General features: G+C 70.0%; 51 protein-coding genes, 2 tRNA genes and 1 riboswitch (1 of these 54 only partly in view). Of the genes, 20 read left to right on the forward strand and 33 right to left on the reverse strand.

The features are described 5' to 3' along the window. On the reverse strand, positions 1–68 hold the 5' portion of the coding sequence (locus tag AW273_RS28370) for a DUF1996 domain-containing protein (RefSeq protein WP_062354555.1). The gene continues 1,399 nt to the left of window position 1, outside the view; the window shows 68 of its 1,467 coding nt (coding positions 1–68); its start codon is at positions 66–68; its stop codon lies off the left edge, out of view. Between the two features lie 156 nt (positions 69–224). Between AW273_RS28370 and AW273_RS28375 the strand changes: the two genes are divergently transcribed. Next, positions 225–875, forward strand: coding sequence for an HAD family hydrolase (locus AW273_RS28375; protein WP_083950115.1), 651 nt, complete (start codon positions 225–227; stop codon positions 873–875). Positions 876–962: 87 nt separating this feature from the next. Here AW273_RS28375 and AW273_RS28380 read toward each other — a convergent pair whose 3' ends face one another. From AW273_RS28380 to AW273_RS38895, 5 genes are all read right to left on the reverse strand, one after another. Then, the gene (locus AW273_RS28380) at positions 963–1,328 is read right to left on the reverse strand and encodes a hypothetical protein (protein ID WP_157556249.1); all 366 of its coding nucleotides are present in this window, start codon (positions 1,326–1,328) and stop codon (positions 963–965) included. 170 nt (positions 1,329–1,498) lie between these two features. After that, positions 1,499–2,992: a glycoside hydrolase family 13 protein gene (locus tag AW273_RS28385; protein WP_062354561.1), complete on the reverse strand. Its 1,494-nt coding sequence runs from the start codon at positions 2,990–2,992 to the stop codon at positions 1,499–1,501. Position 2,993: 1 nt separating this feature from the next. Continuing rightward, positions 2,994–3,371 (reverse strand): globin, encoded by a 378-nt coding sequence (locus AW273_RS28390; RefSeq protein ID WP_062354566.1) that lies wholly within the window; start codon positions 3,369–3,371, stop codon positions 2,994–2,996. Positions 3,372–3,405: 34 nt separating this feature from the next. Next, positions 3,406–4,293 carry a mechanosensitive ion channel family protein gene (locus AW273_RS28395; protein WP_232327637.1) on the reverse strand — a complete coding sequence of 296 codons (888 nt, stop codon included), beginning with the start codon at positions 4,291–4,293 and terminating at the stop codon, positions 3,406–3,408. Between the two features lie 528 nt (positions 4,294–4,821). Then, a complete protein-coding gene (locus tag AW273_RS38895; RefSeq protein WP_232327638.1) occupies positions 4,822–4,980 on the reverse strand; it encodes a hypothetical protein in 159 nt (52 codons plus the stop codon). A gap of 417 nt (positions 4,981–5,397) precedes the next feature. On the opposite strand from AW273_RS38895, the gene AW273_RS28405 reads away from it, so the two are divergent. The 4 genes from AW273_RS28405 to AW273_RS28420 all read left to right on the forward strand — a co-directional run bounded on the left by AW273_RS28405 (position 5,398) and on the right by AW273_RS28420 (position 10,736). Beyond that, positions 5,398–6,984: a tetratricopeptide repeat protein gene (locus tag AW273_RS28405; RefSeq protein WP_062354574.1), complete on the forward strand. Its 1,587-nt coding sequence runs from the start codon at positions 5,398–5,400 to the stop codon at positions 6,982–6,984. Then, a complete protein-coding gene (locus AW273_RS28410; protein ID WP_062354576.1) occupies positions 6,981–7,487 on the forward strand; it encodes a GNAT family N-acetyltransferase in 507 nt (168 codons plus the stop codon). Before AW273_RS28405 ends, AW273_RS28410 begins: the two co-directional genes overlap by 4 nt. 256 nt (positions 7,488–7,743) lie before the next feature. Beyond that, complete coding sequence (locus tag AW273_RS28415) at positions 7,744–9,576, forward strand: tetratricopeptide repeat protein (RefSeq protein ID WP_083950117.1); 1,833 nt, start codon at positions 7,744–7,746, stop codon at positions 9,574–9,576. After that, positions 9,573–10,736 (forward strand): MFS transporter, encoded by a 1,164-nt coding sequence (locus tag AW273_RS28420; RefSeq protein WP_062354581.1) that lies wholly within the window; start codon positions 9,573–9,575, stop codon positions 10,734–10,736. The genes AW273_RS28415 and AW273_RS28420 overlap by 4 nt, the downstream gene beginning before the upstream one ends. On the opposite strand, the gene AW273_RS28425 is transcribed toward AW273_RS28420, so the two are convergent. Further along, the gene (locus AW273_RS28425) at positions 10,717–11,154 is read right to left on the reverse strand and encodes an NUDIX hydrolase (protein ID WP_083950118.1); all 438 of its coding nucleotides are present in this window, start codon (positions 11,152–11,154) and stop codon (positions 10,717–10,719) included. The two genes, AW273_RS28420 and AW273_RS28425, sit on opposite strands and share 20 nt — an antisense overlap. An 81-nt stretch (positions 11,155–11,235) precedes the next feature. Here AW273_RS28425 and purU point away from each other — a divergent pair, with 81 nt between their 5' ends. Beyond that, positions 11,236–12,084 (forward strand): formyltetrahydrofolate deformylase, encoded by an 849-nt coding sequence (purU, locus tag AW273_RS28430; RefSeq protein WP_062354587.1) that lies wholly within the window; start codon positions 11,236–11,238, stop codon positions 12,082–12,084. A 178-nt stretch (positions 12,085–12,262) separates the two neighbouring features. On the opposite strand, the gene AW273_RS28435 is transcribed toward purU, so the two are convergent. Further along, positions 12,263–14,329 (reverse strand): prolyl oligopeptidase family serine peptidase, encoded by a 2,067-nt coding sequence (locus tag AW273_RS28435; protein WP_062354590.1) that lies wholly within the window; start codon positions 14,327–14,329, stop codon positions 12,263–12,265. A gap of 287 nt (positions 14,330–14,616) precedes the next feature. Here AW273_RS28435 and AW273_RS28440 point away from each other — a divergent pair, with 287 nt between their 5' ends. Genes AW273_RS28440 through AW273_RS28450 form a run of 3 tightly spaced genes read left to right on the forward strand, consistent with a single transcriptional unit; the run spans position 14,617 to position 16,196 of the window. Next, the gene (locus tag AW273_RS28440; RefSeq protein ID WP_062342319.1) at positions 14,617–15,126 is read left to right on the forward strand and encodes an HNH endonuclease; all 510 of its coding nucleotides are present in this window, start codon (positions 14,617–14,619) and stop codon (positions 15,124–15,126) included. A 10-nt stretch (positions 15,127–15,136) separates the two neighbouring features. Beyond that, the gene (locus tag AW273_RS28445; protein ID WP_062354593.1) at positions 15,137–15,952 is read left to right on the forward strand and encodes a GNAT family N-acetyltransferase; all 816 of its coding nucleotides are present in this window, start codon (positions 15,137–15,139) and stop codon (positions 15,950–15,952) included. Between the two features lie 28 nt (positions 15,953–15,980). Next, on the forward strand, positions 15,981–16,196 hold the full coding sequence (locus AW273_RS28450) for an FmdB family zinc ribbon protein (protein WP_062354595.1): 216 nt from the start codon (positions 15,981–15,983) through the stop codon (positions 16,194–16,196). 70 nt (positions 16,197–16,266) lie between these two features. Here AW273_RS28450 and AW273_RS28455 read toward each other — a convergent pair whose 3' ends face one another. The 4 genes from AW273_RS28455 to AW273_RS28470 form a co-directional block, all read right to left on the reverse strand. Continuing rightward, positions 16,267–17,022 carry a serine hydrolase gene (locus AW273_RS28455; RefSeq protein WP_062354598.1) on the reverse strand — a complete coding sequence of 252 codons (756 nt, stop codon included), beginning with the start codon at positions 17,020–17,022 and terminating at the stop codon, positions 16,267–16,269. 113 nt (positions 17,023–17,135) lie between these two features. After that, positions 17,136–17,624, reverse strand: coding sequence for a helix-turn-helix transcriptional regulator (locus AW273_RS28460; protein ID WP_030456772.1), 489 nt, complete (start codon positions 17,622–17,624; stop codon positions 17,136–17,138). A 38-nt stretch (positions 17,625–17,662) separates the two neighbouring features. Beyond that, the gene (gene ilvD / locus AW273_RS28465) at positions 17,663–19,507 is read right to left on the reverse strand and encodes a dihydroxy-acid dehydratase (RefSeq protein ID WP_062354602.1); all 1,845 of its coding nucleotides are present in this window, start codon (positions 19,505–19,507) and stop codon (positions 17,663–17,665) included. 145 nt (positions 19,508–19,652) lie between these two features. Continuing rightward, a complete protein-coding gene (locus AW273_RS28470; RefSeq protein WP_232327639.1) occupies positions 19,653–20,330 on the reverse strand; it encodes a nuclease-related domain-containing protein in 678 nt (225 codons plus the stop codon). A gap of 264 nt (positions 20,331–20,594) precedes the next feature. Between AW273_RS28470 and AW273_RS28475 the strand changes: the two genes are divergently transcribed. Further along, on the forward strand, positions 20,595–21,992 hold the full coding sequence (locus AW273_RS28475) for an amidase (RefSeq protein WP_062354606.1): 1,398 nt from the start codon (positions 20,595–20,597) through the stop codon (positions 21,990–21,992). A 10-nt stretch (positions 21,993–22,002) separates the two neighbouring features. Here the strand turns inward: AW273_RS28475 and AW273_RS28480 are convergent, their stop codons facing one another. Further along, positions 22,003–22,971, reverse strand: a complete 969-nt coding sequence (locus AW273_RS28480; RefSeq protein WP_062354609.1) for a hypothetical protein — start codon at positions 22,969–22,971, stop codon at positions 22,003–22,005. A gap of 71 nt (positions 22,972–23,042) precedes the next feature. Beyond that, positions 23,043–25,610, reverse strand: coding sequence for an aminopeptidase N (gene pepN / locus AW273_RS28485; RefSeq protein ID WP_062354611.1), 2,568 nt, complete (start codon positions 25,608–25,610; stop codon positions 23,043–23,045). 167 nt (positions 25,611–25,777) lie between these two features. On the opposite strand from pepN, the gene AW273_RS28490 reads away from it, so the two are divergent. From AW273_RS28490 to AW273_RS28500, 3 genes are read left to right on the forward strand one after another with little or no spacing between them, the layout of a single operon-like run. After that, positions 25,778–26,398 carry a mycothiol-dependent nitroreductase Rv2466c family protein gene (locus AW273_RS28490; protein ID WP_062354613.1) on the forward strand — a complete coding sequence of 207 codons (621 nt, stop codon included), beginning with the start codon at positions 25,778–25,780 and terminating at the stop codon, positions 26,396–26,398. Between the two features lie 37 nt (positions 26,399–26,435). Beyond that, the gene (locus tag AW273_RS28495) at positions 26,436–27,839 is read left to right on the forward strand and encodes an aldehyde dehydrogenase family protein (RefSeq protein WP_157556251.1); all 1,404 of its coding nucleotides are present in this window, start codon (positions 26,436–26,438) and stop codon (positions 27,837–27,839) included. Between the two features lie 43 nt (positions 27,840–27,882). Next, positions 27,883–29,082, forward strand: a complete 1,200-nt coding sequence (locus tag AW273_RS28500; protein WP_198168410.1) for a nucleotide sugar dehydrogenase — start codon at positions 27,883–27,885, stop codon at positions 29,080–29,082. Here the strand turns inward: AW273_RS28500 and def are convergent. Beyond that, the gene (gene def, locus AW273_RS28505; protein WP_062354622.1) at positions 29,079–29,567 is read right to left on the reverse strand and encodes a peptide deformylase; all 489 of its coding nucleotides are present in this window, start codon (positions 29,565–29,567) and stop codon (positions 29,079–29,081) included. The genes AW273_RS28500 and def overlap by 4 nt on opposite strands. Before the next feature lie 70 nt (positions 29,568–29,637). Between def and AW273_RS28510 the strand changes: the two genes are divergently transcribed. Beyond that, positions 29,638–30,105, forward strand: coding sequence for a ribose-5-phosphate isomerase (locus AW273_RS28510; RefSeq protein WP_062354625.1), 468 nt, complete (start codon positions 29,638–29,640; stop codon positions 30,103–30,105). Positions 30,106–30,115: 10 nt separating this feature from the next. On the opposite strand, the gene AW273_RS37545 is transcribed toward AW273_RS28510, so the two are convergent. After that, positions 30,116–30,262: a hypothetical protein gene (locus tag AW273_RS37545; protein WP_157554978.1), complete on the reverse strand. Its 147-nt coding sequence runs from the start codon at positions 30,260–30,262 to the stop codon at positions 30,116–30,118. Between the two features lie 10 nt (positions 30,263–30,272). Next, on the reverse strand, positions 30,273–31,496 hold the full coding sequence (locus AW273_RS28515) for a GNAT family N-acetyltransferase (RefSeq protein ID WP_062354628.1): 1,224 nt from the start codon (positions 31,494–31,496) through the stop codon (positions 30,273–30,275). 116 nt (positions 31,497–31,612) lie between these two features. Here AW273_RS28515 and AW273_RS28520 point away from each other — a divergent pair, with 116 nt between their 5' ends. After that, on the forward strand, positions 31,613–32,725 hold the full coding sequence (locus AW273_RS28520) for a PP2C family protein-serine/threonine phosphatase (protein ID WP_062354631.1): 1,113 nt from the start codon (positions 31,613–31,615) through the stop codon (positions 32,723–32,725). A gap of 174 nt (positions 32,726–32,899) precedes the next feature. Here the strand turns inward: AW273_RS28520 and AW273_RS28525 are convergent, their stop codons facing one another. Continuing rightward, positions 32,900–33,505 carry a response regulator transcription factor gene (locus AW273_RS28525; RefSeq protein ID WP_062354633.1) on the reverse strand — a complete coding sequence of 202 codons (606 nt, stop codon included), beginning with the start codon at positions 33,503–33,505 and terminating at the stop codon, positions 32,900–32,902. Between the two features lie 215 nt (positions 33,506–33,720). Here AW273_RS28525 and AW273_RS28530 point away from each other — a divergent pair, with 215 nt between their 5' ends. Next, on the forward strand, positions 33,721–34,995 hold the full coding sequence (locus tag AW273_RS28530; RefSeq protein WP_369409234.1) for a M50 family metallopeptidase: 1,275 nt from the start codon (positions 33,721–33,723) through the stop codon (positions 34,993–34,995). On the opposite strand, the gene AW273_RS28535 is transcribed toward AW273_RS28530, so the two are convergent. Then, complete coding sequence (locus AW273_RS28535) at positions 34,996–35,496, reverse strand: DinB family protein (RefSeq protein WP_062354639.1); 501 nt, start codon at positions 35,494–35,496, stop codon at positions 34,996–34,998. Positions 35,497–35,554: 58 nt separating this feature from the next. On the opposite strand from AW273_RS28535, the gene AW273_RS28540 reads away from it, so the two are divergent. Beyond that, positions 35,555–36,337, forward strand: coding sequence for an SDR family NAD(P)-dependent oxidoreductase (locus AW273_RS28540; RefSeq protein ID WP_062354643.1), 783 nt, complete (start codon positions 35,555–35,557; stop codon positions 36,335–36,337). A 9-nt stretch (positions 36,338–36,346) separates the two neighbouring features. Here the strand turns inward: AW273_RS28540 and AW273_RS28545 are convergent, their stop codons facing one another. The 10 genes from AW273_RS28545 to AW273_RS28590 all read right to left on the reverse strand — a co-directional run bounded on the left by AW273_RS28545 (position 36,347) and on the right by AW273_RS28590 (position 50,312). Beyond that, complete coding sequence (locus AW273_RS28545) at positions 36,347–36,769, reverse strand: MarR family winged helix-turn-helix transcriptional regulator (RefSeq protein ID WP_062354646.1); 423 nt, start codon at positions 36,767–36,769, stop codon at positions 36,347–36,349. After that, positions 36,766–38,460, reverse strand: coding sequence for an MFS transporter (locus AW273_RS28550; RefSeq protein WP_062354649.1), 1,695 nt, complete (start codon positions 38,458–38,460; stop codon positions 36,766–36,768). The genes AW273_RS28545 and AW273_RS28550 overlap by 4 nt, the downstream gene beginning before the upstream one ends. Before the next feature lie 113 nt (positions 38,461–38,573). Further along, positions 38,574–39,905, reverse strand: a complete 1,332-nt coding sequence (locus AW273_RS28555) for a UDP-glucose dehydrogenase family protein (RefSeq protein WP_062354652.1) — start codon at positions 39,903–39,905, stop codon at positions 38,574–38,576. Between the two features lie 21 nt (positions 39,906–39,926). Next, complete coding sequence (locus AW273_RS28560; protein ID WP_063910137.1) at positions 39,927–41,135, reverse strand: right-handed parallel beta-helix repeat-containing protein; 1,209 nt, start codon at positions 41,133–41,135, stop codon at positions 39,927–39,929. A 2-nt stretch (positions 41,136–41,137) separates the two neighbouring features. Further along, the gene (locus AW273_RS28565; protein WP_062354658.1) at positions 41,138–43,003 is read right to left on the reverse strand and encodes a right-handed parallel beta-helix repeat-containing protein; all 1,866 of its coding nucleotides are present in this window, start codon (positions 43,001–43,003) and stop codon (positions 41,138–41,140) included. Next, positions 43,000–45,108, reverse strand: a complete 2,109-nt coding sequence (locus tag AW273_RS28570; protein ID WP_198168411.1) for a right-handed parallel beta-helix repeat-containing protein — start codon at positions 45,106–45,108, stop codon at positions 43,000–43,002. The genes AW273_RS28565 and AW273_RS28570 overlap by 4 nt, the downstream gene beginning before the upstream one ends. 5 nt (positions 45,109–45,113) lie before the next feature. After that, a complete protein-coding gene (locus AW273_RS28575) occupies positions 45,114–46,331 on the reverse strand; it encodes a glycosyltransferase family 2 protein (RefSeq protein WP_232327640.1) in 1,218 nt (405 codons plus the stop codon). A 1,003-nt stretch (positions 46,332–47,334) separates the two neighbouring features. Then, complete coding sequence (locus AW273_RS28580) at positions 47,335–48,273, reverse strand: coiled-coil domain-containing protein (protein ID WP_157556253.1); 939 nt, start codon at positions 48,271–48,273, stop codon at positions 47,335–47,337. 37 nt (positions 48,274–48,310) lie between these two features. Next, positions 48,311–48,448: riboswitch (cyclic di-AMP (ydaO/yuaA leader) on the reverse strand. Between the two features lie 74 nt (positions 48,449–48,522). Further along, positions 48,523–49,539, reverse strand: a complete 1,017-nt coding sequence (locus AW273_RS28585; RefSeq protein ID WP_062354667.1) for a galactose-1-phosphate uridylyltransferase — start codon at positions 49,537–49,539, stop codon at positions 48,523–48,525. Next, positions 49,536–50,312 (reverse strand): DeoR/GlpR family DNA-binding transcription regulator, encoded by a 777-nt coding sequence (locus AW273_RS28590; RefSeq protein WP_062354670.1) that lies wholly within the window; start codon positions 50,310–50,312, stop codon positions 49,536–49,538. The genes AW273_RS28585 and AW273_RS28590 overlap by 4 nt, the downstream gene beginning before the upstream one ends. Positions 50,313–50,409: 97 nt before the next feature. Between AW273_RS28590 and AW273_RS39505 the strand changes: the two genes are divergently transcribed. Continuing rightward, positions 50,410–50,487: a 50S ribosomal protein bL37 gene (locus tag AW273_RS39505; RefSeq protein ID WP_407929421.1), complete on the forward strand. Its 78-nt coding sequence runs from the start codon at positions 50,410–50,412 to the stop codon at positions 50,485–50,487. A gap of 7 nt (positions 50,488–50,494) precedes the next feature. Here AW273_RS39505 and AW273_RS28595 read toward each other — a convergent pair whose 3' ends face one another. Further along, positions 50,495–51,067 carry a TIGR03086 family metal-binding protein gene (locus AW273_RS28595; RefSeq protein ID WP_083950121.1) on the reverse strand — a complete coding sequence of 191 codons (573 nt, stop codon included), beginning with the start codon at positions 51,065–51,067 and terminating at the stop codon, positions 50,495–50,497. Between the two features lie 59 nt (positions 51,068–51,126). Further along, positions 51,127–52,473: a chloride channel protein gene (locus tag AW273_RS39415; RefSeq protein WP_369409235.1), complete on the reverse strand. Its 1,347-nt coding sequence runs from the start codon at positions 52,471–52,473 to the stop codon at positions 51,127–51,129. Here AW273_RS39415 and AW273_RS28605 point away from each other — a divergent pair. Beyond that, entirely contained in the window at positions 52,461–52,877 is a 417-nt protein-coding gene (locus tag AW273_RS28605; protein WP_061300115.1) for a DUF7144 family membrane protein, read from the forward strand. The genes AW273_RS39415 and AW273_RS28605 overlap by 13 nt on opposite strands. On the opposite strand, the gene AW273_RS28610 is transcribed toward AW273_RS28605, so the two are convergent. Next, positions 52,874–54,610: an ATP-binding SpoIIE family protein phosphatase gene (locus AW273_RS28610; RefSeq protein ID WP_062354674.1), complete on the reverse strand. Its 1,737-nt coding sequence runs from the start codon at positions 54,608–54,610 to the stop codon at positions 52,874–52,876. The genes AW273_RS28605 and AW273_RS28610 overlap by 4 nt on opposite strands. Before the next feature lie 227 nt (positions 54,611–54,837). Then, positions 54,838–54,911: transfer RNA gene (locus AW273_RS28615), tRNA-Pro, on the reverse strand. Positions 54,912–55,001: 90 nt separating this feature from the next. Here AW273_RS28615 and AW273_RS28620 point away from each other — a divergent pair. Continuing rightward, positions 55,002–55,072, forward strand: a tRNA-Gly gene (locus AW273_RS28620). Positions 55,073–55,216: the final 144 nt, after the last annotated feature.

Consider the following 55,216-nt stretch of genomic DNA (forward strand, 5'->3'; position numbering starts at 1 on the left):
AGGCTGCGGACCTGACGTGCACCGGACTGGCGTCCGGCTCGGATGCCGCGCGAGGCGGGTGTGCTCATGGTGGTTGGAGTCCTTGTCCTGTTGAGGAGACGTGGAGGGGGGCGCTCACTACGCGCCGCCACCTAGGAGACCCGCAGGTCGCGGGGGGATAACAAAAACTTCCGGGAAGTCGGGAAGTTTTTTGTGACCTCGCCCGGACGGGCACGACCTGTCGCGTGAGAGTGATCACCTTCGACGGTGACGAGACGTTGTGGGACTTCCAGGGGGCGATGCGACGGGCACTCGCCCTGGCGGCGGGGCTCTTCGGCCCGCCGGTCACGGCGGAGTGGCTGAGGCGGGTCCGCGACGACGTGGCGGCGCGGGCCGAGTTCGCCGGCGCGCCGATGGAGGACATCCGCCGGGTGGCCTTCGGCGAGTGCGCCCGGCTGACCGGCGCGGCCGACGGGTTCGCCGATCGGGTGCACGCCGAGTACATGCGCGCCCGGCACGCCGGCGTCACGCTCTACCCCGACACGCTGCCGTGCCTGCGGGAGTTGCGGTCGAGGGGCCATCGGCTGGCCCTGATCACCAATGGGAACTCGCGCCCCGACCTGATCGGGGTGGCGGATTTCCTGTCCTGTACGGTCGCCGCCGCCGAATGCGGGCATCGCAAGCCCGACCCGGAGATCTACCGCTACGCGGCGGCCCGCCTGGGCGTGACGCCGGGAGAGTGTGTCCATGTGGGCGACCATCCGGTCGAAGACGTGGACGCGTCGGCGGAAGCGGGCATGCGCGCCGTCTGGCTCGACCGCGTGAGGGGCCTGGAGAGACCAAGGCGGGCCTGGCGAAGGATCGACAGCCTCGCGGAGCTCCCCGGGCTCCTGTGATCCTCTCGGGCCCTCACCGCACGCAGGGGCCGTCGACCCGGCCGGCAGGTCAACACACGACGCGCAGACCGGGTGCGCCGCCGGGCCTCAGCCCAATGGCAGGGCGAACAGATCTTCGGGTAGAGCACAGCCGTAGTCCTGCAACGGCGTGAGATCGCCGAGCACGATCTGCTGGACCTCGCCCGCCGGGGACAGGCCGTCGGGGCGGTCCAAGAGGCGGTGGCCCGGAGTCGCGCCGCCGTGGCCGACCGGCGTCTCCCGCACGTCGGCCGCGAGCCGCCCGAGCCGGTCGAGGAGGATGCCGACCGCGTCGTACACATCCGCGACGTTGTCAGCGGCGACCTCTTCGCTGACGCCAGGGTGGAGATCGCGGTATGCCGCCCGCGCCGCCGCCAAGAAACGCGCCGGATCCACGACCACGACGTCTCGGCGGGTCCGGACGCTGATCGTCATGCCTTCTCTTAACAGCCTCTGTTCGTCCACCGTCCGATTCTGGCGGGATCCCCGGTGTTCTCCAGGTGGAGTTTTTTCCTCCTGAGTAGAAGGTGGCGGGAGAAGAGAACGGGTGGAAATCTTTCCCTCTCGGAACACCCCCGACGTAGCAGGAGCCGTGTGGCCCCGGCTCAGGCCAGCAACCAGGCGCCGCCGTCAGCCGGCAGCAGGTCGTCGACGAGGGGCGTCGTCGCCAGCACCAGTTCTTTGTGCCCCGGCAACGGCACCGGGACGTCGCCGCAGTTCACCGCGCAGATCACCGGCCCCCGCCGGAAGAACAGCGTGTCGGGCGGCCCCGCCAGCCATTCGACCTCGTCGCCGGACATGATGCGCTTCCGCCAGGCCAGCGCCGCCTTGTAGAAGGACAACGTCGAGGCCGGGTCGGCGGCCTGCCGCTCGGCACTCAGCAACGCCCAGCTCGACGGCTGGGGCAGCCACGGCTCACCCGTGCCGAACCCATAAGGGCTCGCGGAGCCCGACCACGGCAGCGGCACCCGGCACCCGTCACGCCCGGGCAGTTCGCCGTCGGTCTGGAAGAAGGTGGGGTCCTGCCGCTTGTCCGGAGGAATTTCCTGTACCTCGGGGAGGCCGAGTTCCTCCCCCTGGTAGAGGTAAGCCGAACCAGGGAGGGCCAACATGGCCAGGAGTGCGGCTTTCGCCCGGTCTATCCCGCCGGACGGCGTCAGCGACCCCTCTCCGTAGCGGGTCACATGCCGCACCACGTCGTGGTTCGACAACACCCACGTCGGCGCCGCGATCTCGGTCAAAGTCTTCTCGATCACCGCGCGGAAGGCGTCGGCCGACCAGGGGGCCTTCAACCAGGCGAAGTTGAAGCTCTGGTGGAGCTCGTCCGGGCGTACGTAAAGAGCGAGGTCTTCGGCGGTGTCGGTCCACACCTCGCTCACGAAGGCACGCTCGCCGGGGTAGGTGTCGATGAGCGCCCGCCACTCCCGGTAGACCTCGTGGACCTCGGGGCGGCTCGACATCGGGCTGCCGGACACGAAGCCGGCGGTGGTGTCGGGCAGGTCTTCGGCCTTGTAGAGGCCGTTGGCGACGTCGATGCGGAAGCCGTCGACGCCCCGGTCGAGCCAGAAGCGCAGCACGTCGAGGAACTCGGCGTGGACGTCGGGGTTGCGCCAGTTGAAGTCGGGCTGCTCGGGGGCGAACAGGTGGAGGTAGTAGGAGCCGTCGGCGACGCGGGTCCAGGCCGGGCCGCCGAACACCGACTGCCAGTTGTTGGTCTCGGCGCGGAACAGGTAGCGGTCGCGCTTGACCCCGCGCAGCGCCTCCTGGAACCAGGGGTGCTCGATCGAGCTGTGGTTCGGGACGATGTCGATCATCACCCGCAGGCCCAGCCCGTGGGCCTTCTCCATGAGGGCGTCGAAGTCGGCCAGGGTGCCGAACGCCGGGTCGACGTCGCGGTAGTCGGCCACGTCGTAGCCGCCGTCGGCCATCGGCGACCGGTAGAAAGGCGTCAGCCAGACGGCGTCGACGCCGAGTTCGGCGAGGTAGGGGAGCCGGTCGGTCACCCCGGGGAGGTCGCCGACGCCGTCACCCGAGGCGTCGGCGAAGCTGCGGACGTAGATCTCGTAGACGACGGCGTCACGCCACCAGGGGGAGGTCATCTCATGCGTTTACCAGGCTGTGGGCGGCGTAAACCAGGTATTGCCACAGCTTGCTCTCCTGTTCGGCGGGGAGCTGGAGTTCGTTGACGGCGTCGCCCATGTGCTTCAGCCAGGCGTCGCGCTCGGCCTCGCCGATCACGAACGGGGCGTGGCGCATGCGCAGCCGGGGGTGGCCGCGCTCCTGGCTGTAGGTGTTGGGGCCACCCCAGTACTGCTTGAGGAACATCCGCAGCCGGTCTTCGGCCCCCTCGAAGTCGTCTTCGGGATAGAGGGGTTTGAGCACCGGGTCTTCGCGGACGCCTTCGTAGAACCGCCGCACCAGCCGGTCGAAGGTCTCCTCGCCGCCGACGAGGTCGTAAAACGTCTGCTCGCTGCTCACCTACTCAGGTTAAAACAGCTCCCGAGTGCCGGTGTCACGCGATCGTTGCGATGGCCAGGCCGCGCTCGTCGAAGGCCCTCTTGATCCGGGTACGCAGCTCGCGCGCCACCTCGTGCTGCTTGCCCGGGGCGGTCTTGGCGACGACGCGGAAGACGATGGCCGTGCCGGAGATCTGCTCCATGCCGAAGACCTGGGGCTCCTCGACGATGATGTTGTCGCGGTAGGCCTGGTCGTCCCACATCTCGGTCGTCACCTTCACGAGGATGTCGCGGGTCTGGGCCACGTCCGAGTCGTAGGCGACGGGGATGTCCACGAGGGCGCGCGACCAGCCCTGCGACTCGTTGGCCACGCGGGTGATGGTGCCGTTGCGGACGTACCAGACCTTGCCGTCGGCGTCGCGGAGCCGCGTTATGCGCAGGCTGACCGCCTCGACGGTGCCGGTGGTGACGCCGACGTCGACCACGTCGCCGACGCCGTACTGGTCTTCCATCAGCATGAACATGCCGGCGATGAAGTCCTTCACGAGCTCCTGGGCGCCGAACCCTATGGCGACGCCCAGGATGCCGACGCTGGTCAGCAGGGGCGCCAGGTCGAGGCCGAGGCGGGAGATGATCATCAGCAGGGCGGTGCCGAGGATCACTATCGAGGTGACGTGCCGCAGGACCGAGCCCAGGGTCTCCGAACGCTGGCGGCGGCGTTCGGCGAGGATCGCGTCGAGGCCCTCCTGCGGGCCGCCGAACCGGGACCGCAGCCGCTCCGGCATGGACACGGAGGAGGCGCGGGTGGAGATGCGCTTGATCAGGCGGTGCACGATCGCCCGCAGGATGACGGCGACCACCAGGATCAGCACGACCGCGATGCTCGCGCTGAGCAGACCCGCGACGATCTTCGCCCAGTCCGCGTTCCCTATCAGGCCGCTCACCAGATTGCAGATCCCGAAGTCGTCACTGCTGCACAGCGCGTTCGCCGCCGCCTTCGGGTCTATGAGGCCACTCGGGGTGGGGATGGGGGTGGGAGACGGGGAAGGGCTCGGGGAGAGCAGGAACACGGAGTGGATCCCCCTCGGATCGGCTCGGTCGGATTCGGGCAGGCCTGCACCCATATTGCCGATCGAACCGGCTGTCGTCACATTCACGCCGGGGGACGTGAGCACCGTCTCACCGGGCCGCGGAGGGCGGCGGGACCGGTGCTCCTGTGGCGGTCAGCGGGGCGGAGACGCGCACCCGGAAGCGTGTCTCGTGCCTTTCTCCGAGAGGGGGATCCCCCCCAGTGCCGCCCGTACACGCGGGCGGCAGACCAGGGAAAACCGTGATGATTCGGGGCCGGCGGGCCGGCCACAACGTTCCCTGGGGAACGTTCCGCACCGGGCCGCCCGCCGGCCCCGTGAGGCCGCGGCGGTGACGACGGGCTCAGGATGACTGCGCTTCACCCGGCCCGTCGCCGTTTCGATCTACTCGCCCACCGCGGCGAGCACACGGGCGACTTTCGTGGCGGCTCCGGCCGGATCATCGGCTCGATGCATCCGCTCCCCCCAGGACCACCAGTAGTCGGCCGACTTGCAGACGACGTTCTCGGTGAGACTCGTCGCCTTCGGGTTGATCACTCGCACGAAGGCCCGACCCGATTGGGTGGTTACGACCCGTGCGAGGAGTCCCCGCGAGTCGAGCTCCGTAGCGAGCCGCTCCAGATGCCCGAAATCGTCCTCCCCCAACGTTCGTCCTCCTCCTCCCGCAATCCGAACCCTGCGTTCGTTGCCGGTTGGCCCAAGATGACTCACCGGGCCGGATGGGTCAACGAGGCGATAAGTGGGCGTTGGATGCGGTTACCACCAAGTGGGTTGAAGAATGTCGCCCGCCGGTGGACGATCCTCTATCAGCACGTTCTATTGCAGGTCCGGGCCACACCAAATCTGGTCCATTATTTCTCCTGGGCGTAGTGCAACCCCAAGGTTACGCTGTGTCAACGAATTGTGGACCGGTCGGGACATGTGGACGGCGCGTACGGCCGGCCACGGAGAGGGGCCGGTATGTCCGGCAGGCAGCACAAGGAAACGGAGACCGCCCGGCGGGTGCGGGCCAGGGGCCTGGCCGCGGGGCGGAGTCTGGCGAGCATCGCTGAGGAGATCTTCGAAGCGTGCTCGGTTCAGTTCGGTACGTCCCGGATCAAATGCCACCGCCTCTCGCACGGCATAGCACTCGCCGACGTCATCGAACAGGTACGCGCTCTCTTCGAGCGAGACGGCAAGAACCCTCCGGGGATCGGGGAGACCCTCCTGTCGGCGTACGAGTCCGGGCTCAAACGGCCCGGGCCCGAATACCTCCACTACCTGTGCACCGTCTACCGGGTTGAACCGGTCGCCCTCGGATACGAGGGTCCGTGCATCTGTGGCCACGGCCACCGAATGCCGGGCGTCGTACGCGGCGGCGACCCACAAGAGGCAAGACCCGACGTTTCCCCGATCCCGCGCGAGCTGCTGCTCCAACCGGACAGCGGTGACACCGCGCAGGGCGGGGGCGAGGAGGACGAGAACGTGCTACGGAGGACGCTGCTGAAGCTCCTCGCCGGTGGTGCCGGAGGATCGGCCATCGGGCTCGACGCCCCGGTCCTGGCCGCCACGGAGAACATCCGGCGCAAGCTGGACGAGGTCATGGTGTCGGCCACGGTTTCCCCGGCGATGCTCGACCAGTGGGAAGAGGCCACCATCGGCTTCGGCAGGCAGTACATGAACACCCCGCCCCTGCGCCTGCTCTGCGACGTGCTCCTTGAGCTGTCCGCGGTCCGCAAGGCGCTCGAACGGCGTCAGCCGGTCGACCTGCAGGAGCGGTTATGCCGCCAGGCCGCCCAGTTATCCGGCCTGACCGGCATGATCCTGATCGACCTGGGCGACCACCGTCTCGCCCGGACCTATTTCCGCACCGGCCGCACCGCCGCCGACGAGACCGGCGACCGCGCGCTGCGGGCGTGGGTGACCGCCCGCGAATCCCTGGTGCCGCTCTACTACGGCGACCCGCGTGAGGCCCTGACCCTCGCGAAGAAGAGCCGCGACCTGGCGGGGCAGACCCCGTGCGCGGCCAAGACGATGGCCCCGGTCGTGGAGGCCCGCGCGCTGGCGATGCTTGCCGGGGCGACCGGCCAGAAGAAGGACGTCGTCGAGCAGGCCAAGCGGGCCCTGTCGCGGGCGCGGGCGGCCTTCGCCCAGATGGTGCCCTCGGAGCAGGAGGACGCCGCGTTCGGCTACACCGAGCGGCAGCTCTACTTCTACCAGGGCGACGTCCTGGTGAAGCTGGGCGAGACCCTGGAGGCCGACGTGGTCCTGGAACAGGCCCTCGGCCAATACGCCGGCGAGCCCCTCGACCAGACCCTCATCCGCATCGACCTGGCCATGTGCCGGCTGCTTGAGGGCGATCCCGAAGAGGCGGTCAAGCAGGGTCTCGACGCCCTTCACCGCATCGAGAAAATCCACCGGACCGAATTGGTCATGGGCCGGGTCAGTGAGCTGATCAAGGCGATCGTCGCCAAGAACGGCGAGAACGTAACCGGTCTCGCCGAGCTGAGAGACGAGGCGCTGAACCGCGCTCCGCTCACCGTCGACGACCTGCCGGGGGTCAAATGACGGCCCCTCTGCGGGTGCGCCGCTACCGCTGGTCGGATCTCGACGAGGTGTGGGCGATGCACCAGGCCGGTCTGGCGCAGGTCGGGCTGGTCCCCGGCGACGGGGTCTACTACGACGACGACTTCCCCCGGATCCAAGAGGTCTACCTCGACGCTCGGGGGGACTTCCTGGTCGGCGAGGTGCCCGGTGGGCGTCTGGCCGCCATGGGCGCGCTGCGACGGATCGACGACGAGGCGGTCGAGATGTGCCGCCTCCGCGTCCATCCCGATTTCCAGCGGCGCGGCTACGGCGCGCTGATCCTGGAGACCCTGGAGGAGCGGGCCCGCGAGCTCGGCTACTCGGTGCTGCGCGCCGACACCACGCTGCAACAGAGTGCCGCCGTCGCCCTCTACCAGAAGTACGGCTGGCACGAGCTGCGCAGGGAGGAGAGAGGCGTTTCGGTTGTGCTCTATGTGGAGAAAGTCCTGACTTCTGCCCGTTCTTCGCTATTCACCCCGAAATAGTCGGTCTCGACTATTGGCGAGACGCACATTCGTACTAATAATTGTGCGTTGTTGCCCAAAGTGGGGAACCCTTTAGCGGGGAAAGAGGCACGATGAAGAAGATCATTGTCCGGAAGCCCGGCACGGTGAAACTCACCGGCACCGCGAGCGTCATCCACAAGGGGTGAGGCCGGGGCCTCGGCAGACCTGGGTTCGGGGAGATCTCTCACGTGACCGTTCGGCGGCACTCCGCACTCTCGGGGCGCCACCGCTCTTCATGGCCGCCGTCAACGCGCATCGGCGGCTGCGCGGGCCCTACACGTTCGGTGGAGCTCTGCTCCGCGTACTCGTGACCGAGGCCTTGGAGCGTTCCCCCGGCCTAGCCGACCGATTCGACATCGAGATCGACGCCGTTCTCCCGGGATCGCGTGAGCGTGCTCCCGGGCGGCGGCGTCCGATCGACACCACGCTGCCCGAAGACGAGCGCATTCTCGTCCCGGCGCCGCGCCGCACGCTGCGCCTGGCCAACGGCATCGCCGAACTGGCCCTGGCGGTCATGCCCGAAGGCGTCTCGCTGGTGGCCGACAACGTCCACGAAGCCGACCCGACCGACCTGGAGTTACTCGAGGTGCTGTGCCGGCGGCTGCCCGGCGTCACCGTGATCATGTTCGACACCTCGTCGGCGCCCGCCGACGTGATCGCCTCCGACGGGACCACCGACGATCCCGCCGCCTGGGCCGCCTACGAGGCCCTCGACCCGGAGGAGCGCAGGAGCCGCCACGACCGCCGCGCCGCGGAGCTCGGACCGGCGGAGATGCTCGGCGCGCTGCCCTGGCACCTGGAGCGGGGAAACGACCCGGCCGCCGCGCTGGAGGCGCTGTGGGCGGCCGTCGACCGCTGTGTGGGCGAGGGCTTCCTGCACGCCGTCGTGGAGCTCGGGCGCCGGGGCCTGGCCCTCTCCGAACCGGGTTCGCCCGGCTGGTGGCGGTTCGCCCAGCGCACCGCGACCGCCCTCGGCGGCCTGGGCCGCCGCTCGGAGGCCCTTGAGGTGTACGACCTGGCGCGCCGCACCAGCGTCGATCCCGCCGTGCACGCCGCCTCGGCCTACGGCACCGCGATGCTGGACGCCCGCCACCCCGACCCCGCCCAGCGCGACCTGGGCCGGGCGACCGCCTGGATCAACCAGGCCATCGCGATCTCCACGATCCTGCCCGACCCCCACGAACGCGCCTTCAAGCTGGGCTTCGACCAGAACGGCAAGGCCCTCGTCGAGTTGCGGCAGGGCCGCCTCGACGCCGCACTCGACCTGGTCGAATCGGCCCTCACCCTGGCCGAGGAACTGCCCGTGGGCGCCCACCCGCTCCACCGCATGGTCCTGCACGCCAACCGCGCCCAGCTCCTGGCCGCGACGGGGAACCCGAAGGAGGCCCTGCACGACCTCGACCGGGCCATCGCCTACGACCCCGCCGTCCCCGACCACTACCTCGACCGCGGCAACCTGCGGCTGCGCCTGGGCCAGACCGACGCCGCCCTGGCCGACTACGAGACGGCGATGACGGTCAGCCCGCCCCTCCCGGAGGCCTTCTACAACCGGGGCGAACTCCGCCTCGGCCAGGGCGACCTGACGGGCGCGAAGGCCGACTTCGACCACGTCCTGGAACTCGACCCCGGCTTCCTGAACGCCTACGTCAACCGCGCCGGCATCCTGGAGATGCTCGACGACCACGAGGCCGCCCGCGCCGACGTGACGGCCGGCCTGGCCCTCGACCCGCGCAACCCCCATCTGCACGCCGTCCTCGGCCAGCTCGAAACCGCCCAGGGCGACCACACGGCCGCGATGGCCGCCTTCGACGTGGCCCTCGAAGGCGCACCCGGCCTGGCCTCCATCTGGGCCAACCGCGGCATCCTCCGCTACGAGACCGGCGATCCCGCCGGCGCGATAGCCGACCTCACGAGAGCCCTGGAACTCGACGAGGACGCCGCCGTCTACTTCAACCGCGCCGTCGCCCACCGGGCCCTGGGCCAGGAGGAGGAGGCCCTCGACGACCTCAGGAGAGCCCGCGACCTCGACCCGGCCGACCCCGACATCCGGCACGCCCTTGGCTCATGATCCGTGACTACGTCCTGTTCTGGACGGGTTCGACGATCTCGTTCCTCGGCACCAGGGCGACCGCCATCGCCTACCCCCTGCTGGCGCTGGCCGTCCTGGACTCCCCGGTCGCGGCCGGCCTGATCGCCTCGGCCGGCATGATCCCCTACCTGGTGCTCTACCTGCCGGCCGGGGTGTACGTCGACCGCCGCGACGCCCGCACACTGATGATCGGCGCCGAGACCGTCCGGCTGGCGACCGCGCTCGCCATGGTCGCCGTGGTGGTCGCCGGCCGCCCCGGCTTCGCCCTGTTCGCCCTGGTCGCCGTCGCCGACGGGACGGCGGCGGTGATCTACTCGCTGGCCGAGGTCAACCTGCTGCGCGGCATCGTCGACCAGCCGAAGATCGCCGGCGCGCTGGCCGGGAACGAGGCCCGGACCAGCGTCGCGGGTCTCCTCGGCCGCCCGGTCGGCGGCCTCCTCTTCGGTCTCGGGCCGGCCGTCCCGTTCGCGGGAGGGGTGGTCACGTCACTGGTGTCGATCGGCACGCTGGTCTGGCTGCGACCGGTGCCCGCGGGCCCGCGCACGGAGAAGGCCCTGCTCGCGGAGGTCGCCGAAGGCCTGCGCCGGCTCGTGGGCGACCCCTTCCTGCGTGCCACCACGGCCCTGTCGGGCCTGGGGAACGTGATCATGCACGCCCTCTTCATCGTCTACCTGGCCGTCATGCAGGACCGCGGCGTCACGGCGGCGGCCACCACGGTGGCCTTCGCGGCGACGGGCGCGGGCGGCCTGGCGGGAGCCGCCTGCGCCCAGTGGTCCTTCCGCCGGTACGGCTACCGCCTGTTCTCCCTCAGCGTCTGGGCGTGGACACTGGCGATGGTCCCGCTGGTCTTCAAGCTCGACCCGGCGACCTTCGCGCTCAGCTCGTTCACGATGACCTTCGCCGGGATCGTGGGCAACGTCGCCTGCGGGACCTACATGTTCACCGAGGTGCCCCCGGGCATGCTGGCCCGCGTCAAGTCGGTCGACATGCTCCTGGAGACCGTCGGCGTCGCCCTCGGCCCGCTCGTGGGCGGCCTGCTCATCGCCTCACTGAACCCGCCGGCCGCCGTCGCGGTTCTGCTCGCCGGGACGCTGCTGCTCGCCCTGGCCTCGCTCCGGGCTAGACCAGGCGTTCGATGACGTCCCGGAGGTTCGGCGGCTCCACCCGCTCGGGCAGCGAGTCGAGCGACTCGGGCGTGTGCCAGGCGTGCCCCCGGTAGGTGCCGGTCTCCTCCGAGGTGAAGTCGACACTCTCGACCTGCGGCGTTCCCGGGAACCGGGCCAGGAAGAACGGCTCGGTCTTCACGTAGTGGACGCCCAGCCAGTGGAAGTCGCGTTCCACCTGCACCCAGACGTCTTCGACCGCCTCGCCGGGCAGCCCGGTCTCCTCGGTCAGCTCACGCCGGGCCGCCGCCAGCGCCGACTCGCCCGGGTCGATGCCGCCACCGGGCGGTTCCCAGAAGACCTCGTCGCTGACATGGTCGTGCCAGCGGAGCAGCAGCACCCGCCCGTCGCCGTCGAGGCAGATGACGCGTGCGGCCGGTCTGGTCTCAGCCACTGTGCCGTCCCCCATTCGCCAGTGCCGGTCCGGGTATCATTCTCCGTCCGAGTCACCCCGTCGACTGAAGGTTTGCGGAATATGACCGCCGAATACGTGCTGACGCTTTCGTGCCCCGACCGCCCCGGCGTGGTCGCCGCCGTCTCGGGGCTGCTGGCCCGCCACGGCTGCAACATCACCGAAAGCCAGCAGTTCGGAGATCCCGTCTCCGAACGGTTCTTCATGCGGGTGCAGTTCACCGCCGAGACCGCCGCCGACGTGTTGCGCGCGGACTTCGCGGCCCTCGCCCCCGACTTCGGGATGGAACTCCAGCTTTTCGACCGGGCTGTGCTGCCGAGGGTGCTGGTGCTGGTCTCCAAGTTCGACCACTGCCTCAACGACCTGCTCTACCGGGTCAGGTCGAAGTCGCTCGGCATCGAGATCGTCGCGGTCGCCTCCAACCACCCCGACCTGCGGCCCCTCACCCAGTCGCACGGCATCGACTACCACCACCTGCCCGTCACCCCGGCTACCAAGGAGCGCCAGGAGCAGGAGATCCTGACCCTGGTCGACCACTACCGCGCCGACCTGGTGGTGCTGGCCCGCTACATGCAGGTGCTCTCGGCCGATCTCTGCGGCAAGCTGTCGGGCCGGGTGATCAACATCCACCACTCGTTCCTGCCGTCGTTCAAGGGCTCGCGCCCCTACCACCAGGCACACGCCCGTGGCGTGAAGCTGATCGGCGCCACCGCCCACTACGTGACCGCCGACCTCGACGAGGGCCCGATCATCGAGCAGGAGGTCGCCCGGGTGAACCACACCCACTCCCCGGAAGACCTCGTGGCGATCGGCCGGGACCTCGAATGCCAGGCCCTCGCCCGGGCCGTCAAGTGGCACGCCGACCACCGCATCCTCCTCGACGGCCACAAGACGGTCATCTTCCCGCGTTAGGACATCGGCTCCTCGGTTCCGGGACCGAGGAGAGCGTCCTGTGAGGCGCTCGCCGCACGTGGCTCCGGGCACGGATCGGCGGAGATGCTCGGCACGCTGCCCTGGCACCTGACCTCGGACCGGCGAGCTCTCCGCACGGCCCGTCACCGAGGGCGGGCCGTGCGGCCGAGGACGTCGATCAGCCCTTCAGACCCAGATGGGTCGCGAAGAAGGCGAGCTGGTCGGCGGCGAGTTCGACGCTCTTGCTGACCGCGCGCGCCCCGTGCCCCGCCTCGGCCTCGTTCCGGAGCAGGATCGGCCGGTCGCCGCCAGTGGCGTGCTGAAGGGCCGCGGCGGTCTTCCAGGCGTGCAGCGGGTGGACGCGGGTGTCGCTGGCGAAGACCGTGAACAGGGTCGCCGGGTAGTCGACGCCCTCCTTCACGTGGTGGTAGGGCGAGTAGGCCCACAGCCAGCCGAACTCCTCGGCATCGTCGGCCGAGCCGTATTCGACGTTCCAGGTCGCGCCCAGGCCGAACTTCTCGTAGCGGATCATGTCGAGCAGCGGGGCCGAGCAGACGACGGCGGCGAACAGGTCGGGGCGGCGGGTCAGCGCCGCGCCCACCAGCAGGCCACCGTTGGAGCCACCCGAGATGCCGAGCATCTCGGGCGTGGTGACGCCCTGGGCGATCAGGAACTCGGCGGCGGCCTCGAAGTCGCGGAAGGTGTTCTGCTTGTTGGCCAGCATGCCGTCGCGGTGCCACTCCTCGCCCTGCTCGCCGCCGCCCCTGAGCTGGGCGATCGCGTAGACGCCGCCCGCTTCGACCCAGGCCAGCACCGACGCCGAGTAGCCGGGCGTCATCGAGATGCCGAAGCCGCCGTAGCCGTTGAGGATGGTCGGGCGCGGGCCGTCGCCGTCGACCGGGGAGATCACCAGCAGGTGGACCTCGGCGCCGTCGGCCGACGGGTAGACCAGGTGCTCGGTCTTCACCGGCGGCACGTCGACCGTGCCGGGGGAGGCCGCCCACAGGGTGGTCTCGCCGGTGCGGGCGTCGAAGCGCTGGATCGTGGGCGGGGTGGTGTTGTCGGTGTAGCCGAACCAGGCCTCGTGACCGCCCTCGGGGCGTTCGGAGATGCCGCCGATCGTGCCGATGCCGGGCGTGGGCACCGAGCCGACGCGCTCGCCGGTGTCGAGACGGTGGACGGTGATCTCGGAGATCGCGTGGCGGGTCCAGCCCGCCAGCATGACCGGCTCGTCGAGGTCGTCGAGGATGGCGTAGTCGCTCAGCACCGCCTCGGGGTCTTCGGGCAGCAGGTCGCGCCACGACTCGTAGCCCGGCTGGTCGGGCGTGGTCACGCAGACCCGGGCCCGGGGCGCGTCGCGGTCGGTGAAGACGTAGAGCCGCCCGTCGCGCCCGAAGTGGAGCCCGGTCTGGGCGTCGACCCCCTCCTGCACGGTCACCAGCTCCGGCGCCGCGATGTCGCCCCCGCGCAGGTCGGCCAGCCACAGGTCGTTGCGCGGCGCGGTGCCCCGGGACGCCGAGATCGTCAGCCACGACCCGTCGCGCGAGACGGAGACCCCGTAGTAGTTGGTCTTCTCCAGCCCCTCGCCGAAGATCAGGACGTCGTCGTCGGGCGAGGCGCCGACCGTGTGCAGGTAGACCCGCCGGTGGTACTGCTCCTCGTCTTGGGGCACCAGCTCGGGGGCGAGCCGGCGGACGTAGTAGAACCGCTCACCGCCGGGCAGCCAGGCCACGGGGGAGTAGCGGCAGCGGTCGATCGGCCCCTCGACGATCTCGCCGGAGTCGACCTCCATGACGTAGAGCTTCGACTCCTCGTCGCCGCCCACCGAGATCTGGTAGGCGAGCAGACGGCCCTCCTTGTCGGGCTGCCACGTGTCGAGGGTGGTGAGGCCGCTGGGGTCGAGCGCCATCGGGTCGAGCAGGGCCCGCTCGGCGCCGTCGGCGTCGACGACGTAGAGGACCGAGTGCTCCTGCTCGGGGGTGCGCCGCATGAAGAAGCGCCGCGCGCCCCGCCAGGCCGGGACCCCGATCGAGCCCGACTTCAGCAGCTCGGCCACCCGGCCGCGGAACCGCTCACGGCCGGTCAGCTCGGCCTCGCCGAACAGCTTGGCCTGCGCCGCGAGCCAGTCGGCGACCTCGGCGGACGCCGGCTCCTCCAGCCACCTGTAGGGGTCGGGCACGGTGGTGCCGTGGAGCACGTCGGCCACGTCGGCACGCCTTGCGGCGGGGTAGGAAGGTCGCGTCATGCCTGGCACTCTAAGGCAGCTCACCGACAGCCCGACACCGTTGGCCGACACGCCTGGCGGGGGGAGTAAAAAGATGATCGCCGGGGCATAAAGAGCATCAGGCGTACCAGTTGCCCAGGTTATGGGGTGGCGGACTTGTCTTCGCAAAGGACACACTTTGGTTGAGGACGGTGCCGTGGTGACCATCCGCTGGGCCGTCCGGCGGAGGTCCGTGTGAAAGAACGACCCGAGTCCCAACAGACGGGGCCACAACTCCGGCGCACAGCCATGGCCGGGGAGGTCGGCTGATGCGCCAGGTTCTACTCCTCAACGCAACCTACGAGCCACTGACCACTCTCTCGATGCACCGGGCGATCGTGCTGGTGCTCCGCGAGAAGGCCGACATCATCCATCGCGACGGCCGCGGCGGTGTGCTCCGCTCCGCGACCCGGACCCTCGACATCCCGTCGGTGATCCGGCTTCGCCGCTACGTCCGCATTCCCTACCGGTCGAGGATCCCGCTCACGCGGGCGGCGCTGATGCGCCGCGACGACTTCCGCTGCGCCTACTGCGGCCAGCGGGCCGAGACGATCGACCACGTCATCCCCCGCTCCAAGGGCGGCCCGCACACGTGGGAGAACTGCGTGGCGTCGTGCATGCCCTGCAACCATCGCAAGGCCGACAAACTCCTGGAGGAGATCGGCTGGCAGCTCCGGGTGCTCCCGGTGGTCCCGCGCGGGCCCCACTGGAGGCTGATCGGCGCCCAGCTCGACGGGGACCCGCAATGGGCTCCCTACCTTGAGGAGTCGGCGGCCTAGGATCCGGTGCATGACCTGGGTTCTGAGCGACGATGTCACCGGTTTCCCCGGTGACGCCGAAGACTGGCTGCTCCGCGACCCCGTGCGCAACACGGTCCCGCTGACCGTGCTGCGGGGGTTGCGGGGCGGCGTCTTCCGCGACGACAACCTCTGCGGCTGGTTCGTCGAAGACGACCAGGTCGCCGGGGCGATCCTGCACACCCCGCCCTACCCGCTCCTGCTGGGCGCGGTGCCCGTGCACGCCCTCGGGGCGCTGGCCCGCGAGCTGATCGCGATCGACCACCCGGTCCCGGGCGTCTCCGCCCCGCTGGAGGTGGCCGAGGCCTTCAGCCGCGTCTGGTGGCGTCCCGAGACCTTCCGCCGCAGGGAGCGCCTCTACCGTCTGACCGCCCTGGCCCCGCACAGAACCCCCGGCTCGTCCCGTACGGCCACCGCCGCCGACCGCGACCATCTCGTCGCCTGGTTCCGCGCCTTCCAGAACGAGGCCCACGTCGACCGCGACGCCGACCCGACTCCGCTGGTCTCGGCCCGGACCAACCGGGAGGAACTCCTCTACTGGGACGACGCGGGATCGCCCGTCTCCATGGCCGCCTTCTCCCAGCCGATCGCGGGCATGTCGCGGATCGGCCCGGTCTACACCCCGCCGGAGCTGCGCGGCAGGGGCTACGGCTCGGCGGTCACCCACGCCGCCACCGCCGCCGCCCTGGCGGCCGGCGCCACCGAGGTGCTGCTCTTCACCGACCTGTCGAACCCGACCTCGAACTCGATCTACCGGAAGCTCGGCTACGTCCCGGTGGGCGACTACGCCTCGGTCTCCTTCACCTAGGCCGGCGTGGGGACCGTAGTCTGGTCGCATGCCGCGTTATGACTACCGCTGCCGCGCCTGCGGTTCGACCTTCGAGCTCAATCGCCCCATGGCCGAGGCCAACGCCCCCGCCCCCTGCCCCGGCGGCCACGACGACACGGTGAAACTCCTCTCCACGGTCGCGGTGACCGGCACCGCCTCCGGCCCGGCCGCCCGCCCCTCAGGTGGCGGTGGCGGCTGCTGCGGCGGGGGCTGCTGCGGCTGACCCGGCGTCACCGCCGCGGCGGCATGGCGTCGCGGCGGCCCGGTGGCGTCGCCGCGTGCACGTCGGCCCGTCAGCGGCGGATCGCCGAGATCACGAGGCCGGCCAGCTCCTCCGTCGTTTCGACGCCGGTCTCCATGTCGGGATTGTGCTCGGTCAGAACCGCGATGAGCAGGTCGGACCTCCCCGAGGAGAGCCGGCCGACGCTGTTGACCACCCACCTGCCTCCGTGGTCGCCCACCGGCATCCAGCCGTTCTTGATCGCGACCTGCTCCCCGGGCCGGGCCGCCGCGCCGACGCCCCAGGCCTGGGAGGGCTCGACCGAGGTCATCAGGGTGTGGGCGTAGGCCCGGTTGCCGGCCGTCACGGGTCCGGTGGGTGAGGTCAGCAGATCGAGGACTTTGAGCTGGTCGGCCGGGCAGCTCCGGGTGGTGCCCCAGGCCGGGGCCGGCCAGGTCTGGTCGACGCCCAGGCCGTGCAGCAGGCGGGTGAGGCCCGCGCTGCCGCCCAGCTCGACCGCGAGCTCCTGGGCCGCCGCGTTGTCGCTCCGGCGCATCATCGCCTCGGCGCGCACCCGCTCGGCCGGGGTCGGCTCGCGCCGCCCGGACTGGGCGTTGAGGAGGGTGCCCAGCAGGATGCCCACCTTGGCGACGCTGGCCAGCCGGAACATGCCGGGCGCCGGTTCGACCGTGAACCGGGTTCCGGCCAGGCGGTCGTGGACGGCCACCGCCGCGCGCCCCGGGCGGGTGCGCAGGTAGGCGGCCACCTCACGCGTCAGCGTCAGCCGGTCGGCCGGGCAGAAGGCCCCTTCGGAGGCCCCTTCAGCCATCGTGGGCACCTCGCGCGCGGCTCTGACCCGCGTGCATGCCGCCGGTAGGGACCTCAGGTTCATGATCACAGAGTCGGCCGAGGGCCCTGACCGGCGGTTTCACGACACGCGGGTTATGCCGCAGTCTTACTCCGGCGCTGGAACGGCAGGAATCGTTCGGGTAAGTGGGGGCGTGCCGGGATGTCGGTGGACTCGACCGAGATGATCCGGTCGAAGCGGAACGCGCGGATGCCGCGGCGCATGCGGCACCAGCCCGCCAGATACCAGTGTTCGCGGTGGACGAGGCAGGTCACCGGCTCCACGTCGCGGACGCTGAGGTTGCCGGCGGCGTCGAGGTAGTGGATGCGGACGACGAGCCGGGAGGTGATGGCCTGGGCGACCGCGCGGGCGCGGCGGGCGACGTCGGGGGACAGGGGAGTCGTCAGGGTGGACAGGGTCGTCGCGATCACATCGTCGTCGAGCTCGATGTGGTCGAGCGCGTGGCGCAGACCCCGGCGCGCGGTCACGGACTGTGGACCGGCGCCGAGGTGGGCGAGCGAGAGCGCGAGCGCGGCGAGCTCGGCGGTCGTCAGGGACCCGTTGTGCCGAATGACAGTGGCCATACCTTGATTTTAGATAAGCCCACTGACATTTTCTCGAACTAGTTCGCGAGCTGAGAGAGGTCTCGTGAGGCTCCGGTGCTCGCCGAGGTGGTCAGCGCGGCGTAGGCCTGGAGGGCGGCGGTGACCGGGCGCTCGCGGTCGTGCGGGCGGTAGCGGCCGAGCTCGGCCAGCAGCTTCTCGCGGCGGGCGGCCAGGTCGGCCTGGGACACCTTCAGCTCGATCGAGCGGCCGGGGATGTCGATCTCGATCAGGTCGCCGTCTTCGACCAGGGCGATCGTGCCGCCCTCGGCCGCCTCGGGGGAGGCGTGGCCGATCGACAGGCCCGAGGTGCCGCCGGAGAAACGGCCGTCGGTGACCAGCGCGCAGGCCTTGCCCAGGCCGCGTCCCTTGAGGAAGGACGTGGGGTAGAGCATCTCCTGCATGCCGGGGCCGCCCTTGGGGCCCTCGTAGCGGATGACGACGACGTCGCCCTCCTTGACCCCGCCGCCGAGGATGCCGTCGACGGCGGCCTCCTGCGATTCGAACACCACGGCCGGGCCGGAGAACTTCCAGATCGACTCGTCGACGCCCGCGGTCTTCACGACGCAGCCGTCGACGGCGATGTTGCCGTAGAGGACGGCCAGGCCGCCGTCCTTGGTGTAGGCGTGCTCGACGTCGCGGATGCAGCCCTCGGCGCGGTCGACGTCGAGCGTCTCCCAGCGGTTGTCCTGCGAGTAGGGCTTCACCGTGCGGACGTTGCCGGGCGCGGCGTGCCACAGATCGGGGTTGACCGCGCTGGGCGACCGCACGTCCCACCTGTCGAGCAGGTCGCCGAGGGTGCCGCCGTTCACGGTGACGGTGTCGCGGTGGAGCAGGCCGCCGCGGTCGAGCTCGGCCAGGATCGCGGGGATGCCGCCGGCCCGGTGGACGTCTTCGATGTGGTACTTGTTCGTCGCCGGGGCGACCTTGCACAGGCACGGCACCCGCAGGGAGATCTCGTTGATCTCCTTCAGGCCGAAGTCGACCCCGGCCTCGCGGGCCGCCGCCAGGATGTGGAGGATCGTGTTGGTCGACCCGCCCATGGCGACGTCGAGGGCCATGGCGTTCTCGAACGCGTCCTTGGTGGCGATCGAGAGGGGCAGCACGGAGAGATCGTCGTTCTCGTAGTAGCGCCGGGCGATCTCGACGACCTGCTTGCCGGCGTCCTTGTAGAGCTGCTCGCGGGCCTTGTGGGTGGCCAGGATCGTGCCGTTGCCGGGCAGGCCCAGGCCGATCGCCTCGACGAGGCAGTTCATCGAGTTGGCGGTGAACATGCCGCTGCAGGAGCCGCAGGTCGGGCAGGCGTCCTCTTCCATCGCCAGCAGTTCCTCGTCGGAGACGCTGTCGTCGGCCGCCGCGATCATGGGGTCGATCAGGTCGAGCTTGCGGCCCTTGCCGGCGATCTGGGTCTTGCCGGCCTCCATCGGGCCGCCCGACACGAAGACGGTCGGGATGTTCAGCCGCATGGCCGCCAGCAGCATGCCCGGGGTGATCTTGTCGCAGTTGGAGACGCAGATCAGCGCGTCGGCGCAGTGGGCGTTGACCATGTATTCGACCGCGTCGGCGATCAGCTCGCGCGAGGGCAGCGAGTAGAGCATGCCGCCGTGGCCCATCGCGATGCCGTCGTCGACGGCGATGGTGTTGAACTCGCGCGGGATCGCGCCCGCCTCGCGGATCGCGCCCGCCACCACGTCGCCGACCTCGCGGAGGTGGACGTGGCCCGGCACGAACTGGGTGAAGCTGTTGGCCACCGCGACGATCGGCTTGCCGAAGTCGCTTCCGGCTACCCCGGTCGCCCGGAGCAGGGCCCGGGCACCGGCCATGTTCCTGCCGTGGGTGACCGTTCGAGACCTGAGGGCGGGCATGGCCAGACTCCGATCAGAAGACGTTCGACGTCCATACATGGTAAGTCCGCCGCCCGAGCACTGAGACACGGGTCCCAGAACGTGAAACGGCCCGTGCCGCCCCGGGCACGGGCCTGATCGGACGATGGATTAGAACGTTCCTCTGTCAGGCCTCGCTGTAGCGCGAGGGCAGGACGTTCTCGGCGGCCTTGAAGATCGAATCGACCTCCGAGGCCGTGAGCGACTTCTCCCGCTTGGTGATCCACTTGCGGACCATGCTGCCGGAGAACACGTCGACCTCGCGGATGTTGAGGATCCGCCAGGGGATCGCCGGCCCGTAGATGGCCAGCGACGGAACGACGGTGATCTCGCGGCCGAGCGCCTTGCTGATCAGGTCGCCGGCCTGGGTGGCCTCCCAGCGCGCCTCGTCGAGGCGCGGCTTCTGGTTGAACGGTCCGTGGAAGAGCTTGCGGTGTGACTGCACGCGGACGGGAAGACGCCGGTCCCACTTCTCGGAGTCGACCGCGTAGACCCCTGTCGGGCCCACCACCAGATGGTCGATCTGGGCGTCGCTGCCGGGGATCGACCGGGCGTGGAGCGTGCGGTAACCACCGCGTTCGAGCTTCTTCAACTGGGCCTCGGTCCGCCGCTCCGCGACCGACGGCCGCCGCCAGGCCGGGACGGACGAGGTCGTCCGGGCCCGGTAGACGGTCAGCCCGATCGCGGTCAGCACCAAGAACACGAGACCCGTCCGGACGCTTCCGAACAGCAGGCCCGTCACGATCCCCACCGCGACGGAGATGGCTGCTCGGCGTACCAGATCCTGGTATCTGGGTTGCTGCAAGGTGCTCCGCAGAGACGCGCGCTCTACTGGCGCGTAGGTCGACGCGGGCGTGTCGGGTCGCGTCGGGGGGCGCTCCTCACGATCGCTCACCCAGATCGGTGACGCATCGTGACCCTCTTCGGGCGCTAGACGGCTATCCACATAACAGACCGTAGTTGAGGCGCCAAGCTGTTGCCTAGTGGAGCCTGGTTCATACTTTTGTGGCCAACATTTGCTGATTCGTGTGTGCTGGTATAGGGCATCATCTCTAGATATCTTCCGGCAGTGGCCGGCATTCATGATCTCACCGCTCTCGAACTCGCCTCCGCGGTTCGTGCCCGTGACCTGTCCCCCGTCGAGATCGCGGAACACTATCTCGCCCGTGCCGACGAGGTCGGCGCCTACGTCACCGTGACCGCCGATCTGGCCCTTGAGCAGGCACGACGCCTCGAAAACGAAGATCCGGGAGACCGGCCGCTGTTCGGCGTGCCGGTGCCGGTGAAAGACCTGAACTTCGTGAAGGGCGTGCCCGTCAGGTTCGGTTCGGCCACTTATGAGGGCTTCACGGCGCCGGTGGACGACTCGCTCGTCACCCGCCTTCGCGACGCCGGGACCGTTATGACCGGTAAGACCAATTCGCCAGAGTTTGGTTTGCCCTGTTACACGGAACCTACCGTCGCGCCACCGGCCCGCACCCCCTGGGACGTCACGAGGTCGGCCGGGGGGTCGAGCGGGGGAGCGGCGGCCGCCGTGGCCGCCGGGCTCGCGCCGGTCGCGCACGGCAGTGACGGAGCGGGGTCGATCCGCATCCCGGCGGCGGCGTGCGGGCTGTTCGGCATCAAGCCCAGTCGTGGACGCGTCTCGCTCGCCCCGATGATCCCCGACCTGGCGGGGTTGTCGGCCAACGGCCCGCTGGCCCGTGACGTCGCCGACGCGGCGGCCCTGCTCGACGTGCTGGCCCACCACCAGCCGGGCGACCTCTACCGGGCGCCCGATCCCCAGACGACGTTCCTCGCCTACACCAAGCGCGATCCCGGCCGCCTGCGGATCGCGCGCCACCGCGACCCGGTGGTCGAGGGGGCGGAGCTCCATCCCGAGGTCGTGGCGGCCTACGAGAAGGCGTCGGCCCTCCTGGAAGGGCTCGGCCACGAGGTCGTCGACATCGACAACCCCTACGGCGCCGACGTCGTGCCGCTGTTCGAGCGCATGTGGTTCGCATTCGCGTGCATGCACCCCGTCGCGCCGGAGAAGGAGCACCTGCTGCGGCCCGTCACGGCGTGGTTGCGGGAGCGCGGGTTCGCCACGCCCGCGCCCGACTTCCTCAGGGCCTGGTCGGCGCTGCAACTGACGACCAGGTTCGCGCTGCTGGTCACCGACGCCTTCGACGCGGTGCTCACGCCGACCGTCACCGGGCTGACCCCGGAGATCGGCTGGTTCGAGGACGTCGACGACCCGTCCGAGACCTTCGAGCGCATGAAGCGGTTCGCGCCGTTCGCGGCCGCCTACAACCTCAGCGGCCAGCCCGCGGTCAACCTGCCGATCCACTGGACGCCCGACGGCCTGCCCGTCGGCGTCATGCTGGCCGGCCGGTGGGCCGACGAGGGCACCCTCATAATGCTGTCGGCCCAGGTCGAACAGGCGGTGGGCGGCTTCTGGGGAGACCGCCGCCCACCGGGGTGGTAGCGGCCGGAGGTCAGGTCAGCAGCGAGACCACGTGTTCGGACACGTCGGCCAGCAGGCCGGCCGGGCGCAGGTCGGTGCCCGCGATGGCCGACACCAGGCTCGGCAGCCCCTCAAGGGGGAAGCCGTCGTTCTTGGTGACCTGGTGGCCGACGCCGTTCTTGTCGAGCACGGCCCTGCTGCGCCGCCAGGCCTCCAGCACCTCTTCGGGTGAGGGCACACCGAAGCCGTGGCCGACCGGGGCGGCGTGGCGGAGCCGGACGAGCGGGGTGTCGGCGAAGGCCAGGGCCGTGCGGCAGCGGGTGGACAGGGTCTCCTTGTCGGGGACCCAGTCCATGGCCGTGCAGGGAGTGCGGCACTTGGCGACGCAGACCGCCATCGCTCCGGCGACCTGGCTGTGCTGACGGTCGAAATAGGCCCGCCAGCCCTCGGCCGGCTCGGCGGCCACGCGCAAGGAGCGCTGGGTGGCCGATTGTTCGGAGCGGGTGTGGTCGCACTCCTTCTCGCCGATGACGCCGAAGCGGCTGCCCGGCGCCTGGAGGCCCTCGGGCCAGCGGGCCGGGTCGCCCGAGTGGCCCAGGGCCTCTTCGAAGGCGAGCAGCGGGAGGTATTCGGAGGTGATGTGCACCGCCGCCATCATCGCGCTGAGCTCGCGCTGGTCCCAGCGGACCTTGATCACCTCAAGGAGCAGGGAGTAGGCCGGCCGCAACGAGTCGAGGGCGCCGCGGGGGCGTTCCTTCGGCGTCTGCGGCATGTGGCAGGCACGGGCCCGGCGGCGCAGGTCGGCCGGGATCACCGGCGCGTCGAGCTCGCTGGCGAAGTCTTCGGCGTCAAGGGTCAGCAGGCGCTGGCCGAACTCGCAGACGGCGGCGACCAGCGCCGCGCGCGACTCGTCGGGCAGCACGGCGCCGGACAGGGCGCCGACGTCGCCGAAGGAATAACGGCGGGCCAGCGCGATGAGCAGGTCGTGGGCCGACTCCATCCATTCACTTTCTCACGGGGTACGGGGAAGGCCGGGCGCGGGCCCGGCCTCCCCTGAACCTACGTGACCTTTCAGGCGGATGCGGCGTCCTTCGCCCGAGCCCTCAGGGCGCGGTCGATGCCGTCGGCGCCTTCGAGCAGCAGCCGCTTCAGGCCGTGGGGCGGCTGGGCGGTGGTGATGAGCTCGTGGGTGGCCTCGGCCGTCTCGGGGCGGATCAGGTGGGTCGGGTAGCAGCCGACCGCGAAGTTCTGGGCCGAGTCGCTGGTCCAGTTCTTCCAGATTCCGGTGACCTCGGCGAAGAAGGCGGGGCCGTAGGGCTCCAGCAGGTCGACGCGGCGCGGCTCGCCGAAGCCGAGGATGGTCGAGCGCAGCACCGCCCCGCTCAGCTCGCCGCTGACGATGCGGGCCCAGGCGCTCGCCTTGGCCTCTTCGGTCGGGATCGAGGCGCGGGCCTGCGCGGCCGAGCGCTCGCCCGTCGCGGTCGCGTCGCGCACCAGCTCGGCGTCGATGTCGGCGGCGCCGAGCACGCCCCCGACGACCAGGGCCCGGGTGAGGGTCCAGCGCAGGTCGGCGTCGACGGTCAGGCCGGCCGGGACGTTCAGGCCCAGCAGGATGGCGTGGAGGAGGTCGAGGTCGGCCTTGGAGGTGGCGACCTCGGCGAACGCGTTGAGGTAGGCGAGCTGGTGGTCCGACCCGGCCTCGGCGCCCTCGAAGAGGCGGCGCAGCGTGGCGGCCAGCGTGGCCATGCCGGTGTCGCGCCACTCGGGGGCGGCGTACTGCTGGACGGCCATGCGGGCCTGGCGCAGCACCGTCTGCAGGACGGTCAGGTCGCGGACCGAGTGGATGCCCGACTCGACCAGGGTGACGTAGTCGCGGGTGGCCATCTCGCCGTCGCGGGTCATGTCCCAGGCGGCCGACCAGCACAGGGCGCGCGGCAGCGAGTCGGCGAACTTGACGATGCCGCCGTTGACCACGGTCGCCAGCGAGCGCTCGTCGAGGCGGACCTTGGCGTAGGTCAGGTCGTCGTCGTTGACCAGGACCAGGTCGGGCTGGAGCTCGCCGACCAGCTCGGCCACGGCGGTGCGGGCGCCGACGACGTCGAGCTCGACCCGCTTGACCCGGGTCAGCACGCCCAGCACGTCGGAGTAGAGGCCGATCGCGACCCGGTGGGAGCGCAGCGTCGGGTAGTCGGCCGGGGCCTCCTGGAGCACCTCGAACCGGGTGAACCGGCCCTCGGCGTCGACGTCGAAGGAGGGCCGCAGGGTGTTGACCCAGGAGGTCTCCAGCCACTCCTTCGACCAGGACGACAGGTCGCGGCCGGAGGTGCGCTCCAGGGCGCCGAGCAGGTCTTTCAGCTCGGTGTTGCCCCAGGCGTGCTCGTTGAAGTAGTCGCGGACGCCCGCGAGGAAGTTGTCGAGGCCGACGTAGGCCACGAGCTGCTTCAGGACGCTGGCGCCCTTGGCGTAGGTGATGCCGTCGAAGTTGACCTCGACGGCGTGCATGTCGGGGATGTCGGCGGCGATCGGGTGGGTCGAGGGGAGCTGGTCCTGGCGGTAGGCCCAGGCCTTCTCGACGTTGGCGAAGGTCGTCCAGGCGCCCTGGCCCCAGCGGGTGGCCTCGGCCTGGCAGAGCACCGACATGTAGGTGGCGAACGACTCGTTCAGCCACAGGTCGTCCCACCAGCGCATGGTCACGAGGTCGCCGAACCACATGTGGGCCATCTCGTGGAGGATGGTCTCGGCGCGGCGCTCGATCAGGGCGTCGGTCACCCGGGAGCGGAAGACGTAGTCTTCCAGGAAGGTCACGCAGCCGGCGTTCTCCATCGCGCCCGCGTTGAACTCGGGGACGAAGAGCTGGTCATACTTCCCGAAGGGGTAGCGCAGGCCGAAGACGCGGTGGAAGAAGTCGAACCCCTGCTTCGTCACCTCGAAGATGTTGCCGGCGTCGAGGTGCTCGGCCAGGCTCTGGCGGACGTAGATGCCGAGGGGAATGCCGTCGTGCTCGTCGTGGACGGAGGCGTAGGGGCCGGCCACGAGGGCGGTGATGTAGGTCGACATCACCGGCGTCGCCGGGAAGTGCCACCGCTTGGCCGCCTGGAGCGTGCCATGGCGGCCTTCGTGCTGCTCCAGCTCCAGCGACTCGTCGGGGGCGGAGTTGGAGATGACCTGCCAGTCGGCGGGGGCCAGGACCGTCAGCTCGAAGGTGGCCTTGAGGTCGGGCTGGTCGAAGCAGGCGTACATGCGGTGGGCGTCGGCGGTCTCGAACTGGCTGTGCAGGTAGACGCGCTTGTCGACCGGGTCGACGAACCGGTGGAGGCCCTCGCCGGTGCGCATGTAGGTGCAGTCGGCGTCGATGCGGAGCTCGTTGCGCTCGGCCAGGCCGCTGAGCGGGAAGCGGCCCGCGTCCTCGTCGTAGGCGCCGGCGTCGAGCCGGGCGCCGTTCAGGACGACCGACCGCACCCGGGCGTTGTGCAGGTCGATGAAGGTGTCGGCGCCGGGCTGCGCACACGTGAAGTGGACCGTCGTGACGCTTTCGAACCGCTCGTCGCCCTCGGTCAGGTCGAGCTCGACCGAATAGGACTGAACGGTCAGCAGCCGGGCGCGCTCCCGGGCTTCGTCACGGGTCAGATTGCCTGCCACATCCGCTCCTCACACACGGCCCGCCGCGCCGTCGCGACCGGGATGACCGCATCCTTCCACGACGACCGGACAAAGCCGCAATCAAATGTTTCCCTACCTGGAATAGGTAGATCCCTGACTCCGGTTGTCGATCGATGGAACCACATTCCTGTCGGGAGAGTGAACAAATGTCCGAACGCAAGATCGCCGATTTCTGGTTCGACCCATTCTGTCCGTGGGCCTGGCTGACCTCGCGCTGGATGCTCGAAGTGGAGAAAGTGCGGCCGGTCGAGGTCCACTGGCATCTGATGAGCCTGACCTTCCTCAACGAGGGACGCGACATCTCCCCGGAATATCAGGCACGTTTGAGCAAAGCCATCGGCCCGGTCCGCGTGGTGGCCGCCGCGCGGCGCAAGTACGGCGACCGGGTCGTCGGCGAGTTGTACACGCAGATCGGCACCCGCTTCCACCCCGGCGGGCGCTCCAAGAACCCCGACGAGTTCGCCGAGGTCGTCGCCGAGGCGCTGGAGGCCGCCGGGCTCGACCCGGCGCTGGCCGCCGAGATGGACTCCACCGAGTACGACGAGGACATCCGCCGCTCCCACCACGCGGGCATGGACCAGGTCGGCATGGACGTCGGCACGCCCGTGATCTCGATCGAGGGCAACGCCTTCTTCGGGCCCGTCATCAGCCCCGCCCCCAAGGGCGAGGAGGCGGGCCGGCTGTGGGACGGCGTGTTGCTGGTCGGGTCGTTCGACGGCTTCTTCGAACTGAAGCGGACCCGGACCCGGGACCCCATTTTCGATTGAGTGGAACTATGACACCGATCACGCCAGGATGGGGCGCATGCGTCAGCTCTTCGTGAACGGTGCCTGGGTTTCCTCCGCGTCCGGTGAAGGGATCGACGTGGTCAACCCGGCGACCGAGGAGGTCGTCGACCGGGTGCCGGCGGGGGCGGCCGACGACGTGGCCGAGGCGGTCGCCGCCGCCCGGCGCGCCTTCCCCCGCTGGTCGGCCACCCCGCCCGAGGAACGCGGCGCGTTGTTGTCCCGCGCCGCCGAGCTGATCGAGGCGCGCGCCCGGACGATCGCGGAGACCATCGCGACCGACATGGGCGCGCCCCTCGGATTCGCGCTGCGGACGCAGACCCTGATGCCCGCGGGGGTGCTCAAGACCTTCGCCGGCCTGGCCGGGCGGCAGGCCGAGACCACCCGGGTGGGCAACTCCCTGGTCCTCCGCGAGCCGGTGGGCGTGGTCGCCGCGATCACGCCCTGGAACTACCCGCTCCACCAGGCCGTCTGCAAGGTGGGCGCCGCCCTCGCGGCCGGGTGCACGGTGGTGCTGAAGCCCAGCGAGGTGGCCCCCCTGGCGGCCTACGCGCTGGCCGAGGTGCTTGCGGAGGCGGGGCTGCCGCCGGGCGTCTTCAACCTCGTGAGCGGCCACGGCCGGACCGTCGGCGAGGCCCTGGCCGCCCACGTCGACGTCGACATGGTCTCCTTCACCGGTTCCACCGCGGCCGGGCGCCGGGTCGCCACGCTGGCGGGCGACACGGTGAAGCGGGTCGCGCTGGAACTGGGCGGCAAGTCGGCCAACGTGATCCTCCCGGGCGCCGACCTGGAGACCGCGGTCAAGGAGGGGGTCGGGCACGCCTACAGCAACGCCGGGCAGACCTGCTCGGCCTGGTCGCGCATGCTCGTCCAGTGGGACCAGTACGACGAGGCCGTCCAGATGGCCGTCGCGTTCTCCCGCAAGTACGTCGTGGGCGACCCCTTCGCCGACGACACCCGCATCGGCCCGCTCGTCTCCCGCGTCCAGCGCGACCGGGTGGTGCGCTACCTCAACGTCGGCCAGGAGGAGGGCGCCCGGCTGGTCGCCGGGGGCACCGAGCCGGTCCACGAACGCGGTTTCTACGTCGAGCCGGCCGTCTTCGCCGGGGTCGCGCCGGGCATGGCGATCGAGCAGGAGGAGATCTTCGGCCCGGTGTTGTCGATCGTCCCCTTCGGCACCGTCGACGAGGCCGTCACGATCGCCAACGGCACTCCCTACGGCCTCGCCGGGGCCGTCTGGGCCCGCGACGAGGAACAGGCCGTCGCGGTGGCCCGCCGGCTCCGCACCGGCCAGGTCGCGATCAACGGCGGCCGGTTCAACCCACTGGCGCCGTTCGGCGGCTACGGGCAGTCGGGGGTCGGCCGCGAGCTGGGCGAGGCCGGGTTCGACGAGTTCCTCGAGATCAAGTCTTTGCAGATGTGAGCTTTCCGGCTTGACCCGGGCGTCGATACACAAAGTCATGCACGTGTTGATCGTGGGCCTGGGTTACGTCGGGCTGCCCACCGCGCTCGCCTTCCTGGAGGCGGGCTGCCGGGTCACCGGCTACGACGTCAGCGCCGCGCGGCTCGCCGCCATCCGCAACGGGCAGGTCGACCTGTCGCCCCTCGACCACGCGCGGCTGCGCTTCCACCGCCTGGAGACCACCACCGACCCGGCCGCCGTCGCCGCCGCCGACGTGGTGGTGATCTGCGTCCCGACGCCGGTCGACGAACACCACGTGCCGGATCTGAGCGCGCTGCGGGCCGCCTGCGGCACGGTCGTCGCCCACGCGGTCCCCGGCCAGCTCGTGATCCTCACCTCGACGACCTACGTGGGCTCGACCCGCGATCTGCTGATCGACCACCTCAGCGGGGTCGACGTCGTGTTCAGCCCCGAACGGGTCGATCCGGGGCCCGGCGGGCGCCCGCTGGAACACTCGCCGAGGGTGCTCGGACCCGCCTCCGCGAAAGCGGGCGACCGGGCCGAGGAACTGCTCAGGCGGGTGGCGCCCTCGGTGCACCGGGTCAGCTCGCCGGAGGCGGCCGAGTTGTGCAAGCTGCTGGAGAACTCGTTCCGTGCGGTCAACATCGCGCTCGCCAACGAGTTCGCCGACATCGCCCGGGAGGTCGGCGTCGACCCCGTCGAGGTGATCGAGGCGGCGGCCACCAAGCCGTTCGGTTTCATGCGGTTCGACCCGGGGCCGGGTGTGGGCGGGCAGTGTGTGCCGTCGGACCCCTACTACCTGCTGTGGCGGCTGCGGCGGGCGGCGCCGACCGTGCTGACCGCCGCCATGGGGGCCATCGCGGCCCGGCCGCAGGCGGTGGTGGGCCGGGCGCTGGAGATGCTGGCGGCGGCCGGGCGGGACGTCAGGGACGCGACGGTGCTGGTCGCCGGGGTGTCGTACAAGCCGGGGGTGGCGGACGCGCGCGAGACGCCGGCTGTGCCGATCATCGCCGCGCTGCGGCGGCTCGGCGCGCGGGCCGAGTTCACCGATCCGCTGGTGGAGGAGCTCGTGGTGGGGGAGGAGGTCATCAAGCGCGTGCCCGACCCGGGGAGCGAGCCGTGGGATCTCGTCGTCGTGCACACGCTCGGCGGCGACCTCGGGTGGCTGCGGCCGGAACAGCCGGTTCTGGACGCGACCTACCGGCTCGAACGGCCCGGCGACAGCCGCTGGGAGGTGCCCTAGGGCGTCTGGAGCATGATCCGGCGCGCGGCGTCCTTCGGCAGGCGGTCGAGGTAGAGGCCGCCGTTGAGGTGGTCGAACTCGTGCTGGAAACAGCGGGCCAGCATGCCCCGCGCCTTGACCTCCAGCGGGCGGCCCAGGCGGTCGAAGCCCTTGATCGTGACCCCGGACGCGCGGGGGGTGGGCGAGTAGAGGGGCTTGCTCGTCGCCTTGTTCGGCACGGACAGGCAGCCCTCCTCCTCGACGATCTCGGCGTCGTCGTCGATCGTGAGCTCGGGGTTGACCACGGCGCCCTTGCGGTTGCTGATGTCGTACACGAAAAGGCGTTTCGGCACGCCGATCTGGGGGCCCGCGAGGCCGACGCCGTCGGCCAGGTACATCGTCGCGAACATCTCGTCGATCAGGCGGCGCAGGTCTTTGTCGAACGCCGTGACCGGCTCGGCCGGGGTGCGCAGCACCGGATCTCCGACATACCGGATCTCGCGCATTCTGATCTCCGCGGTAAGGGGCGACGGGGGTAGCTGGCCGTTACTTTAGTCGACCTGAGAAGCTCTGCGTATGCGCGTCTACATCGGTTCCGACCACGCCGGCTACGACCTGAAGAACCACCTGGTCGGCTGGCTCAAAGACAACGGCCACGACGTGGTCGACTGCGGTCCCTTCGTCTTCGACGCAGAAGACGACTATCCGCCCTTCGTGCTCCGCGCCGCCGCCGGCGTGGTGGCCGAGCCGGGCTCGTTCGGCGTGGTGATCGGCGGCTCCGGCAACGGCGAGGCCATCGCCGCCAACAAGGTGAAGGGCGTGCGCGCGGCGCTGGCGTGGAGCGACGACACCGCCACGCTCGGGCGGCAGCACAACGACGCCAATGTGATCAGCATCGGCGCCCGGATGCACACCGAGGCCGACGCCACCCGTTTCGTCGAGTTGTTCCTCGCCACGCCCTACTCGGGCGCCGAGCGCCACACCCGGCGCATCGACATGCTGAGCGACTACGAGCGGACCGGCGACCTGCCCCCGCTGCCCTAGGTGTTCTGACCTAGGGCTTCTTGCGGGTCTCCTTGCGGGGGACCTCGTCGCGCAGGGGCCGCCGGTCGGCGGCCTCCTGCTGCTCCTTCGACGGACGCGACACGTCGCGGGCGCGCATGGCGGTGATCGCCGTGATGGTCAGACTCGTCAGGGCCATGCCTTGCAGCCTAGAAGACGAGACCGCCCCAGGGCAGGGGGCTCCACGACATGGCCGCCGACAGCTCCCGCACCGCGCCCTCGCGGTGCTCGGCGATCTGCCCGGCCAGCCGGTACGACTCCAGCGACCGCCCCCCGAGATAGCCGGCGCCCAGGATCCGCACCGGCAGGCTCAGGTCGGGCGCGTCCTCGGTCCGCTCGCAGGTCTGCTTGGCGGTCGACAACCGCCAGCGTCCGGCGTTCCACGGGCACACGTCGTCGTCGACCTCGACGACCAGCTCCACCGGCGCGCTGTAGGCCCGCTGCGTGAGCGCGCCCGGCACGTCGACCAGCCGGATCCACAACTCGTCGAGGGTGCCCGCGTTCAGGTGCCGCGGTTCGGCCAGCAGGTGCATGACCGGGTCGTCCACGGGCCGGTTGGCGGCGGACACGCGGGCGCACAGGTCACGGTCGAGCAGGCTGCGCCACACGGCCGCGTAGGCGGCCGGGTCGACGGCGAACAGCTCCTGAAGCAGCACCTCGCCGTCGGGCACGTCGTGGTCGGTGACGGCGCGCCTCACCCGGAACAGGGCGTAGCCGCGCACGCCGTCGTCGTCCTCGGCCAGCACGCAGCGCAGCCGCCCGGACGAGGCGCGGACCTTCTCGTCGTCGGCCAGGGTCGCGTTCCAGCGGGCCTCGGTCCGCGAGTAGAGACCGGGCCTGGTCGGCCTGACCCGGTCGAATACGCTTTTGAAGGCGTCGCGGACCTTCTCCGGCGGCTCGACCCGCAGGCGCAGCGCGGGGTCGACCGGCGCGTCGGCGCGGAAGGCGCTGGAGTGCTTGGGGATCGTGTAGAAGACGTTGTCGACCGCGCGGCCGTAGCCGTAGCGGCCGTAGATGGCGGCCTCGGAGGCGTAGAGCGCGGCGAACACCTCACCCCTGGCGTGCACGTCGGCCAGTTGCCGCCGCATCAGCGAACTGAGCACGCCCTGTCGCCGGTGGGAGGCCAGCACGCCGACGGAGCTCACCCCCGCCACCGGGAGCACGCCGCCCGGCACGGTCATGTCGAAGCTCATGACCTGGGTGAAGCCGATCATCCGGTCGCCGTCGAAGGCGGCGAGGGACCGGTCGAACTCCGTGACGCCCTTGAACCGCTCGGACTGAGCGGGGGCCCAGGAGGAGACGAACGCCTCGTCGAGCAGGTCGCACATGGCGGGGAACTCGGACTCGGCGATGGGGCGAATGGGGTGATTCACGGCACCACCGTAGGGCCGGGCAAAGAGGGACGGCCACCCAATATACGTGCTAAGTGATCAAGGTGTTGGTCAAGACAGCGCCTCACCACGAAGCCGACCGATACAGTCGGGGCATCATGAGTTCCCGTCCGGTGCCGCTCATTCCCCCTCGGCTCCGCGCGATTTTGGTGCGGGTCCCGTTTCTGGTGCCGATCGTCCGGTTCGTAAGGAAGAGTTCGTCGAAAGATAGCCATCTGCTGATCGCCCTGGTCGTCGTGAGCCTGCTCATCGGAGTGCTCGGCGTCCAGATCTCGACGCGTTGGTTCTCACCTTCGCTGCTCATCCTGGTGACCCTCGTCGCCGGACTCCAGCTCCGGCCGCGCAGCCTGATGACGCTGCTGGTCGCGGTGGCCGCGTCGGTCACCTACCTGGGGATCACCTACGGCGCCCGGCAGGTCGGCCCCGGCTACCTGCTCACCATGGCGTTCACGGTCGTGCTGGCCGGGCTGATGTCGCGCACGCGGGGCACGCTCGGCGTGCAGGGGCTGCGCGGCGACGCGATGTTGCTGGAACTGCGCGACCGGCTCAAGAGACAGAGCGAGCTGCCGTCCTTCCCCAAGGCGTGGGGCGGCAAGGTCGTGCTCAAACAGGCCGGCGGGTCGTCGTTCGGCGGCGACTTCGTCGTGTCCATGCGCGAGGGGACCAGGGTCGAGCTGGCCGTGGTCGACGTCTCGGGCAAGGGCGTCGACGCCGGAACCCGGGCTCTGCTGCTCTCCGGCACCTTCGGCGGCCTCCTGGGCTCGGTGAGCGACTTCCTCGGCGCCTGCAACGCCTATCTGCGCCGCCAGCGCGAGGGAGAGGGCTTCGTCACCGCCGTCCACCTGAGCCTCGACCTGGCCACCGGCGCCTACGAGATCACCTCGGCGGGCCACCCGCCCGTCGTGAAGTTCGACTCGGGCACCGGCACCTGGCGGGTGTCCACGGCCAAGGGCGTCGTGCTCGGGGTGGTGCCCGACCTGGCCTGTGAGCCCGACAGGGGCATTCTGCGCAAGGGCGACGCGCTCATGCTCTACACCGACGGGCTGATCGAGCAGCCGGGCCGCGACATCGACGCCGGCCTCGACCGGCTCCTCGGCGAGGCCGAGCGGCTGCTGCCCGGCGGGTTCTCCAAGAGCGCCCGCCAGCTCGTGAACTCGATGTCGTCGGGCCACAACGACGACTGCGCGCTGGTCCTCATCTGGAGACCGTGACGTTAGTCACTGGTCGTGCGCAGATGCGGGTTGAGACCCTTGATCCGGTCACCGGCGGTACGGGGGTGTCGCCGGAGAGCGGCCCCATTCAGGGTCCCCGGGCCTTCTCAGGTGGGCGGCGCGGCTCACCTGCGGAGGCCCGGCCCTTTTTCGGTTCTGAGACGACACCGCCCTCTATAACCAGCCCGAATCGGCGGCGATCCTGACCGCGTCGACCCGGTTCCTGGCGCCGGTCTTGCACATGATGCGCGACAGGTGGTTGCGGACCGTTCCCACCGAGAGGTAGAGCTCGTCGGCGATCTCCTTCGACCGCGCGCCCTGCGCGGCGATGCGCAGCACGTCGAGCTCCCGCCGGGTCAGCGGGTTGTCGGCGGTCTGGAGCGCGGCCACGGCCAGGTCGGAGTCGACCGCCCGGCGACCGGCCGCGATCAGCCGGATGCCCTCGGCCAGCTTCTCGGGCCCGGCGTCGGTGCCCATGAAGCCCAGCGCGTTGGCCGCGAACGCGCGGCGCACCTGACCGGGGTTGGCCTGGGAGGACAGGATCATCACCCGGCAGGCGGGCACTTTCTCGAGGAGCCCGGCCGCGGCGGCCAGGCCGCCCATGGAGGGCAGGTCGATGTCGATCACGGCGGTGTCGGGACGGTGTTCGACGGCGGCCGGGATGGCATCCTCCCCGGAGGCCACCCCGGCCACGACTTCGAGGTCGCTCTCCCCGTTGAGGGAGGCGATGAGGCCGTGCCGGACGAAAGGCAGGTGCTCGGCCACCAGGATCTTGATCATGAGGCCCCCCATTTCATACCTCAGGGTGATCGGCCAGACGCACAGTGTCATCGAAGTCTCTCCATTCGGCAAACTCACCGCAAGCTCCACGGGGAAATGCCCGCGAATGCGGACACGGCCGGACGCCTGACGGCGTGGGCTACTCTCGATGCGACGACCGATTTTCCGCCTGCCGGGGGTATGCGCCGATGAGCTGGCAGTTCATTGCCGGATTCGTGATTCTCTTCGTCGGCCTCCTGGTGTCGATCGCCCTCCACGAGATCGGCCACCTCGTCCCGGCCAAGATCTTCGGCGTGCGGGTCACGCAATACATGGTGGGCTTCGGCTCCACCATGTGGTCGCGGCGGCGCGGCGAGACCGAATACGGCGTCAAGTGGATCCCCATGGGCGGCTACATCCGCATGATCGGCATGTTGCCGCCGCGCCCGAACGACGACCCCAACAAGCTGCGCTCGATCTCGACCGGGCCCTGGCAGGGCCTCATCGAGAACGCCCGCCAGGTCGCCTCCGAGGAGATCAGGCCCGGCGACGAGAGCCGGGTCTTCTACCGCAAGCCGTGGTGGCAGAAGGTCATCATCATGTTCGGCGGCCCGTTCATGAACTTCGTGCTGGCCTTCGGGCTCTTCGCGGTGGTCATGATGGGCTTCGGCGTGACCGTGCTGAAGCCGACCGTCAACGACGTCAGCAAGTGCGTGATCCCGGCCTCCCAGGCCAGCCGCGAGTGCACGGCCGCCGACCCGAAGACGCCCGCCCTCGCGGCCGGGCTGCAGAAGGGCGACCGGTTCGTCTCCATCGACGGCAGGCCGGTGACCTCGTGGGAGTCGGCCACCTCGACCATCCGGGCCCACGGCGCCGGCCCGGTGCCCATCGTCATCGAGCGGGCCGGGCGGCAGCAGACCCTGACGGTGAACCTCATCGCGACCGAGCGGCCCGACCTCGACGACCCCACCAAGATCGTCAAGAACGTCGGCTTCCTCGGCGTCGAGCCGACCCAGGTGACCGAGCGCCAGGGGCCCGGCTACGTCGTCTCCGAGATGTGGGACATGACCTCCCGCACGGCCGTCTCGATGCTCGACATCCCGGGCAAGATGGTCGGCGTCTGGCACGCCGCCTTCTCGGGCGAGGAACGCGACCCCAACGGCCCGATCGGCATCGTCGGGGCGGGCCGCATCGGCGGTGAGATCGCCGCCTCCGCCGCCCCGATCGAGAACAAGATCGTCATCTTCATCAACCTGCTGGCCGGGCTGAACCTCGCGATCGGCATCTTCAACCTGATCCCGCTGCTGCCGCTCGACGGCGGCCACATCGCGGGCGGCCTGTGGGAGGGCCTCAAGCGCGGCTTCGCCCGCATCGCCCGGCGGCCCGCGCCCGGCTACGTCGACGTCGCCAAGGCGCTGCCGCTGACCTACGCGATGGCGGTCGTGCTCCTCTTCATGGGCGGCCTGCTGATCTTCGCCGACATCGTCAACCCCATCAGGCTGAGCGGCTAGCTACTCGCCGGTCACGCCGTCGAGGCGCTCGCGCAGGAAGTCGGCGTGGCCGTTGTGGCGGGCGTACTCCTCCAGCATGTGCGCCAGGATCCACCGGTGCGACATGAGCTCGCCGGCGCGGTTGGGCTTCTTCATCAGGGTGTCGAGCGGGGTCTGCGCGCTGATCTTCCGTGCGGCCTCGATCTCGGCCCTCCAGGTGGCGAAGACCTCCTCGACCGGCGCCGAGTCGAGGGCGTCGAAGTCGTCGTCGGGGGCGGCGTCGGTGAAGAAGATCGGCGCCAGGTCCTCGCCGTTGAGGCGGATGCGGAACCAGGCCCGCTCGACGTCGGCCAGGTGCCTGACGAGGCCGAGCAGCGACAACGACGACGGCTCCACGGCCCGCCGGCGGAGCTGCTCGTCGGTGAGGCCCGCGCACTTCATGGCCAGGGTGTCGCGGTGGTAGTCGAGGAAGGCGGCCAGGGTGTCGCGCTCGTCCCCGGCGAGGGGTGGGTCGATTCTCATGGGGTTATGGTGCCAAACGATTACCAGATGCCCGACATCCTGCGGGAACAAGTCATTCATGACACTTGACGGGAAAGTCGCGATTGTCGCCGGAGCGAGCCGGGGCATCGGCGCGGTCACCGCGCGGGCGCTGGCCCGGGCCGGGGCCGCCGTCGTGCTGGCCGCGCGTGATTCCACCGCCATCGAGACCGTCGCCGCCGACATCCGGGCCTTCGGCGGGCGGGCCCTGGCCGTGCCGACCGACGTGGGTGACTCCGACTCGGCCGAGCGGCTGGTCGCGATCACGATGGAGAAGTTCGGGCGGCTCGACGCGGCGTTCAACAACGCCACCGACGGCCCCGTGCCGGCGCCGCTGGCCGAGATCGACCCGCTCGACTTCGACCTTGGCATCCGCACCAACGTCCGGGGGACCTTCCTCGGGATGAAGTATCAGATCCCCGCCATGCTGGCCTCCGGCGGCGGATCGATCGTCAACATGGCCTCGATCGCCGGGGTGCAGGGCATCGCGAACATGGCGGGCTACGTCGCGGCCAAGGCCGGGATCATCGGGCTCACCAAGGTCGCCGCGCTCGACTACGCCGACCAGGGCATCAGGGTGAACGTGCTGGCTCCGGGGCCCATCCTGACCTACCACCTGGAGGCGGCGGGGGAGGACGTCCAGCGCCGGGCCGGGAACGCCGCGCCGATGCGGCGGGTCGGGCTGCCCGAGGAGGTCGCCGCGACGGTGATCTGGTTGTTCTCCGACCAGTCGTCCTACATCACCGGGGTGACGCTGCCGGTCGACGGCGGGATCGCGGCCGGGACCAAGCCGCCGCAGATGATGAAGGCGGCCTCGTCCTGAGGCGTCTTCCTAGGGCATCCCGGCCAGCGCCTCGATGGCCGGCAGGGCCGCCGCCAGCGCCTCGCGCTGGTCGGGCGGCAGGGCCGAGATCCGGGACACGAAGAAGGCGATGTGGTCGCCCCGCAGCCGCCCCAGTTCGGCCTCGCCCTCCGGGGTGAGGCTGATCAGCGAGGCCCGGCCGTCGGCCGGGTCGGGGGTGCGGGCGAGCAGGCCGAGGTTCTCCAGCCCGGCCACCACCCGGCTCAGCGTCGGGGCGCTGACGCCCTCGTGGGCGGCCAGGTCGCCGAGCCGTACCGGGCCGAGCCGGGCGGCGGCCGCCAGGGCCGAGGTCTGGCCGGCGGTCAGGTCGCCGCGGGTCTGCCGGCGGCCGTGCCGGCCCAGGCGGGCCAGGGCCGCCTTGAGCCGTTCGGCCAGAAGGTCCACGTCGGTCATGATCTGTTCACCGTAACCGCCGCGACGGGCAACTCGTCGTGGACGTACCGGCGGCCTCTCAGGAGCGAGGCGACGGCGGCGACCAGCGACATGGCGACGGCCAGCAGGAACACGACGACCAGGCCCTGGTGGAAGGGGCCGGAGACGAGGTTCGGGAAGTACTCGCGGCCGGTCAGGGTCGCGGCGTCGGCCGGGGTCAGGTGGGCGAGGGCGCCGCTCGGGCCGAGCAGGTTCCCGATCGGGTTGTAGCCCAGGAAGGCGGCGAAGAGCGTGCCGACCGGGGGCAGCGCGCCGATCGTGAGGGCGAGTCCCGGCGGCACGCCGTGCTCGGTGAGGCCGCCGGTCAGGGTCTGCGGCAGGGTGGCGGACAGGCCGGCGATCATCAGCGAGAAGAACACGCCGATCGACAGGACCATCCCGGCGTTGGTGAACGTGGCGCGCATGCCCGAGGCCACGCCGCGCTGCCCGGCCGGGACCGAGTTCATGATCGCGGTGGTGTTGGGCGCGGTGAACAGGCCCGACCCGACGCCGTTCAGGAAGATCAGCGCCGCGAACACCCAGTACGGGAAGTCGATCGGGACCAGCAGCAGCCCGAGGAAGGCCAGCGCGGACAGGACGAGCCCGCCGGAGGCGAAGGCGCGGGCGCCGTACCGGTCGGAGAGGTGGCCCGACACCGGGCCGGCCAGCAGGAAGCCGGCCGTCAGCGGCAGCAGGTAGACGCCGGCCCACAGCGGGGTGTCCTCGAACGGGTAGCCGTGCAGCGGCAACCAGATGCCCTGGAGCCAGATGATCAGCATGAACTGGAGGCCGCCCCGGGCGACCGAGGCCAGCAGCCCGGCCACGTTCCCGGCCGCGAACGCCCTGATCCGGAACAGCGACAGGTGGAACATCGGCTGCGCCACCTTCCTCTCGATCAGGCAGAACGCCGCGAGGATCACCAGGCCGGCCGCGATCCCGCCGACCACGAGCGGGTTGGTCCAGCCCATCGCGTGGCCGCCGTAGGGCTGGATGCCGTAGGTCACCGCCGCCAGCACCAGCGTGAGGCCGGTCGCGAAGGCCAGGTTGCCCCACCAGTCGATCTTCGCGCCCTCGACCCTGGTGACGGTCTCGCGCAGGCTCCGGTACGCCCACACCGTCCCGGCGACCCCGATGGGCACCGAGGCCCAGAACACCAGCCGCCAGTTCAGTTGCGACAGCAGCCCGCCCGCGACCAGCCCCAGGAAGGTCCCGGCGATGCCGGCCACCTGGTTGACGCCCATCGCCATGCCGCGCCGCCCGGCGGGGAACGCGTCGGTCAGGATCGCGGCCGAGTTGGCCATCAGCAGGGCGCCCCCGACGCCCTGGAACAACCGCCACCCGATCAGCCAGAGCGCGCCGCCCGACTGCTGGAAGGGGTCCAGGGCCAGCACCACCGTGCCGACGGTGAAGACGGCGAAGCCCGCGTTGTACATGCGGACCCGGCCGAACATGTCGCCCAGGCGGCCCAGCGTGACCACCAGGACGGCCGAGACGAGCATGTAGCCCATCAGGATCCACAGCAGGTAGGAGACGTTGCCGGGTTCCAGCGGATTCAGGTGGATGCCGCGGAAGACGGTCGGCAGCGAAATGATCACGATCGAGGAGTTGACGGTGGCGAGCAGCATGCCCAGAGTCGTGTTGCTCAGCGCGATCCACGGATAACGGTCCGACATGAGACCCCCAACAACTTGCTTACCCTAACTAACGAGTCGTCGGTCCCGGAAATGCCCCATACAACACGAAAAGGGACGCGCAGGGTCGCGCGTCCCTTTCCTGGCGGTACGACTTACGGCATGCCGAGCGCGCGGTACTCCCAGCCCTCGGCGCGCCAGAACTCCGCGTCGAGCGCGTGGCGGCCGTCGACGATGCGGCGGTGCTTGACCACCGACGCCAGGGCCGACGGCTCGATCTCGCGGAACTCGGTCCACTCGGTCAGCAGCACCACGACGTCGGCGTCGGCCGCCACGTCCATGGCGCTGCTGCCGTAGCGCAGCTCGGGGTAGGCGCGGCGGGCGTTGTCGAGGGCGGCCGGGTCGTAGACGCGGACGTTGGCGCCCAGGCCGTGCATGGTGCGGGCCACGTCGAGCGCGGGGGCGTCGCGGATGTCGTCGGAGTTGGGCTTGAAGGCCGCGCCGAGGCAGGCCACCTTCTTGCCGTTGAGCTGCCCGCCGACCATCTCGCGGACCAGGTCGATCGTACGCGAGCGGCGGCGGCGGTTGATCGCGTCCACCTCGCGCAGGAACGACACGGCCTGGCCGACGCCGATCTCCTCGGCGCGGTAGGCGAAGGCGCGGATGTCCTTGGGCAGGCAGCCGCCGCCGAAGCCGAGGCCCGGCTGGAGGAACCGGCCGCCGATGCGGTCGTCGAAGGCCAGCGCCTTGGCCAGGTGGCGCACGTCGGCCCCGGTCGCCTCGCAGATCTCCGCCATCGCGTTGATGTAGGAGATCTTCGTGGCCAGGAACGAGTTCGCGGCCACCTTCACGAGCTCCGCGGTGGCCAGGTCGGTCACCACGACGGGGGTCTCGTTGTCGATGATCGGCTGGAAGGCCGCTTCGAGCTGCGCGCGGGCCCAGTCGGAGGCCACGCCGAACACCAGCCGGTCGGGACGCAGGGTGTCCTCGACGGCGAAGCCCTCACGCAGGAACTCGGGGTTCCAGGCGAGCTCGACCTCGTCGCCGGCCGGGGCCAGCTCCTTGATCAGGTTGGTCAGGCGGGCGGCGGTGCCGACGGGGACGGTCGACTTGCCGACCACCAGGACCTTGCGGTCCAGCAGGGGGGCCAGGGCGGCCACGGAGGCGTCGACGTAGGTCAGGTCGGCGGCGTCCATGCCGGGTTTCTGCGGGGTGCCCACACAGATGAAGTGCACGTCACCGTGGGCGGCGGCCTCCTCGACCGACGTGGTGAACCGGAGCCGGCCGGTCGCCATCGTCTTGTCGAGCAGCTCGGGCAGACCTGGCTCGAAGAACGGCACCTCGCCGGATTGCAGCCGCTCGATCTTGCGGGGGTCGGTGTCGAGTCCGACCACCTCATAGCCGAGGGAGGCCATGCAGATCGCGTGAGTGGCTCCGAGATACCCGGTCCCGATGACGGTGATCCGGGGGAGTGCGGTGTCAGTCATTGTCAGTTCTCTCGCAGAAACTCAGGAGCATTCGCTCTTCTTGGTGAGCGGGCCGCCGGTCACCTCGTTGTCGCAGGAGATCGTGTTGCCGCCTGCGGTGTCGTTGATGCCGTAGCCCCCTGAACCGCCCAGATCGATGATGTTGGCCCGGAAGGTGTTCCCGGTCCCCCAGCCATTGATGATCTTGTGGGTCTGGAAGCCGTCCGCGGGGGAGCCGCGGCCGGTGTTGCGTTCGATCAGGTAGCCGTTCCCCTTGACGTCCACCCAGCTGTCGTTGTGACCGTCGCCGGTGATCATCGAGCCGTCGAAGACGTTCCCGATGATCTTGCCGTCGGAGGTGCCCTCCTTGATGTCGATGGCCTCAGCGGTGGCGCGGATGACGTTCCCGCGCGCGATGTTGCGGTCGCTCTTGTCCATCTGGCCGCCGGAGAAGGTGGCCCAGTTGCTCTGGGCGGTGCCGAAGTAGACCCCTTCGCCGTACTTGTCCTTGCGGAGCCCGGTGCCCCAGATGAGGTTGTACTGGGCGATGTTGTCGGAGCTGAAGTTCCTGAAGTGGATGGCCTCGTCGCCGATGTGGTTGACGTCGAGGTCCTGGACGACGTTGAAGTTCGACTTGTCGGCCATGACGCCCTTCTGGGCGTGCCGGACGGTGAAGCCGATGAGCCGCCAGTAGTCGGCCTCGTTGAGGTGGAAGGCGTAGCCCTCCTTGAGGCCGCCGCCGTCGATGATCGCGTCGCGGGAGCCGCAGACGAAGATCGGCTGGGCCTTGGTGCCCGAGGTGGCCGCCACGAAATGACCCTGGTACTCGCCCGGCTCCATGAAGATCACGGTGCCCGGCGTGGCCGAGGCGAGCGCCTCGGTGAGCTCGTCGGCGGTGGTCACGGTCACGGTCGCGTCAGGGCAGGCGATCTTGCCCTCGCCGTCGGGGACCGCGATGTCCGGCGGCTGCTGGACGGCGGCGAACGGCTCGAAGTCCTTCTTCTCCTCGTCCTCCCGCACCGGCTCCTCCTCTTCCGTGAAGTCCTCGCCCGGGTCGTCCGCCCCCAGGGTCGGCAGCGACCGGGGCCCGGTGTCGGGCTGGATGTTCTCGACCACCGTGCCGGGTTGTTGCTCCTGACCACCACCGCCGCCGAAGATCCCGTACAGGACGACCACGATCAGGATCGTGAAGGCCGCACCGGCCCCCGCGGCGATCATGGTCTTCTTGTCGATGTCGATCTCGATGCGCATGGTCAGGTCCTTTCGGCGGACGCCCCGGTGAGCGACCACACGGGACGCTCCTCCAGGACGGCCTGCCTCTCGTACGGGTCGACGATGCGACGTCCGACGCGGGGCCCGTTGTTCCCGAGGGCCCGGATGGCGGAGATCACGATGAGCAGGATGACGCCGAACCAGATCAGGTTCATCGGCTTGGCGATGCGCTTGACGGTGGTCCAGAAGTCCGCCGTGTCCTGCCAGCCGTCGACGTTGTTCGTGGTCACTGATTTGATCCCGGTCGCACGGTCGGTGTCGATCGCGCTGAGGCCCGCGCCGCCCAGGGTGTTGCCCGTGATCGTGCTCCCGGTCGTCACCCCCGTCGCCGTGACGCCGTGGAGCGTGGCCTGGTTGATCGTGTTCCCGGTCACCTCGGCCTCGGCGTTGCGCAGGTAGATCGCGGTCGGCACGTCGTTCACGATGTTGCCGACGACCTTGGCGCCGGTCACGCCGTCGCGGACGGCGATGCCCTGACTCCGCTGACCGCTGAGCCGGTTGCCGGAGACCCGGACGCCGGTCGCGTCCTTGTTCACCACGATGCCCGACTGCCCGCCGGTCACCTCGGTAGTCTGCACCGACAGGTCGACGCCACCCTGGATCTCGATGCCGTAGCGGGCGTTCTCCCTGGCCCACGAACTGGTGACCGAGCTGCCGCCGAAGCTCTGCAGCGACTCACCCGAGGCCGACGGGCCGCGCGCGAGCGGCCGGCCGCTGATGGTGAAGCCGTTGCCGCCGTTGCCGACCGCGCCCGAACCGGTGATCGTCACGTTCTGGGTGCCGCGCGAGAGCACGAACCCGTCGCCCCGCGACCCGGTCACCGTGGTGTTCTCGATGCTGGCGTTGCGGGCGAACCGGTGCAGCAGCACCCCGTCGATCAGGCTCCCGGTGACGGTCACGTTGGTGACCCGGGTCTGGTCCGAGGCGGTGATGAAGACGCCGTACGCGTTGCCGGTGATCGAGGTGTCGGTGATGTCGCCGGTGACCAGGTTGGCGTCCGGCAGCTTGTAGGCCACCTTCTTCAGGCCCTTGCCGTCGGTGATCTCCACCTGGTCGTCGGAGCCCATCCGGGGCACCAGGGCGCCGCCGGGGAGCAGCACCTTCTCGTCGGTGATCTGGGTCGGGGTGGTGAGCTTCGCCTCAAGGGTGGTGCGGTCGCTCCCGGTCATCGCCAGGCCGCCGGTCGACCCGCTCCAGAATCCGAGGTGTTCGACCTGGGCGTGGCTCATGCGCAGCTCGCCGCCGATGGCCCGGACGTAGGCCCGGCCGTCGTTGACGATGGTGTCGGCCGTGTTGATGTTCGGGTCCCAGCTCGTGATGCGCACCGGGTTCTGCGGCGAACCGTTGATGCGGATGCTCGCGCCGAAGCCGACGATGGTGGCGAACGACCCCGGCTCGCTGCGCATCCGGATCACCAGCGGGCCGGTCGCGTTCTGCAGCACCAGCTTGGCGTTCGGCCCGATGAACAGGTTGATGCCCAGGATGTAGGAGCCGTCGTTCTGCTTCTGGAAGTACTCCCCGCCGAGCTTCTCCAGGTCGGCGACCCGGTAGGGCTCGCGGCGGGACGGCAGCACCAGCGTCTGGCCGTTGGCCGAGCTGGAGATGTGCGGCTGCCGGGCCCGCTGCGCGTTGGGGCCGCCGCGGGCGATCGCCGACGTCAGCGTCGCCCGCGTCTGCATGATCCGCAGGTCCTCCTGGTCGACCAGGTTCGACTGCTGCTTGGCGTCGGCCGCGGTCACGTCGTCGACCGCCGGGATCGGCTCGGGCCGGTCGAGGTAGGAGAGGTACCCCCACGTGCCCACGCCGAGCAGGAGCAGCACGAAGAACGTGATCCAGGCCTTCTTCATCGCCCGCCTCCCACGGTGACCGTCGGGACCTGCTGCTGGGAGGGCCGGTAGCGACCGTTGAACCCGCTGCCGGGCTCGGCGGTGGCCACGTTCGGCAGCGTCCAGGAAGGCCGCTCCTCCATTGCCTGCTGGTGCTCGTACGGGTCGACGATCGAGTCGCGGCGCCGGTCCATGACGCCGCGGGACCGCAGCGCCGACAGCAGGATCAGCAGGATCACGCCGGCCCAGATCACGTTCATGGGCTTGACGTACCGCTTGACCTTGCTCCAGAAGGTCGAGGTGTCGACCCACCGCTTCTCGTCGTTGTTGTGGTCGTTCACGTCACCGCTCGACCGGGCGGTGCTGACCGCGCTGGTGCCGGCGCCGACGATCGTGTTGCGGGCGATCTCCGAGCCGTCGGCCGCGCCGACGACGGTGACGCCGTGGGCGTTCGGGTCCTTGAGGGTGGTGATCTTGTTGCCGATCACCTGGCCGTTGGAGTCGCGCAGGTACACGCCCGTCGGGGCGCCGGTGATCGTGTTGCCGGAGACGTGGGCGTTGGTCACGCCGTCGCGCAGCGCGATGCCCTGACGCTTCTGGTCGGTCACCTTGTTGCCGGACAACTGCACGGCCTCGGCGCCGGCGCGGACCACGATGCCCATGTCGCCGCCGACGACCTCGCTGGTCTGCACGGCCTGCCGGATGCCTCCCAGCACCTCGATGCCGTAGCGGCCGTTGTTCCTGGCCGTGCTGTTGTTGACCGAGCTGTCGCCGTAGACCGCCAGCGACTCGCCCGAGGCCGACGGCCCCCTGGCGAGCGCCCGGCCGTCGAGAGTGAAGCCGTTGCGCCCGTTGCCCTCGGCCAGGCAGTCGTTGACCTGGACCTTCTCGGTGGCCCGGGAGAGCACGAAGCCGTCGCCGCCGCTGCCGGTCACCTCGGTGTGGGAGATGGTGGCGTTCTTGGCGAAGCGGTGCATGAACACGCCGTGGACGATGCTGTCGCGGACCTTGGTGTTGACGATCTGCGTCTGGTTCGAGCCCGAGACGAACAACCCGTAGGCGTCGCCGGTGATGACGCTGTTCTCGACCTTGCCGGTGACCAGCTCGTCGGCCGGCACGCGGGTGGCGGTGCCGGGGCCGATCGGATAGGTCTCCACGTCGCCGTAGCTGCCGCCGCCCGGGTCCTTGGTGTTGCGGGCCAGCCGCTCCGCCTTGTCCTGGTGGCGCTGCGTCTTGGTGCGGTGACGGTTCACCGACGACGGGCGCTCGGTGCCGGTCAGCGAGATGCCGCCGGTCCGCCCGCTCCAGAAGCCGAGGTCGGACACCTGGGCGTACACCATGTTGAACTCGCCGCCGATGGCGCGGATGTAGGCCCGGCCGTCGGCCGTGGTCAGGTCGGGCTTGCTCGCCTTGACGTCCCAGCTCGTGATCCGGACCGGCTTGGTGGCCGTGCCCTTGATGTCGATGTTGCCGCCGAAGGTGACGATCGAGCTGAAGGATCCGGGGATGCTGCCCATCCGGAGCGTCAGCGGCCCCCGGAGCTGGAGCGTCGCGCCGTCGGACACGTAGATGTGCACACCCAGCAGGTACGACCCGTCGGTCATCAGGCGGACGTACTTGCCCCTCTCGACCGCCAGGAGATCCTTCATGGTGTACGGCTGCTCGTTGTTGCGCGCGGGCAGCACCATCGTGCGGCCGAACGACGACGAGAAGATCTGGGGCTGCTTGCGCTGGGCCGCGAAGAACCCGCCCTGCTGCAGCAGCGCGGTCAGGGCCGCCCGGGTCTGCAGGATCCGCTGGTCCTCCATGTCGACGAGCGCCGCCTGGGTCTCGGCGTCCTCATCGGAGATCTGGATGAGCGGGTCGGGTTCCGAACTCGGGATGTCCGGGGCGTCACCCGCGGCCGCACTCGGGGCGGCGGTGGGGGCGGCGCTTGGTGCCGTGCTGTGTGCCGAGCTGGGTGCCGTGCTGGGCTTCGTGCTCGGGATGGTGTTGGTCATCCCGGTGTCGGCGGACGGACGCGCGCTCGCTGGGGGAGTCGGCGAGGGCGCGGCGGCGACGGGCGGCACACCGATCATGAGCGCGCCGAGCAGCAGGGCTCCGGCGGTCACGATGGTCCGGTTCACGGCCATCAGGCCAGTCCCTGCAGCGTCGCGGCCGTCTGGCCCTCCGAACCCGCCTGGTCGGCCTTGCGGGTCAGCCAGCCCTGCTTGTTCATGGTGATGAACGCGTAGAGCTTGATCGGCAGCGCGATCCCGATGATGACCAGGGTCGTCAGCGGCAGCAGGAGGATCTCCTGCGGGTGGCGCCTGAGGTGCGACCAGCCCCGGATGCCGCGGCCGATCAGCAACCAGCCGACGCAGGTGCCGATGCCCCAGGGGGTCAGCTCCAGGCGGCTGAAGAACAGGTAGCCGAGCGTGACGCCCATGGTGACCGGGGTGAGCAGGATCTGCAGCACGGTGACCTTGGTGACCAGCGGCGTCTTCCACAACCAGCCCTTCCACAGGGCGGTCAGGTAGCAGCGGTAGGAGTTGCGGCTCCAGCGGATGCGCTGCTTGAAGAAGGCCCGGAACGAGCTCGGGAACATCGAGATCGCCCGCGCCGACGACTGGTGCACGGTCTTGTAACCGGAGGCCAGCACCAGCCAGGTGAGCCGCCCGTCGTCGCCGGCGATGCAGCGGCGGCCGAGGAAGAACTCGTTCTCCAGGTGGTGGACGACCGGCAGGATCGCCGACCGGCGGTAGGCGGCGGTGCGGCCGGACAGGCAGGCCACGCCACCACGGCTGCCCATGGCCGGCACGTAGTCGTAGTAACGCAGGTTGACCAGCCAGTCGGCGATGCGCCGCCAGACGCTGGTGGTGCGCTGGAACACGTTCTGCTGGGTGCCGACGCCACCGACCTGCGGGTCTTCGAACGGCATCTGCACGGCGTCGAGCAGGCCGGGCTCCCACCAGGTGTCGGAGTCGGCGAACACCACGATGTCGCCGCGGGCGGCCCGGATGCCGACCCCCAGCGCCGACCGCTTGCCGGAGTGTTCGTAGACGAGCACGCGCAGCCGGGGGTCGTTGACCTCCCGCAGCTTGGCGTGACATTCGGTGTCCGCGACGTCCACGACGATGATCACTTCGCCCGGGTTCTGGGCGAGCCAGCTCCCCAGGCACCGGACCAGGATCTCGGCGTCCTCACGGAACGACGGCACCACGACCGAGACGGACGCGCGGTAACCGTTGACGACGGGCTTGGCCAGCCGGGACAACACGACCCGGTAGACCCACAGACCCCAGACGAGCAGACCCGCCAACCCGAGCGGGATGATGTCCCGCCAACTCCCGTTGGCGCTCGACCTCACCAGCCATTCATAGGCGGTGTCGAGCCAATTCGCAGAATCAGACCCCACGACCTTGTTCTCCTGAGCTTTTCCGCACGCGAGAGAATGCCCCGAGTCGTTCCGGATCTCAGAGAATGAGATGACCGGCGGAGCACACTATTAGTTCGGCTTTGATGTCAACTTCCGAATCGAAGTCGATTCGTGTCCGGGCCCCCTATTGGGGGGTGAGCCCGGCTGCCGTGCCGAGACGGCGGGCCCGGTGGCCGCGGGCCGGGGAAAAATCAGCGGATCTCACGCTGGTCCTCTCGCGTGGCATGGGAGGGAGATTGTCGGGATCCGCGCCTGGCCGGCTGCGAAGAGTCACAGCTGGAACAGGTGCCACAGCAGTCCCGAGGTGTACCGTTCCATAAGCTAATTTCGGGATAAGTGGGGTGTCAACGGGCCTGTCGTTGAAACTTTTATCTGTGGGGATCTCGGGGTCTGAGGTAAACACGGCGCGACGTGTGACTTTCCTGGTGGGGGGCGGTTGGGGCTCCAGGTAGGGGGCTCGTGCACCCGTCCGGGGCGTGGTTCTTCGCAGCAGAATTCACGTGCGTGTAACCATCGCTCGGATAAATGCCGAAACATGATCGTTATCGAATCCGGGTAAACCTTCGGGCGCTTCTGTAGGTGATCACTTACTTCGGGTTCCGAAGGATGATCACGCGGGCGTGCGCACCGCGGGGGCTGGGCGAGCACACCCGCGTGATCGTGGGGTGGGGCAGTTGGTCTTTGAGAGCTTACGGGGGGTTCGATGAGCTTTGTGGGGGTTTTGGGGTCAGGGTAGCCGTACTACCTGAAAACTCCCTGGGTGGGGCGGCCGTTCGCGGGGGTCGGACGCGGTGCCGGCCGCCGGGCCGGGCTCAGGAGTGGTGCGCTGGGCCGGGGCCGCGACGGGTCGGATCGCGGTCCCGGGCGTCGGACTGGGGATCGTGCGCGGACGGCTCGCGGGGTCTTCGCGGGGTCCCGGCCGGTGGGTCGTGGCTCAGAACATCGAGATGTGAACGTGGTCATAGTGGTTGGCGGTGTTGCCGCCCCGGTTGCTCATGAAGCGCCAGCCGGTGCCGCTGTTGATGCGCTGCCGCCAGATGACGTACTTCACGCCGAGCTTGGTGCGGTTCTTCAGGGCCCACTCGGCGAGCTGGTCGCCGAGGACCTTGGCCGAACCGGTGGCCATCGCGCCGCCGGTCGTCATCATGAAGTCGCAGGCGCGGCCGAGCGGGTGCTCGCCCATCGTGTCGACGCGGAAGCAGCCGATGGAGTTGCTCAGCTTGAAGGCCGACTTGGCCTCCTCGCGCATCAGGCGGGTGCGGGCGGTGATGTTGTCGGCGCCGGTCGGCAGCTGGGGGGCCCAGCCGCCGTTGGCGAGCTTGCCGGGGCCGATCGGGATCAGGTCGTCGAGCCGGTCCTTGATGTCATCGATCAGGTCCTCCGCCTCCACGCGGCGCCTCTCGATGTCTTTGGACTTCTTGTCGATCTCGGCGATCAGGCCCTTGGCCTCGGCGGCCGCCTGCGCCCGCGCCTGCTCCTTCTGCTTGTAGTTGCGCACGATCGCGGCCTGCTCGTTGCCGAGCTGCATCGCGAGCGGCGACATGCCCATGCCGGGCGGCAGCACGATCCCGCCGTTGCCGGGGATCGACTGGTAGCTGAGGCCGGCCAGCCGGGCCATCTCGCGCTGGGCCGCCGCGAAGTCGGCGTGCGCCTTCTCCAGTTTGGCCTGCGCGGCCTTGGACGCGTTCTTGGCCTCGGCGAGGTCGTCGCGCGCCGCGTGATATTGGGCGATCAGCGAGTTGACCTTCTTCTCCAGGCTGGAGAGCTGCTTGCGCAGTTTGTCGGCGTCGGGCTTGGGGGCCGCGACAGCGGGGCCGGGCACCAGCGCGGCGCAGAAAGCGGCCACCAGGGCCGCCACCGGAAGGAGGATCAACCGGCGATTGCGACGGTGCGTCGTGGCGGGCAGCGCCCACTCCTCTCCTTGTGCCGGCCGGGTTAGCTGACGGATTCGGGCGGAGAAGCCCGGGCGCTCGATCGCGCCTGCACCCCAGGTTCTGGTGGGTCCCCGGCTCCCGGGCGACACGCCCGGGATTAGGCGGTCCGCCGAGGTCTCGGCGGGTTGGTGTGGATAGTAATGGTAAAAACGAGGCAAGTGCTACTTGAAGTTGCGACCATACGGAGATCAATCCGTGATCTGGCGCACCATCTTTCCCGATGCAGCCCTGAGCATAGAGGCCGCCTCCTCGGGCCGCACGTCGTTGACGAACGCTCCCATACCGGATTCGCTACCTGCCAGATACTTCAGCTTCTCCGGCGCCCTCCTGATGCTGAAGAGCTCCATGTGCACGTACGCCACCTCCCTTCCCCAGCGAACCGGCGCCTGGTGCCAGGCGGCCACATACGGCATGCGGACCCCGAACAACCCGTCGAGGGCCCGCAGCACCCCGGTGTAGAGCGGCCCGAACGCCGCCCGCTCCTCGGGGGTGAGCGAGGGCAGGTCGGGCGCCTGCCGGTGGGGATAGAGGTGCACCTCGAACGGATACCGCGCGGCTCTCGGTACGAAGGCCGTCCAGTGGTCGTTCGCGGCGACCACCCGCTCCCCGGCACGCTCCTCCGCCACCACGGCCGCGAGCGACCCGGGCCGGGCGACGGTGAGCATCCGCTGGGTGCGGGGTGTCACATAGGGATACGCATAGATCTGCCCATGCGGATGGGGCAAAGTGATGCCGATTTCGGCGCCCCGGTTCTCGAAGCAGAAGACCTGCTCCACCCCGTCGAGCCGGGACAACTCGCGGGTGCGGTCGACCCAGGCGTCCATCACCAGCCCGGCCCGCTCGTCGCTCAGGCCGGCGAACGAGGCGTCGTGGTCGTCGGTGAAGCAGACCACCTCGCAACGCCCGATGGGGCCGCTGAAGGAGGGGAACCGGTTCTCGAACACGGCCACGTCGTAGGCCGAGGGGATCTCCGACCAGGGGCGGCCGGGGCAGAGCGGGCACTCCTCGGGCGGCGGGAGATGGGTGCGGGTCTGCCGGTGGCCGGCGACGGCCACCCACTCGTCGAGGACGGGGTCGTGCCGCAGTTCCGAGGGTTCGGGCCGGGGCGGCAGGTCGCGCAGGTCCTTGGCGGAGTGGTCGCGGGGGACGAGGTCGAAGTAGAGGAGCTCCCGGCCGTCGGCCAGATGGGTCAGATGGCGGTTCATGCGGGTTCGGCGACGATCAGCTCGCCGACGTGGCCGGCCAGTTCGTCGCGCCCCTCCTTGTCCAGGCCGGAATCGGTGACGAGAACGTTGGCCCGGTCGAGCCGGGCGATGGTGGAGATGCCGACGGTGCCCCACTTGGTGTGGTCGGCCAGCACCACGAGCTGCTGCGCGGCGGCCACCAGCTCGCGGTCGGTCTCGGCCTCCAGCAGGTTGGGGGTGGTGAACCCGGCCCGCGCGTTCATGCCGTGGACGCCGAGGACGAGTGTGTCGACGTTGAGCGATCTGATCGCCTGGACCGCGATCGGCCCGACGAGGGCGTCGGACGGCGTGCGCACACCCCCCACCAGGATGATCGTCTGGCCGGGCCGCCCGGACCGGTGGAACACCTCGGCCACCCTGACCGAGTTGGTGATGACCGTCAGGTCGGGCACGTCGACGAGATGGTGGGCGAAGGCCCAGGTCGTGGTGCCGGCCGACAGGGCGACCGCGCTGCCCGGCCGGACCAGGTGGGCGGCGGCGCGGGCGATGGCCTCCTTCTCGGCCTGCTGCCGCACCGACTTGGCGGCGAACCCGGGCTCCTCGGTCGACCCCGGCCCGGCGACGGTGGCGCCGCCGTGCACCTTCTCGATCAGGCCCCGATCGGCCAGCGCCTCAAGGTCGCGGCGGATCGTCATGTCGGAGACGCCCAGGTCGCGGACGAGGTCGGCGACCCGCACCCCGCCCGTGCGCCGGACCCGTTCGAGGATCGCCTGCTGCCGTTGCTGGGCCAGCATCGGCTCCTCCTCTCAACATGTTCCAACAAATCATCGCATAGAAAATGTTGGAACATGGGAGGTGGACAGGTGCCCACACGAGGCGCACAGTGGGCGAATGGGTAAACGACAGCGCAAGTCCAAGGCCCGCCGCAAGAAGAAGGCCAACCACGGCAAGCGGCCCACGGGCCGTTAGCGGGCCGTCAGGAGGCCCGGCGCCCCCAGGCGGCCAGCAGCCGCGTCTGCGCGTCGGCGTTCTCCGGCACCGGCACGTGCCCGCCGATGACGCCCGAGCTGCGATAACCCTCCTCGCTGTCGGCGAACCAGGCGGCGCAGAGCGAGACGAGCTCCGGGTCGAGCCGATCGGCCACGCCGATGGCGTTCGACAGGTCCCACGTGTGGATCAGGGCGTCGGCGAACAGTTCGGTGACGTACTCGTGTCCCGGCACGTCCCCGAACGACAGGTGCACGGTCCGGTCGAGCACACCCTCCGCCGAGGCGGCGGTGACGGCGGCGTGGGCGGCGAAGTCGAACGCCTTGACGGCGTCGTCGCCGATGAGGTCGCCGTCGAAGACGTCGCCCACTTCGGCCGGGCTGCGGCCCGAGAGGAGTTCGGGGGCCCAGAGCGACTCGTAGACGAGGTGGTTCACCAGGGCGTGCACGTCCCAGTCGACACACGGCGTCGGGAGATCCCACTGGCCGGGCTTGATGAGGTGGACGCGCATACCGAAGGCGTCCAGGGCCCGGCGGTAGGCGTCCTCGATTCCGATCGTCACATTTCGACGGTAACCCGAACACGAGCTCACGTCATGGGGCTCCGGACCAAAGTGACAATTTAGGGCATTCCTGGCATGTGCGCTGGGACGACCATCTCCTTCTTGCCCGTCACCAGCAACCACGCGGGCAGAATCGTCACGCACATCACGGGAATCAGCGCCATCTCGCCGACGATGGCCAGCGACGTGAACAGGCTCAGCCAGCCGTGCTGCGTGATCGCCAGCACGAACCCCAGCACCCCCGCGGTCAGCGCCAGTGACAGCGGCACCGCCGGGACCAGCGTGTTGGCCGCCACCCCCAGGGCGATCCCCATGAAGACGGCCGGGAAGATCCGCCCGCCCCGGAACCCGCAGGCCGCCGCCACGGTCAGCGCGACCAGCTTCACCCCGAGCACCAGGATGACCGTCCCGATGGCGACGTGGCCTTCCAGCAGTTCACCGGCCTGGGCCAGCCCCTTGAACAGGGACACCTCGCCGCCGACGATCCCCAGGCCGCCCAGGACGAGCCCGCCCGCCGTGACCATGAGCACCGGATGGGGCACGCGGTGGAAGGTCGCATGGGCGTACGGGAACGCGTAGACCACCAGCAGCCCCAGGCCCGCGCCGATGAGCGCGACGACCGACCCCGAGACCAGGTCGGCGGGCCGGAACCCCGGATAGCCGGGCACCTTCATCCGCAGCGTCTCGCCCGAGAGGGCCAGCGTGGTCAGCGTGCCCGCGCCGGCCGCCGGCAGCGGCGCGAAGAGCCTGTCCCAGAGCGGGACCCCGGGCTTGCCCAGCGGCAGCTCCGACAACAGCAGCGCGGCGGCGAGCGGGCTCCCGAACAGCGCCCCGACGGTCCCGGCCACGCCGAGCGCCACCGGCCCATCGCGAAGGCGAGCGCCACGTTGACGGCGGTGATGGGGTTCTCCGGCCCCAGGCTCACCCCGCAGGAAAGGGTGACGATCGTCGCCAGCAGCACCCCCGGCAACACCCGGGCCCGCATCGGCGGCGCCACCAGCCCCTCGGTGGCGGGGTCGGGCCCGGCGTGCCCCGGAAACCGCCAGATCAGCAGGCCCGTGGCGGTTCCCGCGAGAGTGAGGACGAGCAGAATGCGCCACCACTCGAACCACGGCCAGATCAGGCGCTCCAACCATTCGGCAAGCGCGGTGACGCCGAACAAGATGAGACCCGAACCGACACCGATCACCAGTGCGGGCAAAACCAATGCCAGCAGCCCGATCCACGTCGCCCTCGGCATTCGCGTGTCCGCCCGGCCTCAATGCACCGGGAATACCCGTGGGGTCCTCAAAAGAAAGCCTCGCATCGCCAATAGTGCGCCATGTGAGGCATTTGTGGCGGTTTATGTGGTTATGGTGGCAATTGCTAGTCGACGAGGAAGGAGCTGGTCGCGTTGACCACCGCATCCACGACACCCACTTCGGGCGGACGACTGCCGCACCCCTCCAACTGGCTGCGCTTCGCCGGGATCCTCGGCATCGTGGTAGGGCTGCTCAACATCGTCGGCGGGTTCGCCGCGATCTTGAGGAGCCACTACCTCGTGGTCGGGTCATCGGGCGTGCTGATCTTCAACCTCACCGCATGGGGCATCATCTGGCTGGTGGCCGGGGTCCTCATGGTCATCGCGGGCGTGGGCATTCTCCAAGGCGCGATGTGGGCCCGCATGCTGGGCATCGTCCTGGCGGCACTGGTCATCCTGGGCCAGTTCGCCTACGCCGGGGCGTTCCCGATCTGGTCCCTCATCGTCGTCGCACTGGCCGTGGTCGTGATCTACGGCTTGGTGGTGCCGCCGCGCGGCAGCATCGCCTAGGGGAGGTGCTGCTCCACCCAGACGATCTTCCCGAGAGGGGTCGGGCGGGTGCCCCACCGGTAGGTGAGCCGCTTGATGAGCTGCAGCCCGCGCCCGGTGTCGTCCTCCGAAGTCGGAGTGCGCAGCGCCGGGACGGTGGGCGAGCCGTCGGCGACCTCGCAGACCAGGGTTCTGCCCCGGCCCCTCAGCAACCTCAGCTCGATCGGCGGCCAGCCGTGCTTGAGCGCGTTGGTCACCAGCTCGCTGACCACCAGCTCGGTCGTGTCACGGACCGCGCCGAGCCCCCACTCCGCCAGCGTCGCCCGGACGAACCGGCGCGCGTGGCTGACGAATCGGGGATCGGCCGGCAGCGAGCAGGAGGCGATCTCGTCGGGCGCGAGTTCATGGACCCGGGCAAGCAGCAGCGCGATGTCGTCGCGCTCGTGCCCGGGTCGCTGACTGTTGATCGTCACGTCGCACATCTCCTCCAGATCCTGGTCGGGCGCCGACAGCAGCCGGCGCAGCGCCATGATCCCCAGGTCGATGTCTCTGGCCCGGCTCTCCACCAGGCCGTCGGTGTAGAAGGCGAGGATCCCCCCGGACGGCAGCACCATCTCCACCGTCTCCAGCGGGTCGTTCCCGATCCCCAGCGGCAGCCCCGAGGGCAGTTCGATGATCTCGGTACGACCGTCGGGATGGATCAGAACCGGCGGCACATGCCCCGCCCGCGCCAGCGCGCAGGTCCGGGTCACCGGGTCGTAGGTCGCGTAGACCGCCGTGGCGATTTGGGTCGGATCGAGGTCCTGGCTCATCCGGTTCAGCCGGAACAGCACCTCGTCGGGCGGCAGGTCGAGGGACGCGAGCGTGCGCGCGGCGGTCCGGAGCTGCCCCATCGTGGCCGCGGCCCGGGTCCCGTGCCCCATGACGTCGCCCACCACGAGCGCCGCCCGGCACCCCGGGAGGGGGATGACGTCGAACCAGTCGCCGCCGACCCCCATGAGGTCACTGGCCGGCAGGTAGCGCGAGGCGATCTCCATGCCCAGCGGCTGGTGCAGGTCGGCCGGCAGCAGGCTGCTCTGCAGCGTGAGGGCGGTGCGCCGCTCCCTGGCGTACAGGCGCGCGTTGTCTATGCAGACGGCGGTCCGCGCGGCCAGCTCCTCGGCGACCGCGACGTCCTCCTCCTCGAACGGCGACCCGCCCGGGTTGCGGCTGAAGATCGCGCACCCGAGCACCCGCCCCCGCGCCTTCAGCGGAACGGCGATGAACGACCCGCCCACCAGCAGCTTGGCCACCACCTCAGGGTCGAGGCTGGCCCCGATCATCTCGGCGGTGTGCTCGTCGAGCTCCGGATACATGATCGGATGCCCGGTCGACATGCACTGCGCCTGCGGCAACTGCGCCGAGTACACCGTGACCTCGTTGATCGGAAAAGCCTCGACCCAGTCGGTCGGATCGGCCTCCGCCACCCCGATGGCCACCCGCCGCACGAGCGCGGTCCCGTCGACCGGCCGCGACGGGAACTCCCCGTCGATGACGAGCCGATCCTGCACCATGATCGCCGAGGTGTCGGCGAACCTCGGGACGGCGATGTCCATGAGCTCACGGCTCGTCTCGCCCAGATCGAGGGTCGTCCCGATGCGACGGCTGGCCTCGTTGAGATAGGCCAGCCGCTCCTGAGCGGAGGCCGCCGAGGCCTGCCGCCATTCGAGCCGGTCACCCGGCGCCGGCGTCTTGATCACGCTGTTCCGGTTCATCTCTTCCGCATCGTAGGGAGGACAACCACGGCATTTCATGCCTTTTCCCAGACTGTACGGCGCTTTACACGGTGGATTGCAGGGTCAAGGCCGCATCGATCGTCAAGAAGCCGGGTCATCGGCGCGGAAAGGTAGTGTTCGTCGGCGTTTACGACGCGATGCCCGATGCCGGGCGAGGGGGTTGCGGACGAGAATTATTACCTTTCGCCCGCAACCGGCAACGTGTGTCGGGGTGACAGGATTTGAACCTGCGGCCCCCTGCTCCCAAAGCAGGTGCGCTACCAAGCTGCGCCACACCCCGTTGGCCGCCTGGCGCCGACGCCCCGAGATCTCCGGTACGCTTACGCATTGACGGCCGGAAGAAGTCTAGACCAGATGCCGACCGGCGCGCGCGGACGTAGCTCAATGGTAGAGCCCCAGTCTTCCAAACTGGCTACGCGGGTTCGATTCCCGTCGTCCGCTCTCAACATGAAAGGCCAGGTCACCGCAGTGGGGGCCTGGCCTTCGACGTTTGTGCAATCAGTTGGAGACAACCGCAGGAATCGGGATTCACCGACGGCGGCCCGGAGCGAGCGCAGAGGCGCCCGGTTCGGTGGCGGTCATGCG

It is taken from the genome of Herbidospora yilanensis (genome assembly GCF_001570565.1).
GTDB classification, from domain to species: Bacteria; Actinomycetota; Actinomycetes; order Streptosporangiales; family Streptosporangiaceae; genus Herbidospora; species Herbidospora yilanensis.

Excerpts from the sequence above, each read along its gene's own strand:
- AW273_RS28380 (WP_157556249.1), bottom strand. The coding sequence starts at position 1,328 with ATGACGATCAGCGTCCGGACCCGCCGAGACGTCGTGGTCGTGGATCCG.
- AW273_RS28385 (WP_062354561.1), bottom strand. The coding sequence starts at position 2,992 with ATGACCTCCCCCTGGTGGCGTGACGCCGTCGTCTACGAGATCTACGTC.
- AW273_RS28405 (WP_062354574.1), top strand. The coding sequence starts at position 5,398 with ATGTCCGGCAGGCAGCACAAGGAAACGGAGACCGCCCGGCGGGTGCGG.
- AW273_RS28410 (WP_062354576.1), top strand. The coding sequence starts at position 6,981 with ATGACGGCCCCTCTGCGGGTGCGCCGCTACCGCTGGTCGGATCTCGAC.
- AW273_RS28415 (WP_083950117.1), top strand. The coding sequence starts at position 7,744 with ATGGCCGCCGTCAACGCGCATCGGCGGCTGCGCGGGCCCTACACGTTC.
- AW273_RS28420 (WP_062354581.1), top strand. The coding sequence starts at position 9,573 with ATGATCCGTGACTACGTCCTGTTCTGGACGGGTTCGACGATCTCGTTC.
- purU (WP_062354587.1), top strand. The coding sequence starts at position 11,236 with ATGACCGCCGAATACGTGCTGACGCTTTCGTGCCCCGACCGCCCCGGC.
- AW273_RS28435 (WP_062354590.1), bottom strand. The coding sequence starts at position 14,329 with ATGACGCGACCTTCCTACCCCGCCGCAAGGCGTGCCGACGTGGCCGAC.
- AW273_RS28440 (WP_062342319.1), top strand. The coding sequence starts at position 14,617 with ATGCGCCAGGTTCTACTCCTCAACGCAACCTACGAGCCACTGACCACT.
- AW273_RS28445 (WP_062354593.1), top strand. The coding sequence starts at position 15,137 with ATGACCTGGGTTCTGAGCGACGATGTCACCGGTTTCCCCGGTGACGCC.
- AW273_RS28450 (WP_062354595.1), top strand. The coding sequence starts at position 15,981 with ATGCCGCGTTATGACTACCGCTGCCGCGCCTGCGGTTCGACCTTCGAG.
- AW273_RS28455 (WP_062354598.1), bottom strand. The coding sequence starts at position 17,022 with ATGGCTGAAGGGGCCTCCGAAGGGGCCTTCTGCCCGGCCGACCGGCTG.
- AW273_RS28460 (WP_030456772.1), bottom strand. The coding sequence starts at position 17,624 with ATGGCCACTGTCATTCGGCACAACGGGTCCCTGACGACCGCCGAGCTC.
- ilvD (WP_062354602.1), bottom strand. The coding sequence starts at position 19,507 with ATGCCCGCCCTCAGGTCTCGAACGGTCACCCACGGCAGGAACATGGCC.
- AW273_RS28480 (WP_062354609.1), bottom strand. The coding sequence starts at position 22,971 with ATGGAGTCGGCCCACGACCTGCTCATCGCGCTGGCCCGCCGTTATTCC.
- AW273_RS28490 (WP_062354613.1), top strand. The coding sequence starts at position 25,778 with ATGTCCGAACGCAAGATCGCCGATTTCTGGTTCGACCCATTCTGTCCG.
- AW273_RS28495 (WP_157556251.1), top strand. The coding sequence starts at position 26,436 with ATGCGTCAGCTCTTCGTGAACGGTGCCTGGGTTTCCTCCGCGTCCGGT.
- def (WP_062354622.1), bottom strand. The coding sequence starts at position 29,567 with ATGCGCGAGATCCGGTATGTCGGAGATCCGGTGCTGCGCACCCCGGCC.
- AW273_RS28510 (WP_062354625.1), top strand. The coding sequence starts at position 29,638 with ATGCGCGTCTACATCGGTTCCGACCACGCCGGCTACGACCTGAAGAAC.
- AW273_RS37545 (WP_157554978.1), bottom strand. The coding sequence starts at position 30,262 with ATGGCCCTGACGAGTCTGACCATCACGGCGATCACCGCCATGCGCGCC.
- AW273_RS28520 (WP_062354631.1), top strand. The coding sequence starts at position 31,613 with ATGAGTTCCCGTCCGGTGCCGCTCATTCCCCCTCGGCTCCGCGCGATT.
- AW273_RS28525 (WP_062354633.1), bottom strand. The coding sequence starts at position 33,505 with ATGATCAAGATCCTGGTGGCCGAGCACCTGCCTTTCGTCCGGCACGGC.
- AW273_RS28535 (WP_062354639.1), bottom strand. The coding sequence starts at position 35,496 with ATGAGAATCGACCCACCCCTCGCCGGGGACGAGCGCGACACCCTGGCC.
- AW273_RS28540 (WP_062354643.1), top strand. The coding sequence starts at position 35,555 with ATGACACTTGACGGGAAAGTCGCGATTGTCGCCGGAGCGAGCCGGGGC.
- AW273_RS28545 (WP_062354646.1), bottom strand. The coding sequence starts at position 36,769 with ATGACCGACGTGGACCTTCTGGCCGAACGGCTCAAGGCGGCCCTGGCC.
- AW273_RS28550 (WP_062354649.1), bottom strand. The coding sequence starts at position 38,460 with ATGTCGGACCGTTATCCGTGGATCGCGCTGAGCAACACGACTCTGGGC.
- AW273_RS28555 (WP_062354652.1), bottom strand. The coding sequence starts at position 39,905 with ATGACTGACACCGCACTCCCCCGGATCACCGTCATCGGGACCGGGTAT.
- AW273_RS28560 (WP_063910137.1), bottom strand. The coding sequence starts at position 41,135 with ATGCGCATCGAGATCGACATCGACAAGAAGACCATGATCGCCGCGGGG.
- AW273_RS28565 (WP_062354658.1), bottom strand. The coding sequence starts at position 43,003 with ATGAAGAAGGCCTGGATCACGTTCTTCGTGCTGCTCCTGCTCGGCGTG.
- AW273_RS28585 (WP_062354667.1), bottom strand. The coding sequence starts at position 49,539 with ATGAACCGCCATCTGACCCATCTGGCCGACGGCCGGGAGCTCCTCTAC.
- AW273_RS28590 (WP_062354670.1), bottom strand. The coding sequence starts at position 50,312 with ATGCTGGCCCAGCAACGGCAGCAGGCGATCCTCGAACGGGTCCGGCGC.
- AW273_RS39505 (WP_407929421.1), top strand. The coding sequence starts at position 50,410 with ATGGGTAAACGACAGCGCAAGTCCAAGGCCCGCCGCAAGAAGAAGGCC.
- AW273_RS39415 (WP_369409235.1), bottom strand. The coding sequence starts at position 52,473 with ATGCGGTGGTCAACGCGACCAGCTCCTTCCTCGTCGACTAGCAATTGC.
- AW273_RS28610 (WP_062354674.1), bottom strand. The coding sequence starts at position 54,610 with ATGAACCGGAACAGCGTGATCAAGACGCCGGCGCCGGGTGACCGGCTC.